This is a genomic window from Micromonospora sp. WMMD735 (assembly GCF_049178995.1).
GTDB lineage: Bacteria > Actinomycetota > Actinomycetes > Mycobacteriales > Micromonosporaceae > Micromonospora > Micromonospora wenchangensis.
This window is the reverse complement of sequence record NZ_JBMHMJ010000002.1, coordinates 4,513,251-4,569,604: the sequence shown is the minus strand read 5'-3', so window position 1 is coordinate 4,569,604 and position 56,354 is coordinate 4,513,251. Positions and strand designations below refer to the sequence as shown.

The 56,354-nt window shown below is 73.8% G+C and carries 56 protein-coding genes (2 of these 56 cut by a window edge); 40 read left to right on the top strand and 16 right to left on the bottom strand.

All coding sequences use genetic code 11. The features are described from left to right. A protein-coding gene (locus ACN268_RS19660; RefSeq protein ID WP_421484465.1) for a hypothetical protein crosses the window boundary here: on the top strand, positions 1-1,582 show its 3' portion. Its footprint begins 137 nt before the window's first position; only the last 1,582 of its 1,719 coding nucleotides appear in the window; its start codon lies off the left edge, out of view; it ends in the stop codon at positions 1,580-1,582. Between the two features lie 16 nt (positions 1,583-1,598). Here the strand turns inward: ACN268_RS19660 and ACN268_RS19655 are convergent, their stop codons facing one another. After that, a complete protein-coding gene (locus ACN268_RS19655) occupies positions 1,599-2,768 on the bottom strand; it encodes an NADH-quinone oxidoreductase subunit D (protein ID WP_421405733.1) in 1,170 nt (389 codons plus the stop codon). Beyond that, entirely contained in the window at positions 2,765-3,901 is a 1,137-nt protein-coding gene (locus tag ACN268_RS19650) for an SAM-dependent methyltransferase (protein ID WP_421486939.1), read from the bottom strand. The genes ACN268_RS19655 and ACN268_RS19650 overlap by 4 nt, the downstream gene beginning before the upstream one ends. 46 nt (positions 3,902-3,947) lie before the next feature. Here ACN268_RS19650 and ACN268_RS19645 point away from each other — a divergent pair, with 46 nt between their 5' ends. The 8 genes from ACN268_RS19645 (at position 3,948) to ACN268_RS19610 (ending at position 12,451) form a co-directional block, all read left to right on the top strand. After that, complete coding sequence (locus ACN268_RS19645) at positions 3,948-5,228, top strand: phytase (RefSeq protein WP_421484464.1); 1,281 nt, start codon at positions 3,948-3,950, stop codon at positions 5,226-5,228. Between the two features lie 143 nt (positions 5,229-5,371). After that, complete coding sequence (locus ACN268_RS19640; protein ID WP_421484463.1) at positions 5,372-6,349, top strand: Rossmann-like and DUF2520 domain-containing protein; 978 nt, start codon at positions 5,372-5,374, stop codon at positions 6,347-6,349. Positions 6,350-6,413: 64 nt separating this feature from the next. Then, the gene (panC, locus tag ACN268_RS19635) at positions 6,414-7,259 is read left to right on the top strand and encodes a pantoate--beta-alanine ligase (protein ID WP_421484462.1); all 846 of its coding nucleotides are present in this window, start codon (positions 6,414-6,416) and stop codon (positions 7,257-7,259) included. A gap of 29 nt (positions 7,260-7,288) precedes the next feature. Further along, a complete protein-coding gene (gene panD, locus ACN268_RS19630; protein ID WP_088647581.1) occupies positions 7,289-7,714 on the top strand; it encodes an aspartate 1-decarboxylase in 426 nt (141 codons plus the stop codon). A gap of 100 nt (positions 7,715-7,814) precedes the next feature. Further along, positions 7,815-8,717 carry a septum formation family protein gene (locus tag ACN268_RS19625; RefSeq protein WP_421484461.1) on the top strand — a complete coding sequence of 301 codons (903 nt, stop codon included), beginning with the start codon at positions 7,815-7,817 and terminating at the stop codon, positions 8,715-8,717. Positions 8,718-8,791: 74 nt separating this feature from the next. Further along, positions 8,792-10,489, top strand: a complete 1,698-nt coding sequence (locus ACN268_RS19620; protein WP_421484460.1) for an L-aspartate oxidase — start codon at positions 8,792-8,794, stop codon at positions 10,487-10,489. A 235-nt stretch (positions 10,490-10,724) separates the two neighbouring features. Beyond that, positions 10,725-11,621, top strand: a complete 897-nt coding sequence (nadC, locus tag ACN268_RS19615) for a carboxylating nicotinate-nucleotide diphosphorylase (protein WP_421484459.1) — start codon at positions 10,725-10,727, stop codon at positions 11,619-11,621. 71 nt (positions 11,622-11,692) lie between these two features. Then, positions 11,693-12,451 (top strand): type III pantothenate kinase, encoded by a 759-nt coding sequence (locus ACN268_RS19610; protein WP_088647577.1) that lies wholly within the window; start codon positions 11,693-11,695, stop codon positions 12,449-12,451. 28 nt (positions 12,452-12,479) lie between these two features. Here the strand turns inward: ACN268_RS19610 and ACN268_RS19605 are convergent, their stop codons facing one another. Then, positions 12,480-13,220: a class I SAM-dependent methyltransferase gene (locus ACN268_RS19605; RefSeq protein WP_421484458.1), complete on the bottom strand. Its 741-nt coding sequence runs from the start codon at positions 13,218-13,220 to the stop codon at positions 12,480-12,482. 93 nt (positions 13,221-13,313) lie between these two features. On the opposite strand from ACN268_RS19605, the gene lysS reads away from it, so the two are divergent. From lysS to ACN268_RS19590, 3 genes are all read left to right on the top strand, one after another. Continuing rightward, complete coding sequence (gene lysS / locus ACN268_RS19600) at positions 13,314-14,822, top strand: lysine--tRNA ligase (RefSeq protein ID WP_421484457.1); 1,509 nt, start codon at positions 13,314-13,316, stop codon at positions 14,820-14,822. 113 nt (positions 14,823-14,935) lie between these two features. Then, on the top strand, positions 14,936-15,280 hold the full coding sequence (locus ACN268_RS19595; protein WP_168222573.1) for a histone-like nucleoid-structuring protein Lsr2: 345 nt from the start codon (positions 14,936-14,938) through the stop codon (positions 15,278-15,280). 469 nt (positions 15,281-15,749) lie between these two features. Continuing rightward, positions 15,750-18,275, top strand: a complete 2,526-nt coding sequence (locus ACN268_RS19590) for an ATP-dependent Clp protease ATP-binding subunit (protein WP_088647575.1) — start codon at positions 15,750-15,752, stop codon at positions 18,273-18,275. Between the two features lie 118 nt (positions 18,276-18,393). Here the strand turns inward: ACN268_RS19590 and ACN268_RS19585 are convergent, their stop codons facing one another. Then, positions 18,394-19,299, bottom strand: a complete 906-nt coding sequence (locus ACN268_RS19585) for an A/G-specific adenine glycosylase (protein WP_421484456.1) — start codon at positions 19,297-19,299, stop codon at positions 18,394-18,396. Positions 19,300-19,395: 96 nt separating this feature from the next. Here ACN268_RS19585 and ACN268_RS19580 point away from each other — a divergent pair, with 96 nt between their 5' ends. The 3 genes from ACN268_RS19580 to ACN268_RS19570 all read left to right on the top strand — a co-directional run bounded on the left by ACN268_RS19580 (position 19,396) and on the right by ACN268_RS19570 (position 21,527). Further along, positions 19,396-19,908, top strand: coding sequence for a glycine cleavage system protein R (locus tag ACN268_RS19580; protein ID WP_421484455.1), 513 nt, complete (start codon positions 19,396-19,398; stop codon positions 19,906-19,908). A 175-nt stretch (positions 19,909-20,083) separates the two neighbouring features. After that, entirely contained in the window at positions 20,084-20,647 is a 564-nt protein-coding gene (locus tag ACN268_RS19575) for a peptide deformylase (protein ID WP_421484454.1), read from the top strand. Between the two features lie 148 nt (positions 20,648-20,795). After that, positions 20,796-21,527, top strand: coding sequence for a hypothetical protein (locus ACN268_RS19570; RefSeq protein WP_421484453.1), 732 nt, complete (start codon positions 20,796-20,798; stop codon positions 21,525-21,527). Between the two features lie 9 nt (positions 21,528-21,536). On the opposite strand, the gene disA is transcribed toward ACN268_RS19570, so the two are convergent. The 4 genes from disA to ACN268_RS19550 form a co-directional block, all read right to left on the bottom strand. Then, positions 21,537-22,718, bottom strand: coding sequence for a DNA integrity scanning diadenylate cyclase DisA (gene disA, locus ACN268_RS19565; RefSeq protein ID WP_421484452.1), 1,182 nt, complete (start codon positions 22,716-22,718; stop codon positions 21,537-21,539). Positions 22,719-22,860: 142 nt separating this feature from the next. Then, positions 22,861-24,312 carry a DNA repair protein RadA gene (gene radA / locus ACN268_RS19560; protein WP_421484451.1) on the bottom strand — a complete coding sequence of 484 codons (1,452 nt, stop codon included), beginning with the start codon at positions 24,310-24,312 and terminating at the stop codon, positions 22,861-22,863. Positions 24,313-24,398: 86 nt separating this feature from the next. After that, positions 24,399-25,220 (bottom strand): hypothetical protein, encoded by an 822-nt coding sequence (locus tag ACN268_RS19555; RefSeq protein WP_421484450.1) that lies wholly within the window; start codon positions 25,218-25,220, stop codon positions 24,399-24,401. A gap of 142 nt (positions 25,221-25,362) precedes the next feature. Beyond that, a complete protein-coding gene (locus ACN268_RS19550; RefSeq protein ID WP_421484449.1) occupies positions 25,363-26,250 on the bottom strand; it encodes a UbiA family prenyltransferase in 888 nt (295 codons plus the stop codon). Between ACN268_RS19550 and ACN268_RS19545 the strand changes: the two genes are divergently transcribed. The 4 genes from ACN268_RS19545 (at position 26,249) to ACN268_RS19530 (ending at position 30,051) form a co-directional block, all read left to right on the top strand. Further along, positions 26,249-27,007, top strand: coding sequence for a class I SAM-dependent methyltransferase (locus tag ACN268_RS19545; RefSeq protein WP_421484448.1), 759 nt, complete (start codon positions 26,249-26,251; stop codon positions 27,005-27,007). The genes ACN268_RS19550 and ACN268_RS19545 overlap by 2 nt on opposite strands. 44 nt (positions 27,008-27,051) lie before the next feature. Then, positions 27,052-28,218 (top strand): acyl-CoA dehydrogenase family protein, encoded by a 1,167-nt coding sequence (locus ACN268_RS19540; RefSeq protein WP_421484447.1) that lies wholly within the window; start codon positions 27,052-27,054, stop codon positions 28,216-28,218. Between the two features lie 58 nt (positions 28,219-28,276). Beyond that, positions 28,277-29,338 (top strand): type III polyketide synthase, encoded by a 1,062-nt coding sequence (locus ACN268_RS19535; RefSeq protein ID WP_421484446.1) that lies wholly within the window; start codon positions 28,277-28,279, stop codon positions 29,336-29,338. A 149-nt stretch (positions 29,339-29,487) separates the two neighbouring features. Further along, entirely contained in the window at positions 29,488-30,051 is a 564-nt protein-coding gene (locus ACN268_RS19530) for a hypothetical protein (protein WP_421484445.1), read from the top strand. Between the two features lie 11 nt (positions 30,052-30,062). Here the strand turns inward: ACN268_RS19530 and ACN268_RS19525 are convergent, their stop codons facing one another. After that, entirely contained in the window at positions 30,063-30,782 is a 720-nt protein-coding gene (locus ACN268_RS19525) for a hypothetical protein (RefSeq protein ID WP_421484444.1), read from the bottom strand. A 329-nt stretch (positions 30,783-31,111) separates the two neighbouring features. Here ACN268_RS19525 and ACN268_RS19520 point away from each other — a divergent pair, with 329 nt between their 5' ends. The 4 genes from ACN268_RS19520 to ACN268_RS19505 are packed head-to-tail and all read left to right on the top strand — an operon-like array spanning position 31,112 to position 34,206. After that, complete coding sequence (locus ACN268_RS19520) at positions 31,112-31,597, top strand: CarD family transcriptional regulator (RefSeq protein WP_007073334.1); 486 nt, start codon at positions 31,112-31,114, stop codon at positions 31,595-31,597. 54 nt (positions 31,598-31,651) lie between these two features. Beyond that, positions 31,652-32,347 carry a 2-C-methyl-D-erythritol 4-phosphate cytidylyltransferase gene (gene ispD, locus ACN268_RS19515; RefSeq protein ID WP_421484443.1) on the top strand — a complete coding sequence of 232 codons (696 nt, stop codon included), beginning with the start codon at positions 31,652-31,654 and terminating at the stop codon, positions 32,345-32,347. A gap of 16 nt (positions 32,348-32,363) precedes the next feature. Then, positions 32,364-32,846: a 2-C-methyl-D-erythritol 2,4-cyclodiphosphate synthase gene (gene ispF, locus ACN268_RS19510; RefSeq protein ID WP_421484442.1), complete on the top strand. Its 483-nt coding sequence runs from the start codon at positions 32,364-32,366 to the stop codon at positions 32,844-32,846. Between the two features lie 7 nt (positions 32,847-32,853). Beyond that, positions 32,854-34,206: a tetratricopeptide repeat protein gene (locus ACN268_RS19505; RefSeq protein WP_421484441.1), complete on the top strand. Its 1,353-nt coding sequence runs from the start codon at positions 32,854-32,856 to the stop codon at positions 34,204-34,206. A 93-nt stretch (positions 34,207-34,299) separates the two neighbouring features. Here the strand turns inward: ACN268_RS19505 and ACN268_RS19500 are convergent, their stop codons facing one another. Next, on the bottom strand, positions 34,300-35,484 hold the full coding sequence (locus ACN268_RS19500; RefSeq protein WP_421484440.1) for a homogentisate 1,2-dioxygenase: 1,185 nt from the start codon (positions 35,482-35,484) through the stop codon (positions 34,300-34,302). 95 nt (positions 35,485-35,579) lie between these two features. Between ACN268_RS19500 and ACN268_RS19495 the strand changes: the two genes are divergently transcribed. The 5 genes from ACN268_RS19495 (at position 35,580) to ACN268_RS19475 (ending at position 39,937) form a co-directional block, all read left to right on the top strand. Continuing rightward, positions 35,580-36,431 carry a hypothetical protein gene (locus tag ACN268_RS19495; protein WP_421484439.1) on the top strand — a complete coding sequence of 284 codons (852 nt, stop codon included), beginning with the start codon at positions 35,580-35,582 and terminating at the stop codon, positions 36,429-36,431. Next, on the top strand, positions 36,428-37,624 hold the full coding sequence (gene fahA / locus ACN268_RS19490; RefSeq protein ID WP_421484438.1) for a fumarylacetoacetase: 1,197 nt from the start codon (positions 36,428-36,430) through the stop codon (positions 37,622-37,624). The genes ACN268_RS19495 and fahA overlap by 4 nt, the downstream gene beginning before the upstream one ends. Positions 37,625-37,778: 154 nt before the next feature. Then, positions 37,779-37,988: a DUF397 domain-containing protein gene (locus ACN268_RS19485; protein ID WP_088643247.1), complete on the top strand. Its 210-nt coding sequence runs from the start codon at positions 37,779-37,781 to the stop codon at positions 37,986-37,988. Between the two features lie 107 nt (positions 37,989-38,095). Continuing rightward, the gene (locus ACN268_RS19480; protein ID WP_421484437.1) at positions 38,096-38,578 is read left to right on the top strand and encodes an SRPBCC family protein; all 483 of its coding nucleotides are present in this window, start codon (positions 38,096-38,098) and stop codon (positions 38,576-38,578) included. Between the two features lie 111 nt (positions 38,579-38,689). Beyond that, the gene (locus tag ACN268_RS19475; protein WP_421484436.1) at positions 38,690-39,937 is read left to right on the top strand and encodes a pyrrolo-quinoline quinone; all 1,248 of its coding nucleotides are present in this window, start codon (positions 38,690-38,692) and stop codon (positions 39,935-39,937) included. A gap of 46 nt (positions 39,938-39,983) precedes the next feature. On the opposite strand, the gene hisC is transcribed toward ACN268_RS19475, so the two are convergent. Genes hisC through hppD form a run of 4 tightly spaced genes read right to left on the bottom strand, consistent with a single transcriptional unit; the run spans position 39,984 to position 44,137 of the window. Continuing rightward, positions 39,984-41,087, bottom strand: a complete 1,104-nt coding sequence (hisC, locus tag ACN268_RS19470) for a histidinol-phosphate transaminase (RefSeq protein ID WP_421484435.1) — start codon at positions 41,085-41,087, stop codon at positions 39,984-39,986. Beyond that, positions 41,084-42,151, bottom strand: coding sequence for an RDD family protein (locus ACN268_RS19465; protein ID WP_421484434.1), 1,068 nt, complete (start codon positions 42,149-42,151; stop codon positions 41,084-41,086). The genes hisC and ACN268_RS19465 overlap by 4 nt, the downstream gene beginning before the upstream one ends. 40 nt (positions 42,152-42,191) lie before the next feature. Then, complete coding sequence (locus ACN268_RS19460; protein WP_421484433.1) at positions 42,192-42,920, bottom strand: RDD family protein; 729 nt, start codon at positions 42,918-42,920, stop codon at positions 42,192-42,194. Between the two features lie 11 nt (positions 42,921-42,931). After that, positions 42,932-44,137 carry a 4-hydroxyphenylpyruvate dioxygenase gene (gene hppD, locus ACN268_RS19455; protein ID WP_421484432.1) on the bottom strand — a complete coding sequence of 402 codons (1,206 nt, stop codon included), beginning with the start codon at positions 44,135-44,137 and terminating at the stop codon, positions 42,932-42,934. A gap of 140 nt (positions 44,138-44,277) precedes the next feature. Here hppD and ACN268_RS19450 point away from each other — a divergent pair, with 140 nt between their 5' ends. The 6 genes from ACN268_RS19450 (at position 44,278) to ACN268_RS19425 (ending at position 50,925) form a co-directional block, all read left to right on the top strand. Further along, the gene (locus ACN268_RS19450; protein WP_421484431.1) at positions 44,278-44,766 is read left to right on the top strand and encodes an Lrp/AsnC family transcriptional regulator; all 489 of its coding nucleotides are present in this window, start codon (positions 44,278-44,280) and stop codon (positions 44,764-44,766) included. A gap of 163 nt (positions 44,767-44,929) precedes the next feature. Continuing rightward, positions 44,930-46,381, top strand: coding sequence for a PQQ-binding-like beta-propeller repeat protein (locus ACN268_RS19445; protein ID WP_421484430.1), 1,452 nt, complete (start codon positions 44,930-44,932; stop codon positions 46,379-46,381). Positions 46,382-46,448: 67 nt separating this feature from the next. Continuing rightward, on the top strand, positions 46,449-48,116 hold the full coding sequence (locus ACN268_RS19440) for a fumarate hydratase (protein ID WP_421484429.1): 1,668 nt from the start codon (positions 46,449-46,451) through the stop codon (positions 48,114-48,116). Positions 48,117-48,233: 117 nt separating this feature from the next. After that, the gene (locus ACN268_RS19435) at positions 48,234-48,800 is read left to right on the top strand and encodes a hypothetical protein (protein ID WP_421484428.1); all 567 of its coding nucleotides are present in this window, start codon (positions 48,234-48,236) and stop codon (positions 48,798-48,800) included. Positions 48,801-48,802: 2 nt separating this feature from the next. Further along, positions 48,803-49,480: a nucleotidyl transferase AbiEii/AbiGii toxin family protein gene (locus tag ACN268_RS19430; protein ID WP_421484427.1), complete on the top strand. Its 678-nt coding sequence runs from the start codon at positions 48,803-48,805 to the stop codon at positions 49,478-49,480. Between the two features lie 44 nt (positions 49,481-49,524). Further along, positions 49,525-50,925 carry a class II fumarate hydratase gene (locus ACN268_RS19425; protein WP_421484426.1) on the top strand — a complete coding sequence of 467 codons (1,401 nt, stop codon included), beginning with the start codon at positions 49,525-49,527 and terminating at the stop codon, positions 50,923-50,925. Between the two features lie 85 nt (positions 50,926-51,010). On the opposite strand, the gene ACN268_RS19420 is transcribed toward ACN268_RS19425, so the two are convergent. After that, a complete protein-coding gene (locus ACN268_RS19420; protein WP_363651081.1) occupies positions 51,011-51,259 on the bottom strand; it encodes a hypothetical protein in 249 nt (82 codons plus the stop codon). A gap of 836 nt (positions 51,260-52,095) precedes the next feature. Between ACN268_RS19420 and ACN268_RS19415 the strand changes: the two genes are divergently transcribed. From ACN268_RS19415 to ACN268_RS19405, 3 genes are all read left to right on the top strand, one after another. Continuing rightward, complete coding sequence (locus ACN268_RS19415; protein ID WP_421484425.1) at positions 52,096-52,908, top strand: helix-turn-helix domain-containing protein; 813 nt, start codon at positions 52,096-52,098, stop codon at positions 52,906-52,908. Beyond that, positions 52,905-53,114: a DUF397 domain-containing protein gene (locus ACN268_RS19410; protein ID WP_421486938.1), complete on the top strand. Its 210-nt coding sequence runs from the start codon at positions 52,905-52,907 to the stop codon at positions 53,112-53,114. The genes ACN268_RS19415 and ACN268_RS19410 overlap by 4 nt, the downstream gene beginning before the upstream one ends. Before the next feature lie 90 nt (positions 53,115-53,204). Next, positions 53,205-53,786 carry a GNAT family N-acetyltransferase gene (locus tag ACN268_RS19405; RefSeq protein ID WP_421484424.1) on the top strand — a complete coding sequence of 194 codons (582 nt, stop codon included), beginning with the start codon at positions 53,205-53,207 and terminating at the stop codon, positions 53,784-53,786. Here the strand turns inward: ACN268_RS19405 and ACN268_RS19400 are convergent. After that, positions 53,743-54,291: a CGNR zinc finger domain-containing protein gene (locus ACN268_RS19400; protein ID WP_421484423.1), complete on the bottom strand. Its 549-nt coding sequence runs from the start codon at positions 54,289-54,291 to the stop codon at positions 53,743-53,745. The genes ACN268_RS19405 and ACN268_RS19400 overlap by 44 nt on opposite strands. Positions 54,292-54,368: 77 nt before the next feature. On the opposite strand from ACN268_RS19400, the gene ACN268_RS19395 reads away from it, so the two are divergent. The 3 genes from ACN268_RS19395 to ACN268_RS19385 all read left to right on the top strand — a co-directional run. Next, entirely contained in the window at positions 54,369-55,331 is a 963-nt protein-coding gene (locus ACN268_RS19395; protein WP_421484422.1) for an EamA family transporter, read from the top strand. Positions 55,332-55,522: 191 nt separating this feature from the next. Next, complete coding sequence (locus ACN268_RS19390) at positions 55,523-56,212, top strand: HAD family hydrolase (protein WP_421484421.1); 690 nt, start codon at positions 55,523-55,525, stop codon at positions 56,210-56,212. A gap of 89 nt (positions 56,213-56,301) precedes the next feature. Then, positions 56,302-56,354 carry the 5' portion of a S8 family serine peptidase gene (locus tag ACN268_RS19385; RefSeq protein ID WP_421484420.1) on the top strand. 1,639 nt of this gene lie beyond the right edge of the window, so only the first 53 of its 1,692 coding nucleotides appear in the window; the start codon lies at positions 56,302-56,304; its stop codon lies beyond the right edge, outside the window.

Sequence of the window (56,354 nt, the reverse complement as noted above, 5' to 3'; positions counted from 1 at the left end):
GGTGCTGGCCATCACCGCCGTCGTGCTGATCGGCCTGTCCATCGCGCTGCGCGCCGACGGCGGTGTCCGGGCGTCCGACGAGTCGGTGCTCGACGAGTTGGAGCAGCTCCGTCGCGAACTGCGCAGCGAGATCGTGGCCGCCGCCCAGCGTGGCAACCAGGCGTTGGACCAGTCGCAGCGGGTCGAGGAACAGGTCACCGCGTTGCGTCGTCGGTTGGACTCGGCGGCCGAGCTGGCTGCCGCCGTCGCCGCCCCGCCCGCCGAGGATTCCGTCGCCGGAGCCGGCCGGGCCCGGGTCCCGGCTGCCGAGCCGGCACCGGAGGCTCCGGTGGGCCGGCGACGGGCCGCCGTCGAGGAACCCGCGTCGGACTGGACCCATCCGGAGGCTTCCGCGCCGGTCGCGGCGGGCCGGGGCCGGGTGCCGTCCGACCGGGAGTCCGCCGAACCGACCGGCCGCCGTTACGCTCCGGAGCGCCCGACCACCGGGCAGGCCGGGGTGTACGGGGCGGCCAGCCGGGAGCCACGCGGCGGGGGGCCCGCCGAGTCGACGTCCCGCCCGCTCGGCGTGGTGCGCCACACCGAGACCGTGCACGTGACCACCCGGCACACCGTCGTCGACGGTCCCGACCCGTCCGGCGGATACGGCGGCGGGTACGCCGGCCGGTGGGCCTCCGGCGGGGACGAGTCGTCCTGGGCCGGCGGGGAGCCGGAGCGTCCCTGGTCGGCGCAGTCCGAGCCGACCGGCCGGGGCTGGTCGGCCCCGCCGGATGACCGGTCCCGGGCGGCCCGGCCGGCGTCGCGTGACGAGCGGGCCTGGCCGGCCGCCACCGGCCCCGCCTGGCCGACGCCGGGCGACGACCGGCCCGAGCCGGGCCGGGCGGAGTGGTCGACGGGTGGTGGAGAGGCCGGTGGCTGGTCGGCGGGCGGTCGGTCCGGTTGGGCGGGAGGTCCTGCCGAGTCGCCCGCGCCGCCTGCCGGTGACCGCTGGGGGCAGGACCGGGCCGACGTGACCGCCCGCCAGGCGCGCGCCGGTGACCGCTGGGCCGAGGCGCGTGACGAGGGCCGGGCCCGGGAGGTGCGGGTCGGGGAGCGCCATGCGGAGGCACGCGCCGACGGCGGCTACCACTACTCGGACCGCTGGGCCTCGGTGCGACAGGAGGAGCCGTACCGGGACGGGGTGGAGCCCACCGGTGACCGGTGGGGTGGCGGTCGACCGGAGCAGTCCGACCGGCCCGCGCTGCCCGCCGGCGGGGTGCCGGTGCCGCAGCAGTGGCGGGAGCCGGCGCGCAGCTACCGGCCGGCCGACCAGTGGCCGGCCCACGCGACCCCACCGGCCCCGGACCGGCCGGACGGGCAGTGGCCGTCCCGCGCCGAGCCGCAGCCCGCCCAGGACCGGCCGGCGCGCGCCGACGACCGGCGGTGGGAGGGACAGCGGGCCGAGCAGTGGCGGGACCGGGAGCCGGTGGTGTCGTGGCGCGACCCGGAGCCCGAGCCGCGTGACCACCCGCAGTGGGCGGGCGAGCAGCGGTACGGCTACCCGCCGCAGGACGACACCCCGCGCGCGGGCGGGCACTGGCGCTGACCGGGTCGGCGGCGGGTCACTTGTCGATGTCGCCGACCACGAAGAACATCGAGCCGAGGATGGCGATCAGGTCGGGCACCAGGCAGCCGGGGAGCAGGGTCGCCAACGCCTGCACGTTGGCGTACGACGCGGTGCGCAGCTTGAGCCGCCACGGCGTCTTCTCGCCCCGCGACACCAGGTAGTAGCCGTTGATCCCGAGCGGGTTCTCCGTCCACGCGTAGGTGTGTCCCTCGGGGGCCTTGACCACCTTGGGCAGCCGGGTGTTCACCGGCCCGGTGAGCCGGTCGACCCGGTCGAGGCACTGTTCGGCGAGGTCGAGGGAGGCGTACACCTGGTCGAGCAGCACCTCGAAGCGGGCGTGGCAGTCCCCGGCGGTGCGGGTGACCACCGGCACGTCGAGCTGGTCGTACGCCAGGTAGGGCTCGTCGCGGCGCAGGTCGAGGTCGAGCCCGGAGGCGCGGGCGACCGGCCCGGACGCCCCGAACGCGGCGGCGTCGGCGGCCGACAGCACCCCCACCCCGACGGTGCGGGCCAGGAAGATCTCGTTGCGTCGGATCAGGTTGTCCAGGTCGGGCATCCGGCGGCGTACCTCGGCGATGGCGGCGCGGGCCCGGCCGGTCCAGCCGGCGGGGACCTCCTCCTTGAGCCCACCGACCCGGTTGAACATGTAGTGGATCCGGCCGCCGGAGACCTCCTCCATGACCGCCTGGATGGTCTCCCGTTCCCGGAACGCGTAGAAGACCGGGGTGATCGCGCCGATCTCCAGCGGGTAGGAGCCGAGGAACATCAGGTGGTTGAGCACCCGGTTCAGTTCGGCCAGCGCCATCCGCAGCCAGGTGGCCCGTTCGGGCACCTCCATGCCCATCAGCCGTTCCACGGCGAGCACCACGCCCAGCTCGTTGGAGAACGCCGACAGCCAGTCGTGCCGGTTGGCCAGCACGATGATCTGCCGGTAGTCGCGGACCTCGAACAGTTTCTCCGCGCCCCGGTGCATGTACCCGACGATCGGTTCGGCGGCGACCACCCGTTCCCCGTCGAGCACCAGCTTCAGCCGCAGCACGCCGTGCGTCGAGGGGTGCTGGGGGCCGATGTTGAGCACCATGTCGGTGCCGAGCTGTTCCCCGCCGGCCCCGGTGCCGACGGTCAGCTCGCGCAGTTCACCGGTGTCCGTGGTCATGCCGGTCATCGTGCCATGAGCGCATCGACGGCGACGCCGACCGGCTGGAGCAGCCAGTGGTGTCCGCCGAGCCCGGCCGGGTCGGTCAGCTCGGCCACCGCCGAGGCGGCGGCGAGTGCCCGTACGTAGCCGGCCGGGTCGGTGCCGGCCAGGCTCAGCGCCGGTCGGCCGCCGTCGGCCCCGAGCGCCCGCAGCGCCTCCCGCTGGGACAGCAACGTGTACGCGCACCCGGCGACCTGTGCACCGGCGGCCGCGACGGAGTCCATGGCGACGTGTGCGGTGATGTCGCACGAGCCATCCGGCACCGGCGGCACCTGCCGTCCGTTCCGGTACCCGGTCAGCGTCCCGTCCACCGGCCGCCGCTCGCGCAGGTGCCCGTAGTCGACGGCCAACGCCACCCCCCGCCGCACCCGCCCGACGGCCCGCCCCCACGCCTCGTCCCGGCTCCGCCCCACCTCCACCCGTCCCCCGCGCCCCCCGGGCCTGGTGATCAAGAGGTTTGCGTCAGGTTCGGGCCCCTCCGTTGACGCAAACCTCTTGGTCACCGGGGCGGTGGCGGGGGGTGCGGGCCGGGTGGGGGTTGGGGTCGGAGCGGGGTGCCAGGTGGTGAGCCAGGTCAGGTCCTCCGGGGTCAGTGGGGGGCCGGGGGTCTCCTCGCCGGTGGTGGGGTCCACCAGGTGGTAGCGCCAGCCGGTGTCGGTGGGGACGGCCACGTCCAGGGGGACGTTGTCCAGCCACTCGGTGGCGGTCAGCAGGCCGGTGATCCCCGTCGGGGGTTCGGTCGTCCAGGCGATGACGGGCGGCAGGTCAGCCGGGCGGGGGGCCAGTTCCACGGCCGTGAGGCGCAGGCGGCGGGCCAGCGGCGTCGCGGCCGCGTCGGGCGTCGTCGGACCGTGGGCCAGAGCGGCCAGGGCGCGCAGCAGTTCACCCCGGCCGGCACCCACGTCCACCACGTCGAACGGATCGGGGAAGCCGAGGGCGGCGTCGAGGCGGGACACGAGCCGGAACACCGCCGCCGCGAACGCCGGGGAGGCGTGCACGCTGGTCCGGAAGTGGTCGGCGGGGCCGGACCCGGAGACGAAGAAGCCGTGCGGCCCGTAGAGGGCGGTGCCCATGGCGACCCGCCAGCGAATCGCGTTCATCCCGTGTTCAGGGTCCGTCACCGTGCCGACCCTACGGTCTGCGGGCATGAGACGAATCGTGATCCCCGCGCTGGCGGTCGTACCGCTGCTGGTGGCGACCACCGGTGCCGCCGCCGCGCCCGCCCGGGACGACGCGCCGCGTGCGGTCCGGGCGGTGGCCGAGACACCCGCCCTGTTCGACGACGCCGCCGGTGGCGACGCCGACGCCGACGATCCGGCGATCTGGGTGCACCCGACCGACCGGGCCGGCAGCCTGGTGATCGTCACCGCCAAGAACGGCGGCCTGCGGGTGTACGACCTGCGGGCCCGGGAGCGGCAGGCGATCGCCACCCCGCCGGCACCCGGTCCGGACGACGAGGCGGGCCGGTTCAACAACGTCGACCTGGTCGGCGGCTTCCGGTTGGCGGGCCGGCCGGTCGACCTGGCGGTGGTCACCGACCGGGGGCGGGACCAGCTCCGGTTCTACCGGATCGACCCGGCGTCGCGGCGGCTGGTCGACGTGACCGCGCCGCAGCCGCCGTTCGCGTTCAGCCGGGACCAGGCGGAGGTGAACACCCAGCGCACCGCGTACGGGTTGGGCACGTTCACCGACCGGGACGGGGCCGCGTACGTGGTGGTGAGCCGGCGCAGCACCCCGGAGGTGGGGGTGTTCCGGCTGGTGGAACAGGCCGGGAAGGTCAGCTACCGGCCGGTGGGGCGGCTGGTGCTGCCGTCGACGTTCACCCTGCCGGACGGCTCCGTCTGGTCGCCGTGCACCGACCCGGGGGACGGCCCGCAGGTGGAGGGGACGGTGGTGGACCCGGCCACCGGCGTGGTGTACCTGGCGCAGGAGAAGGTCGGCCTGTGGCGGACCCGACTGGTCGGTGGCCGGTTCGTGGGCGTACCCCGGTCGGTGGAGCGGGTCCGCGAGTACGGCGTCCCGGCGGTCTTCGACCCGGCGGCCGACGACTGCGTCACCGACCACACCGCCGACCCGGGCTTCGGCGGGCGGATCGCCCAGGACGTGGAGGGCCTGACGATCATGCGCACCGGCCGGTACGCGGGCACCCTCGTCGTGTCCAGCCAGGGCGACGACACGTTCTTCACCTACGACCGGGTCACCAACCGGCCGACCGGGCGGTTCGCGGTGGTCGACGGCCGGGTCGACGGCGCGCAGGAGTGCGACGGGGCGACGGTGACGGCCACGCCGCTGCCGGGCTTCCCCGGCGGGCTGCTGGTGGTGCAGGACGGCCGGAACACCCCGGCGACGCCGGACGGGGACGGCGGGGAACGCCCGGACAGCAACGTCAAGTTCGTCGACGCCGGGTTCCTGACCGGCCGGCGGTGAACTGCCACCCCGGCCCCCGGCAGCCACCGGGACGTCCGGTGCCGGCGGTCGGTGAACGTTTTCACACATCCTTGTTCGGGTTCCCTGCCCCCGGCGCATACTTGCCATCGACCGGTACCCCCTTCGAGGACTGGATCGTCGCCATGAGCGCACCGCTGCGCCCGCGTCCGGCCGCCGTACCCGGCGTCGCCGCACCGCAGGGCCCCGTCGTACCCGATGCCCCGTTCGTCCTTCCGGCCCGTCTCACCGTGGGCGTGGTCGGTGCCGGCCGGGTGGGTGCCGTACTCGGGGCGGCGCTGGTCTCCGCCGGGCACCGGGTGGTCGCCGCCTCCGGCGTCTCCGGGGCGACCCGGGCCCGGATCGCGCTGCTCCTGCCGGACGCGGTGAACCGGTCGGCCACCTCGGTCGCCCGGGCCGCCGCCGACCTGCTGCTGATCGCCGTGCCCGACGACGCGTTGGCCGGTGTGGTCGCCGGGCTGGCCGACACGGGCGCGCTGCACCCGGGCCAGGTGGTGGCGCACACCTCCGGGGCGCACGGGCTGGGCGTGCTGGCCCCGGCCGCCGCCGTGGGCGCCCGGCCGCTGGCCCTGCACCCCGCGATGACCTTCACCGGTACGCCTGACGACCTGTCCCGGCTGGCCGGTATCTCCTTCGGGGTGACCGCCCCGGCGGAGCTGCGGGCGGCGGCGGCCCGGCTCGTCGCCGACCTGGGCGGGGTGCCGGAGTGGGTGGGGGAGACCGACCGGGTGCTCTACCACGCGGCGCTGGCGCACGGCGCGAACCACCTGGTGACCCTCGTCAACGAGGCGGCCGACCGGCTGCGGGACGCCGGGGTGACCCAGCCGGAGAAGGTGCTGGCCCCGCTGCTGCGGGCGGCGTTGGAGAATGCCCTGCGCCTCGGTGACGACGCGCTCACCGGCCCGGTGTCGCGTGGCGACGCGGGCACCGTACGCCGGCATCTGGCCCGGCTGGCGCAGACCGCGCCGGAATCCGTCGCCCCCTACCTGGCGTTGGCCCGACGCAGCGCCGACCGGGCGATCGCGGCGGGCCGGCTGCGCCCGGTCGACGCCGAGTCCCTGCTCGACGTGCTGGCGGGCGTCCACCGGGAAGTGGCGGCGTGAGCGGGCCCGGATGGGCCAGTGAGCCGGGTTTGCGAGCCCCGCAGCGCGAACGAAGGGTAGTTCAGTGACGGAACTGGTGCACACCCGGGCGGAGCTGGCGAAGGCGCGGGCCGGGCTCGCCGGCACGGTCGGCGTCGTGATGACGATGGGTGCGCTGCACCCGGGGCACGAGACGCTGATCCGGGCCGCCCGGGAGCGGGCCGACCACGTGCTGGTGACGATCTTCGTGAACCCGTTGCAGTTCGGCCCGGACGAGGACTTCGACAGGTACCCGCGCACCCTCGACACCGACCTGGAGGTGTGCCGGCGGGCCGGTGCGGACCTGGTGTTCGCCCCGGCCGCGGCGGACATGTACCCCGACGGGCAGCCCACGGTCCGGGTGCACCCGGGCCGACTCGGTGAGGAGCTGGAGGGGCAGAGCCGGCCCGGGTTCTTCCACGGGGTGCTGACCGTGGTGTTGAAGCTGCTTCAGCTCACCCGGCCCGATTTCACGTTCTTCGGGGAGAAGGACTACCAGCAGCTCACCCTGGTCCGCCGGATGGCCCGGGACCTGGACGTGCCGGTCGAGGTGGTCGGCGTGCCGACCGTCCGGGAGCCGGACGGGCTGGCCCTGTCCAGCCGTAACCGTTACCTGTCGGCGGACGAGCGGCAGGTGGCGCTGGGGCTGTCCGCCGCGCTGCGGGCCGGTGCGGCCGCCGCCGAGGGCGGCGCGGACGCCGGCGACGTGCTGACCGCCGCCCACCGGGCGCTGGGCGCGACGCCGGGCGCACGGCTGGACTACCTGGCGCTCACCGACCCGGAGTTGGAGCCGGGACCGGTCGCCGGGCCGGCCCGGCTGCTGATCGCGGCCTGGGTGGGCGGCACCCGCCTGATCGACAACCTGGCCATCCGGCTCGCTCCCCACAGCTGACCCCGTACCTGACTCGGAAAGGCACCACGATGCTCCGGACCATGCTCAAATCGAAGATCCACCGGGCAACGGTGACCCAGGCCGACCTGCACTACGTCGGTTCGGTGACGGTGGACCAGGATCTGCTCGACGCCGCCGACCTGCTCCCGGGCGAGCAGGTGGCGATCGTGGACGTGACCAACGGGGCCCGGCTGGAGACGTACGTGATCCCCGGCGAGCGGGGCAGCGGCGTGATCGGCATCAACGGCGCGGCGGCGCACCTGGTGCACCCGCAGGACCTGGTGATCCTGATCTCGTACGGTCAGATGGACGACGCGGAGGCCCGCACGTACCGCCCCCGGGTGGTCCACGTGGACGCCGACAACAGGGTGGTTGAGCTGGGCGGCGACCCGGCAGCGGCGGCCGTCGGCACGGCCGGTGACCCGGTGCCGAGCCCGCTCGCCGTCGTCGGCTGACCAGAATTCCGGTCTGTTACCGGAAGGTCATTTTTGGTTACCCTGGGCTGACCGTCGGATTGACGGTCGTCGGCTGGGGGAGGCCGCGTTGCGCCGTGCGATGAGGGTCCGCCGAGCGGTGACGCTCGTCGTCGCCGCCGTGGCGGCGGGAGCGGTCCTGGCGGCCTGCGGTGCCCCGGGCGGCCTCGACGGCGATCTCACCGACGACTGGGCGGCCCTGCCGCCGGCCGGGCCGTTCACCCCCGCGGCGGGCGTGTGCCAGGTCGCCGACTTCACCGACACGGTCTCCCTGGCGGCGTACGCGCCGGTGGACTGCGCGGTGCCGCACCGGGTGGAGACGGTGCACGTGGGCGTGTTGCCGGGGGAACGGGCCACCGCGCCGGCCACCGGCTCGACCGAGCTGCGGGGCGCGTTCGCCGAGTGCGACACCCGGGCCGCCGGGTACGTGGGCGACGACTGGCGGGCCGGCCGGCTGCGACTGGCGGTGGCGCTGCCGACCGCGCCGGGTTGGGCGGCCGGGGCGCGCTGGTTCCGGTGCGACCTGAGCGAGCTGAACACCGTCGAGGCGGCGGCCACCGTGGTCACCCGCACGGGCAGCCTGCGGGACGCGTTGAAGGGGCCCTCCCCGCTGCGGCTGGGCTGCCAGCGGGCCAAGAGCGGTCGGGGCGCCGGGGTGCAGGTGCTGGTCCCGGTGGAGTGCCCAGCGGTGCACGAGGCGGAGTTCGTGGGCGCCTGGAAGGCCCCTGACCGGCCGTACCCGACCAAGGATGTCGACTGGCTGCCGTTGTACGCCGGCTGCCGCAGCGTGCTGGCCCGGTACGTCGGGGTGCCGGACGACACGAGGCTGCGTTTCCGCAGCGGGGTGGTGGTGCGTCCGCCCGGTCCGGGCCGGTGGCGGGTCGGTGACCGGGGGGTCCGCTGCTACCTGTGGCTGAGCGACCGGACGGTGACGGCCTCGTTGAAGGGCGGCGGTCCGGCCGCCCTTCCGGTGCGGACGAAGTAGCGGACGGGGTAGCCGAAACCACTCGTCCCGCCCCCCGCCCCCCGTCGCGAGGATCGTTCGGGTTGACTGTGGTCATGGAACTACGTCCGACCGTCGACCTGCCGGCCCTGCCCAGCCTGCTGGCTGCTCCCGCGCCCGGCTGGGTGGAGACCACCGACGTGATCGTGGTCGGCTCCGGGGTGGCCGGGCTCACCGCCGCGCTGCACCTGCGCGAGGCGGGCCTGCACGTCACCGTGGTCACCAAGGTCAACATCGACGACGGTTCGACCCGCTGGGCGCAGGGCGGGATCGCCGCCGTACTCGACCCGGCGGACTCGCCCGCCGCGCACGCCCGGGACACCGAGATCGCCGGGGTCGGACTCTGCGACCCGGCGGCGGTCCGGCTGCTGGTGGAGGAGGGGCCGCTGCGGCTGCGGGAGCTGATGCGCATCGGCGCGGAGTTCGACCGCAACCCGGACGGTTCGCTGATGCTCACCCGGGAGGGCGGGCACCGGGCCGACCGGATCGTGCACGCCGGCGGTGACGCGACCGGGGCGGAGGTGCAGCGGGCCCTGCACGCGGCGGTCCGCCGCGACCCGTGGATCAGGCTGGTCGAGAACGCGCTGGTGCTGGACCTGCTGCGTGCCCCCGGCGACGGCCCGGACTCTCCCGGCCCGGCCTGCGGGATCACCCTGCACGTGCTCGGCGAGGGCAGCGAGGACGGCGTGGGCGCCCTGCTCGCCCGCGCGGTGGTGCTGGCCACCGGCGGGATGGGGCAGGTCTTCTCGGCCACCACCAACCCGGCGGTCTCCACCGGGGACGGCGTGGCGCTGGCGCTGCGGGCCGGCGCGGCGGTCACCGACGTCGAGTTCGTGCAGTTCCATCCGACCGCGTTGATCGTGCCCGAGCAGGCCCGGGTGCCCGGGGCCGGCCTGGCCCAGCAGCCGCTGGTCTCCGAGGCGCTGCGGGGCGAGGGCGCGTACCTGGTCGACGCCGACGGCAAGCGGTTCATGCTCGGCCAGCACGAGCTGGCCGAACTGGCCCCCCGCGACGTGGTGGCCAAGGGCATCCACCGGGTGTTGCTGGCCACCGGTGCCGACCACGTCCACCTCGACGCCCGGCACCTCGGCGGCGACTTCCTCGCCGGGCGGTTCCCGACCATCGTCGCGTCCTGCCTGGCCATCGGGGTCGACCCGGCGACCGATCTGATCCCGGTCGCCCCGGCCGCCCACTACGCGTCCGGCGGCGTCCGTACCGACCTGCGCGGCCGGACCTCCATCCCCGGCCTGTACGCCTGCGGCGAGGTCGCCTGCACGGGCGTGCACGGCGCGAACCGGCTGGCCAGCAACTCGCTGCTGGAGGGGCTCGTCTTCTCCCGCCGGATCGCCGAGGACATCGCCACCGGGCTGCCCGAGCAGGCGCAGCCGGCGTCGACCGGCGCGTGGGTGGGCGGCGGGGGCGGGGTGCTGTCCGCCGAGGGCGTGCCGGCGCTGCAACGGTCGATGACCCGGGGTGCCGGGGTGCTGCGGTCGGCGGCCAGCCTCGCCGGGACCGCCGCCACCCTGACCGGGCTGGCCGCGGACGCCGGCCGGGCGGGCACCGCCGGTTGGGAGGCGACGAACCTGGTCACCGTGGCGACGACCCTGGTGGCCGCCGCGTACGCCCGGCAGGAGACCCGCGGCTGCCACTGGCGGGAGGACTTCCCGACGGCCGACGAGCGGTGGCGCGGCCACCTGGTCGCGGCGATCGACGCCCGGGGCGGGCTGACCGAACGCTGGGAGGCGCTGCCCTGACCACGGGCGGCGAAGGAGCGGTGGCGCGAGCCCCGCAGTGGCGAACGGAGGGGGCAGGGTGAGCCCGAGGAGTGAGCCGGGTTTGCGAGCCCCGCAGTGGCGAACGGAGGGGGCAGGGTGAGCCCGAGGAGTGAGCCGGGTTTGCGAGCCCCGCAGTGGCGAACGGAGGGGGCAGGGTGAGCCCGAGGAGTGAGCCGGGTTTGCGAGCCCCGCAGTGGCGAACGAGAGGAACACAGTGCGGGAATCGACGCGGCAGGCGCTAACCGTCGGTGGGCTGGACCCGGAGCGGGTGCGGCGGGTGATCGTCGACGCGCTCACCGAGGACCTGGGGGCGGATTTCCGCGACGTCACCAGCGTCGCCACCATCGCGGCCGGGCAGACCGACACCGCCGACCTGGTGGCCCGTGAGGACGGGGTGGTGGCCGGGCTGGCGGTGGCCGCCGCGGTCTTCGAGCTGGTCGGGGAGGTGACCGCTGCGGAGCGTACGGTCGAGGTGGTCGTGGTGGCCCACGACGGCGCGCGGGTGGCCCGGGGTGACGTGCTGGCGACGGTGACCGGCCCGACCCGGCTGCTGCTCACCGCCGAGCGCACCGCGCTGAACCTGCTCTCCCGGATGTCCGGGGTGGCCACCCACACGCGGGCCTGGGCGGACGCCCTGGCCGGCACCAAGGCGACCGTGCTGGACACCCGCAAGACCACTCCCGGCCTGCGGATGCTGGAGAAGTACGCGGTCCGCGCCGGTGGCGGCACCAACAAGCGGATGGGTCTGTACGACGTCGCCATGATCAAGGACAACCACAAGCTTGCCGCCGGTGGGGTCGGGGCGGCCTACCGGCGGGTCCGGCAGACCTTCCCCGAGGTGCCGGTGCAGGTGGAGGTGGACACCCCGGCCGAGGCGGTGGAGGCGGTCGAGGCGGGTGCCGACTTCCTGCTGCTGGACAACATGTCCCCGGCGACGCTGCGCGAGGTGGTCGCGGCGGTCGGCGACCGGGCGGAGCTGGAGGCGACCGGTGGGCTGACCCTGGAGGTGGCCGCCGAGTACGGGGCGACCGGGGTGGACTACCTCTCGGTGGGCGCGCTGACGCACTCGTCGCCGATCCTGGACATCGCCCTGGACCTGCGCGAGCGGTGAGCCGGCACGGGCGGCCGGGGCCCGGCCCACTCCTCGCGTCCGGCGGCCCGGCCGGCGTCTAGGCTGCGTGCGTGCTGCTCTGCATCGACATCGGAAACACCAACACCGTGCTGGCGACCTTCGACGGCGACCGCCTGGTGCACTCGTGGCGGATCAAGACCGACGCCCGCTCGACAGCGGACGAGCTGGGGCTGATGTTCCGGGGGCTGCTGGCCGGTGACGCCGTGGAGATCACCGGGGTGGCCGCCTGCTCGACGGTGCCGGCGGCGCTGCGCTCGCTGCGGACCATGCTGGCCCGCTACTACGCCGACCTGCCGAGCGTCGTCGTCGAGCCGGGGGTGCGCACCGGCGTGCAGCTCGCCATCGACAACCCGAAGGAGGTCGGCGCGGACCGGGTGGTCAACACACTGGCCGCGTACACCCTCTACGGTGGCCCGTCGATCGTGGTGGACTTCGGCACCACCACCAACTTCGACGTGATCAGCGGCCGGGGGGAGTTCCTCGGCGGGGCGTTCGCCCCCGGCATCGAGATCTCCTTCGACGCGCTCGCCGCCCGCGCCGCCCAGCTGCGCAAGGTGGAGGCGAACAAGCCCCGCTCGGTGATCGGCAAGAACACCGTCGAGTGCCTCCAGTCCGGCCTCTACTTCGGCTTCGCCGGGCAGGTCGACCGGATCGTCGAGCGGATGACCGAGGAGTTGGGCGAGGTCCGGGCGGTGATCGCCACCGGGGGGCTGGCCTCGGTGGTGATCGGCGAGTGCCGGACCATCACCCACCACGAGCCGATGATCACCCTGATCGGCCTGCGCATGGTCTACGAGCGCAACACCTGATCACGGCGGCCGGGCCGGTCGCGGCGGTTCAGCGCCGCCGGGCCCGGAAGACCAGCGTCTGGTACGGCAGTTCGACGGTCGCCCGGCCGGCCAGGTCGGGGTGGGTGGCGAACAGTTCGCGCAGGTCCCGTTCCATCCGTTGCCGCTGCTGCGGGGTGGCGACCAACCAGTGTGAGCGGGTACGCATCAGCCCGACCACCTCGTCTGCGGTGACGGTCGTGCGGTGGGTGAACCGGCCCAGCTCGACCGGGCCGAAGGCCGCACCGAAGGTGGTCACCTTCACGGTCAGGTCGCTGCTGCTCTCGCCCATCTGGGCGATCCGCCCCAGCTCGGCCACCCAGTCCACCGTTTCGTCCCGGATGTTCCAGATCGGAGCGAAGATGCCGTCCGGCCGGAGCACCCGGGCGATCTCGACGTGCGCGCGTTCCCGGTCGAACCAGTGGTACGCCTGCCCGACCAGCACCGCGTCGGCGCTCGCGTCGGGCAGCGGGACCGCCTCGGCGGAGCCGGCCAGCGCGGTGGTCCCGGGGACGGCCGCGTCGAGCCGGGCCCGCATCGCCGGGTCGGGTTCCACCGGGGTCACCTGGTGGCCGAGGGCCCGCAGGCCACGGGTGAGCAGGCCGGTGCCGGCGGCCAGGTCGACCACGCCGGCGACCGCACCCGCGCCGGCCAGCGCCCAGCGCAGCGCCTCGGCCGGATAGCCGGGTCGGAACCGGTCGTAGTCGGCGGCGACCGCACCGAAGGACCGTGCCCGGGTGTGCTCGACCATGCCGGGCAGGTTATCCCGTAACGGCCGCCCGGGGGCATGAGTACGCTCATGGGCTGACCCAGTCGAAACTCCCCAAGCCCGAGGAAGCGTGCCGTGACCGAGCAGAACGCCGTGCCAGTGGACCCCGCCGACGACCTTCCCGAGCAGATGAAGGTCCGCCGGGAGAAGCGGGACCGGATGCTCGCCGAGGGCGTCGAGCCGTACCCCGTCGGTTTTCCCCGGACCAGCACCCTGGCCGAGGTGCGCGAGCGGTACGCCGAACTGCCCACCGACACCGCGACCGGGGACCGCGTCTCGGTCACCGGCCGGGTGATCTTCGTACGGAACACCGGCAAGCTCTGTTTCGCGACCCTGCGCGACGGCGACGGCACCGAGTTGCAGGCGATGCTCTCCCTGGACCGGGTCGGCGCGGAGCGGCTGGAGGACTGGAAGCGCCTGGTCGACCTGGGTGACCACGTCGGTGTCACCGGCGAGGTGATCACCAGTCGGCGTGGTGAGTTGTCGGTGCTCGCCGACGAGTGGGCGGTGACCGCCAAGGCGCTGCGTCCGTTGCCGGTGGCGCACAAGCCGCTGAGCGAGGAGGCCCGGGTCCGCCAGCGTTACGTGGACCTGATCGTCCGTCCGCAGGCGCGCCAGATGGTCCGGACCCGGGCCGCGGCGGTGCGCAGCCTGCGCGACTCGTTGCACGGCCAGGGATTCATCGAGGTCGAGACGCCGATGCTCCAGTTGCTGCACGGGGGCGCGGCGGCCCGCCCATTCGTGACCCACAGCAATGCGCTCGGTACGGATCTGTATCTGCGAATCGCGCCGGAACTGTTTCTCAAGCGCGCCGTGGTCGGCGGGGTCGACCGGGTGTTCGAGATCAACCGCAACTTCCGCAATGAGGGAGTCGACTCGTCGCACTCGCCGGAGTTCGCGATGCTGGAGACCTACCAGGCGTACGGCGACTACGACACGATGGCCGAGTTGACCCGTAATCTCGTGCAGCAGGCGGCGGTGGCGGTCAGCGGCTCGACGACGGTGACCCACGCCGACGGGCGCGAGTTCGACCTGGGCGGGCAGTGGCGCTCGGTCACCCTCTTCGGGGTGCTTTCCGAGGCCCTCGGCGAGGAGGTCACGGTCCGCACCGACCGGGCCCGCCTGGTGGAGTACGCCGACAAGGTGGGGCTGGCGGTCGACCCGAAGTGGGGTCCGGGCAAGCTGGCCGAGGAGTTGTTCGAGGAACTGGTGGTGCCGAGCCTCCAGGCACCGACCTTCGTGCGCGACTACCCGGAGGAGACCAGCCCGCTGACCCGGGCCCACCGCAGCGAGCCCGGCCTGGCCGAGAAGTGGGACCTCTACGTGCTCGGCTTCGAGTTGGGCACCGCGTACTCGGAGCTGGTCGACCCGGTGGTGCAGCGGGAACGCCTGGTCGCGCAGGCGCAGCTGGCCGCCCGGGGCGACGACGAGGCCATGCGGCTGGACGAGGACTTTCTCCGGGCCATGGAGTACGGAATGCCGCCGGCCGGGGGTATGGGAATGGGAATCGACCGGCTCTTGATGGCGCTGACCGGCCTGGGAATTCGGGAAACCATCCTCTTCCCGTTGGTCCGTGCCGAGTAGCCCCGCAGGGGGACCTTTGCCGGGTCGTTACAGCGACCTATTGACGTGGCAAGCATCGGGCGGGTTATCGTGCTCCTATTGCAGGAGCACCCTGCTCGAAAGGAATGTGGGACGTGGCCAAGCAGATCATTCACAAGCTGGTCGATGACCTGGACGGCGGGGACGCGGACGAGACCGTCAAGTTCGCCCTCGACGGCGTTCAGTACGAGATCGACCTGTCGAACTCCAACGCCGACAAATTGCGGGATGTTTTCGCGCCGTACGTGGCCGCCGGTACCCGGGTCGGTCGGGGCGGCGTGGTCGTGGGTGGCCGGGCCGCCCGGGGCCGGGGCGGGGCGACCGCCGACCGCGAGCAGAACAAGGCGATCCGGTCCTGGGCCAAGAAGAACGGCAAGGACATCTCCGACCGGGGTCGCATCCCGCAGGAGATCGTGGACGAGTACCACGCGACCCGCTGAGCGTCAGTGGCGAACCGACGCCGGGCCGGAGCACGCCTCCGGGCCGGCGTCGCCGTCTGGGGCCGGTCCGGGCGGTCCGCGGTGCCTCCGGGCGTCGCGGGTGCTCCTCCTTGCGCCCGGCGGCGGTACCCGGCCCGGGAGGGAAGTTTTCCGGCTCCGGGGGCGTTGTCCACAGGCGGTGGAGACTTCGTCCACAGCCTGTGGATGACCCACGGGCCCCCGGGAGGGCGTCGTGCACCCCGGGCGAATTTCGCTCTGCGCGTACAGGCTGGGGTGCCGGAACACCTCCTGAGCGCGGATGGTTGGTCAAAACGACGTCGGAACGGCTCGGTACGAGGAGACACGACCTCAGCGGAGTCGGTCAGCGGCGATAGAGTAAGGAGGCACGGACGCCCGTCCCGGACGTCCGAGCACCGGCCCCGCCAAGATCTCGCAGTCGAGGCGCACGGCACGTGAGGAGCACGAGGGCATGTTCGAGCGGTTCACCGACCGAGCGCGACGGGTTGTCGTCCTGGCCCAAGAAGAGGCCCGGATGCTCAACCACAACTACATCGGTACGGAGCACATCCTGCTGGGCCTGATCCACGAGGGTGAGGGTGTGGCGGCCAAGGCCCTGGAGAGCCTCGGCATCTCCCTGGAGGGCGTCCGTCAGCAGGTCGAGGAGATCATCGGCCAGGGCCAGCAGGCGCCGAGCGGGCACATCCCGTTCACGCCCCGGGCCAAGAAGGTGCTGGAGCTGTCCCTGCGCGAGGCGCTGCAGCTCGGCCACAACTACATCGGCACCGAGCACATCCTGCTCGGGCTGATCCGCGAGGGCGAGGGCGTCGCCGCCCAGGTGCTGGTGAAGCTGGGCGCCGACCTCAACCGGGTCCGCCAGCAGGTGATCCAGCTCCTCTCCGGCTACCAGGGCAAGGAGCCGGCCGCCGCCGGCACCGCGCCGGGTGAGGCCGCGCCGTCGACCAGCCTCGTGCTGGACCAGTTCGGTCGCAACCTGACCCAGGCCGCCCGCGAAGGCAAGCTCGACCCGGTGATCGGGCGCGAGAAGGAGATCGAGCGGGTCATGCAGGTGCTGTCCCGCCGCACCAAGAACAACCCGGTCCTGATCGGTGAGCCCGGCGTCGGTAAGACCGCCGTGGTGGAGGGCCTGTCCCAGAAGATCATCAAGGGCGAGGTGCCCGAGACGCTGAAGGACAAGCAGCTCTACACCCTCGACCTCGGTGCCCTGGTCGCCGGCTCCCGCTACCGGGGTGACTTCGAGGAGCGCCTCAAGAAGGTGCTCAAGGAGATCCGCACCCGGGGCGACATCATCCTGTTCATCGACGAGATCCACACCCTGGTCGGTGCGGGTGCCGCCGAGGGCGCGATCGACGCGGCGAGCATCCTCAAGCCGATGCTGGCCCGGGGCGAGCTGCAGACCATCGGTGCGACCACCCTCGACGAATACCGCAAGCACCTGGAGAAGGACGCCGCGTTGGAGCGTCGTTTCCAGCCGATCCAGGTGGGTGAGCCGTCGCTGGCCCACACCATCGAGATCCTCAAGGGCCTGCGGGACCGCTACGAGGCACACCACCGGGTGAGCATCACCGACGCCGCCCTCGTGGCCGCCGCGACGCTTGCCGACCGGTACATCTCCGACCGCTTCCTGCCCGACAAGGCGATCGACCTGATCGACGAGGCCGGAGCCCGGATGCGCATCCGCCGGATGACCGCGCCGCCAGACCTGCGTGACTTCGACGAGCGGATCGCCCAGGTGCGCCGCGACAAGGAGTCCGCGATCGACGCGCAGGACTTCGAGCGGGCCGCCCAGCTGCGCGACAAGGAGAAGCAGCTCCTCGGTCAGAAGGCGCAGCGGGAGAAGGAGTGGAAGGCCGGTGACCTGGACGTCGTCAGCGAGGTCGACGACGAGCAGATCGCCGAGGTGCTCGGCAACTGGACCGGCATCCCCGTCTACAAGCTGACCGAGGAGGAGACCTCCCGGCTGCTGCGGATGGAGGACGAGCTGCACAAGCGCGTCATCGGCCAGGAGGACGCGGTCAAGGCGGTGTCGAAGGCGATCCGGCGTACCCGGGCCGGCCTGAAGGACCCGAAGCGGCCGTCCGGCTCGTTCATCTTCGCCGGCCCGTCCGGTGTCGGTAAGACCGAGCTGTCCAAGGCGCTGGCCGAGTTCCTGTTCGGCAGCGAGGACGCGCTGATCCAGCTGGACATGTCCGAGTTCCACGACCGCTACACGGTGTCCCGCCTCGTCGGTGCCCCTCCCGGCTACGTCGGTTACGACGAGGGCGGCCAGCTGACCGAGAAGGTGCGTCGTCGCCCGTTCTCGGTGGTGCTCTTCGACGAGATCGAGAAGGCCCACCCGGACGTGTTCAACACGCTGCTCCAGATCCTGGAGGACGGCCGGTTGACCGACGGTCAGGGTCGGATCGTGGACTTCAAGAACACGGTCATCATCCTGACCACCAACCTGGGCACCCGGGACGTCGCCAAGGCGGTGTCGCTGGGCTTCCAGCAGTCGGAGGACTCCGAGTCCACCTACGACCGGATGAAGCAGAAGGTCAACGACGAGCTGAAGCAGCACTTCCGGCCCGAGTTCCTCAACCGGATCGACGACACCATCGTCTTCCACCAGCTGCGGCAGAACGAGATCCTCTCGATCGTGGACATCATGATCCAGCGGATCGAGGGCCAGCTCCGCAACAAGGACATGGGCCTGGAGTTGACCGACAACGCCAAGAAGTACCTGTCCAAGAAGGGCTTCGACCCGGTGCTGGGTGCCCGTCCGCTGCGTCGGACGATCCAGCGCGACATCGAGGACAACCTCTCCGAGCGGATCCTGTTCAACGAGCTGACCCCCGGTCAGATCGTGGTGGTGGACTGCGAGGGCGACCCGGAGGACATCGACAAGTCGAAGCTGGTCTTCCACGGCTCCGACCGTCCGGCCGCAGTGCCGGACGCCGTCCCGGCCGACCTGGGTGGCGCCGCCACCACGGGCGAGTAGGCCCCGACGGGGTCGGTAGGACACCGAGCACGAGGGCGGCGGCCCGGTGGCGTGAGCCACCGGGCCGCCGCCCCGTCTGTCAGGTGGGTCGGGCGGGGCCGGCCGGATGCGCTCCCGGTCAGCCGGGAAGCGGTTGGGTGACCGGCCCGTCCCCGATGAGCCGGAAGTGCTGCTCGCCGACCGGCTCCACCATGCCGTCCCTGACCAGCGCGGCGAGCGCGCGGGCCCGCTGCACGTCGTCGTGCCACACCTGGTCGAGCCGCTGGTGCGGCACCGGACCGGTGGCGTCCCGGAGCACCCCGAGCAGCAGTCCGCGTACCTGACGGTCGGTGCCCGCGTACCGCTGGACCTTGCGGGTCGGACCGGTGGGTGCCGCCTGGCCGGACGCCCGCCATGCGCAGATCGACTCGACCGGACAACTCGTGCAGCGCGGCGAGCGGGCGGTGCAGACGATCGCCCCGAGTTCCATGAAGGCGGCGCTGGCCAGTGCGGCGGCGGCCGGCTCCACCGGCAGCAGCTCCGCGCAGGCGACCAGGTCGGCCGGGGTGGTGGCCGGGCCCGCATCCGGTTCACCGGCGACGGCCCGGGAGACGACCCGTCGGACGTTCGTGTCGACCACCGGGTGCCGCTGGCCGTAGGCGAACGCGGCGACCGCCCGCGCCGTGTACGTGCCGATGCCGGGCAACGCCAACAACTGGTCCAACTGGTCGGGCACCAGGCCGCCGTGCCGCTCCACGATCGCCACCGCACATTCGCGCAGCCGTACCGCGCGACGCGGGTAGCCGAGCCGACCCCACATCCGGATCGCCTCGGCCGGGGTGTCGGCGGCGAGGGCGGCGGGATCGGGCCACCGGGCGAGCCAGGCGTGCCAGGCGGGCAGGACACGTACCACCGGGGTCTGCTGGAGCATGACCTCGCTGACCAGGATCGGCCAGGCCCCGATGCCGGGCACCCGCCAGGGCAGGTCGCGGGCGTTCTGCTCGTACCACCGGCTGACCAGGGTGGTGAAGGTGGGTTCAGTCATCGCGCCGACGATGATGTCACGCGATGGCTTCCCGCTGGTTGGGCGGGCCGGGCGGGGCGTCGCCGCGCCGCCGTGCGGATCGGGCAGAATGCCCGGATGAGCGAGCTCGCGATCACCGTCATCGGTCGGGACCGGCCCGGCATCGTGGCCGACGTCGCCGAGGTGCTCGCCGGGCTCGGCGCGAACCTCACCGACTCCACGATGACCCGGCTGCGCGGTCACTTCGCCATGACCCTGATCTGCGTCGGCCCCGCCGTCGCCGAGGTCGAGGCCGCCCTGACCCCGCTGGCCGCCGACGGCCAACTCCTGGCCACCGTACGCGCGGTCATCCCGGACGGTACGGCGACGCCGGCGGGTGAGCCGTACGTGCTGTCGGTGCACGGCGCGGACCGGATGGGCATCGTGGCCGCGATGACCCGGGTGATCGCCGAGGCGGGTGGCAACGTGACGGATCTGAGCACCCGCCTGGCCGGCACGCTCTACGTGGTGGTGGCCGAGGTGGACCTGCCGACTGGCCGCGCCGACGAGCTGGCCGGCCGACTCGCCCGAACGGCCGCCGACCTGGGGGTCGGGGTGTCCCTGCGCCCCGCCGACCCGGACCTCCTGTGAGCGCGAGGAGCGAGCGGGGTGTGCGAGCCCCGCAGTCGCGACCGAAAGACGGATCGGTGAGCGCGAGGAGCGAGCGGGGTGTGCGAGCCCCGCAGTCGCGACCGAAAGACGGATCGGTGAGCGCGAGGAGCGAGCCGATCCTGCGAGCCTCGCAGTCGCGAACCGAGGTGAACCCGTGAGCGCGGAACCCTACCTCGGGCTCGGCGGCTGGACCCCGGCGGACCTGGGCCTGCCGGGGGAGGTGCGTCGGGTGGTCTGCGCCCCCGAGCCGGTGCTGAGCCAGCCGGGCCCGGAGGTGGACCCGACCGCCGAGGAGACCGTCCGGCTCGCCGCCGACCTGGTGGCCACCATGCGGGTGTCGCCCGGCTGCGTGGGGTTGGCGGCGCCACAGGTTGGGGTGGGGGCGCAGGTGTTCGCCGTGGACGTGACCGGGCATCCCAAGGCGGTGACGGTGCACGGCACCTTCGTGCTCTGCAACGCCCGGGTGGTGGAGGCGAGCCGGTGGAAGCCGGGCCGGGAGGGCTGCATGTCGGTGCCCGACCTGACCGGCGACGTGAAGCGGGCCAGCCGGCTGGTGGTCGAGGGGGCGCTGCCCGGTAGCGGCACGGCGGTGCGGCTGGTCACCGACGGGTTCGAGGCGCGCGCCCTGCAACACGAGATCGACCACTGTGCCGGGCTGCTCTTCCTCGACCGGGTGGCCGGCGCGCACGCGGTCTACCAACGCAAGGTCTACCTGTGACCCGGCCGGTCACCCCGGTGGCGACACCGGTCCCCGGCGCAGCGGGCCGGCCGACTGTCGTCAGTGGAACGTCGTTCGCCGCCCGGTGCCTGATGCCCGGCGAGTCGTGGCCGGTCCAGGTGCGCCGCGCCGCTACGGTGGGGGCATCATGCGTCTGACGGTCGGTCCCCTGCCTTCCGCCGTGTACTGGCGGCGTCGTGCCGTCGTACTCGGAGCGGGGCTTCTGCTCCTGGTTGTTCTGCTCTACTCGTGTGCCCGATCGGGGGACACCGGCGCCACACCCGGCGCCGGGGCCTCGTCGTCGGCCCCCGCCGCGGGCGGGACAACCCCGACGACCGCCTCGCCGCCTGCCGGTTCCGCCTCCCCGTCGGGCGGCTCCGAGGCGGGGGCTCCGCCGGCTGGGCCGACCACCGATCCGGACACGAGCAGCACTCCGCCCGCCGATCCGCCCACCCCGCCGGCCAATCCGGTCCGGGTCGACGACGGCACCTGCACCGACAGCGAGATCGTGGTGACCCCGGTGGCGCTCCCCGCCGAGGTACGTCGGGGTGCCCCGGTCGACCTCAGCCTCAAGGTCAGGAACAAGTCCCAGCGGACCTGCAACCGGGACGTCGGCGCGGACGCCCAGGAGCTGTTCATCAAGTCCGGGGCGGAGAAGGTCTGGTCGTCGGACACCTGCGGCACCGGCCGGGGCGCCGACGTGCAGTCGTTCACCCCCGGTTTCGAGCGCTCCTACCAACTCACCTGGAACGGCATGGACGCCAGCCGGTGCAACCAGGGGGTGGCTGCGGGCCCCAACCCGCCGGCCGGCAACTACCAGGTCTTCGCCCGGGTGGGCACCAAGCTGAGCGAGCCGGTCAAGCTGGTCGTCACCGGCTGACCGTCCCGGTCAGACGTACCGTTCCAGGATGGACGCCTCGGCCAGCCGGGACAGCCCCTCACGGACGCCCCGGGCCCGCGCGTCACCTACGCCCTCGACGGCCTGGAGGTCCTCCACGGTCGCCCCGAGCAGCCGCTGGAGGCTGCCGAAGTGCAGCACCAGCCGGTCGACGATGGCCACCGGCAGCCGGGGCACCTTGGCCAGCAGCCGGAACCCGCGTGGGCTGACCGCCGCGTCGAGCGCGTCGGAGGCGGCCGGGTAGCCGATCGCCTTGGCGACCGCGACCAGGTCGATCAGCTCGGTCGCGCCGAGCAGGTCCAACTCGACCAGGGCCTCGTCGAGGGTGCGCGACTTGCGGCCGGCGGGCAGGTAGTCCCGGATGACCAGGGTACGGTCGGCGTCGACCCCCGCCATCAGCTCGTCGAGTTGCAGGGCGAGCAGGCGGCCGTCGGTGCCGAGCTCGACCACGTACCCGGCGATCTCGTCGGCGATCCGGCGGACCATCTCCAGCCGCTGTACCACGGCGACCGCGTCGCGGACGGTGACCAGATCCTCGATCTCCAGCGCGGACAGGGTGCCGGAGACCTCGTCGAGGCGGAGCTTGTACCGCTCCAGGGTGGCCAGGGCCTGGTTGGCCCGGGAGAGGATCGCCGCCGAGTCGTCGAGCACGTGCCGCTGCCCGTTGACGTAGAGGCTGATGATCCGCATCGACTGGCTGACCGAGATGACCGGGTAGCCGGTCTGCCGGGCCACCCGCTCGGCGGTGCGGTGCCGGGTGCCGGACTCCTCGGTCGGGATGGACGGGTCGGGCATCAGGTGCACCCCGGCCTGCACGATCCGGGTGCCGTCACTGGAGAGCACCACCGCGCCGTCCATCTTGCACAGCTCACGGACCCGGGTGGCGGAGAACTCGACGTCCATCGGGAAGCCGCCGGTGCAGATCCCGTCGACGACCTTGTCGTAGCCGAGGACGATCAGTGCGCCCGTCCGACCGCGCAGGATGCGTTCGAGCCCGTCGCGCAACGCGGTGCCGGGAGCCATCAGTGCGAGATTGGCCCGTAGCGGATCACCGGCGCTGCCGGCGGCCCCGGCCACGCTCACGCTGATCGGACGGGTGGGCGAACCCACGGCGGCGGCGCGGGTGTGGGGCGTCGCGCCGGCAGGCTTGGCGGCGTCGCGGTCGGTCGGCACGCGCACAGTCTACGGACTGCCCTGCGGTGGGTGCTCTCGTGGTTACTGTGATGTGTCACGGCGTCGGATGACCTCCCCTGGTCGGGCCTGCCGGACGTCGACCGGTATGGCCCGACCGGTCCCCCGTCGTCGCCACCCTCGGTCACTCCGCGGATGCGCGGGCGACCGCCTGGAGCGCCGACCGGACGTCCGTGACCTCGGTCACCCGCATGCTGTCCGGGCCGGCGCCGGTGCTCTCGGGGCCGCACCCGGGCGGCACCAGGGCCATCCGGAAGCCGAGCCGGGCCGCCTCGGCGAGCCGGCGGGGGACGGCACCGACCCGGCGCACCTCGCCGGTCAGCCCGACCTCGCCGATCGCCACCAGGTGCGGCGCGATGGCCAGGTTGAGCCCGCCGGAGGCGACCGCCAGCGCGACCGCGAGATCGGCGGCCGGCTCGACGACCCGGATGCCGCCGACGGTGGCCGCGAAGACCTCCCGGTCGTGCAGGGTCAGCCGTTCGGTACGGCGTTGCAGCACCGCCAGCACCATGGCCAGCCGGGCCCCGTCGAGCCCCGAGACGGTACGCCGGGGCGACCCGGCCACCGTCGCGCCGATCAGCGCCTGCACCTCGGTCAGCAGCGCCCGCCGCCCCTCCATCGCCACCGTGACGCAGGTGCCCGGGACCGGCTCGGAGTAGCGGGTGAGGAAGAGCCCGGACGGGTCGGCCAGGCTGCTGATGCCCCCCTCGTGCATCTCGAAGCAGCCGACCTCGTCGGCCGCGCCGAACCGGTTCTTGATCCCCCGGACCATCCGCAGCGAGGAGTGCTTGTCCCCCTCGAAGTGCAGCACGACGTCGACCAGGTGTTCCAGCACGCGGGGGCCGGCGACCTGACCGTCCTTGGTGACGTGACCGACCAGCACGGTGGCGATGCCGCGTTCCTTGGCGACCGCGACCAGGGCGGCGGTGACGGCCCGGACCTGGGTGACCCCGCCCTGCACCCCCTCGGCCCCGGTGGTGGAGATGGTCTGCACCGAGTCGAGGACGAGCAGACCCGGCTTGACCGCGTCGAGGTGACCCAGGACGGCGCTCAGGTCGCTCTCGGCGGCCAGCCAGAGCTGTTCGTGCAGGGCACCCATCCGCTCGGCGCGCAACCGGACCTGGCTGACCGACTCCTCGCCGCTGACCACCAGCGACGGGCTGCCGGCGGTGGCCGCCCACTGCTGCGCCACGTCGAGCAGCAGGGTGGACTTGCCGACCCCCGGCTCCCCGGCGAGCAGGACCACCGCGCCGGGGACCAGGCCGCCGCCGAGGACCCGGTCGAGTTCGCTGACCCCGGTGGGGCGGGCGCGGGCCGGCGCGGCGCTGATCGTGGCGATCGGCCGGGCCGGCTCGGCCGGCATCCGGGAGCTGACCACCCGGCCGGAGACGACCGGCCCGGTGACGGTGGACTCGACCACCGAACCCCACTCGCCGCACTCCGGGCACCGCCCGACCCACTTGGGCGGCTGGTGGCCGCAGGCGTCGCACGCGTAGGCGGGGCGGGGTTCGCGGGCGGCCCGGCCCCGGGACGCGCCGGACGCGCCACGGGCGGGAGTCGATCGGGGGGTGGTCACCCCAGGACGCTAACCCTCACCGGTGACGAAAACACCGCCGGCGTGGTCGTCGCCACGCCAGCGGTGTCGGTGTCTCGCCCGTGGGGTCAGCCGCCGTGGCCGGAGCTGCCCTCCTGGCCGCTCTCCTCGCCACCCTCGCGGTGCACGATCGGGGAGGACTGGGGCGCCGGGCTCAGCGGCACCCCGACCGGGACCGGGGTGCTGACGGTACGGCCGTCGCCGAAGTCGAAGGTCAGGTTGACCTGCTGCCCGGTGCGCAGTGCCTCGTTCAGCCCGACGAGCTGGAGGTGCTGGCCGTTCTGCACGTTGAGCTGCACGTACCCGAGGGCCGGGATCTCGATCCGGGCCGGCTGGCCGGCCGGCGCCGACGGGGAGGCGCCTTCGGAGGGCGAAGCGCCCTCCGACGGCGAGGCACCCTCGGACGGCGAGGCACCTTCGGATGGCGACGCGCTCCCGGACGGGGAAGCGCCCTCGGCCGGCGAGGCGCTGCCCGACGGGGAGGCCCCCTCGGACGGGGAGGCGCTTCCGGACGGCGAGCCGCTCTCCGAGGGGGAGGCGGAGTCGGAGGGGCTGGCCGAGCCGGCGGCCCCGGTGAGCACGATCTGCCGGGCGCTGTCGGTGGTGACGGTGACGGTGACCGGGTCCCGGGTGTCGTTGTAGATCACGGCGTTGAGCGCGGCGTTCGCACCTGCGGTGAGACCGTCCTCGCCCGGGTAGTCGACGTAGAGGCCACGCACCTTGTACGCGTTGTCCGACGTCTGGACGTTGACCCCCTGGACCGACGGCTGCTTGTTGGCGGTCTCGGACACCTGGCCCGCCCCGCAGCCCGTCGCCAGCAGGGCGGTCGCCCCCGCCAGGCCGGACAGCAGCAGGGTGGCCCGCCGGGAACCCCTGATCGAGCGCGTCACGTCGGTCCTCCTCGTCACGATCCCCACCCGGTGCGTGCCCCGGGCGCGGGGTGGTCATACCCGCGCAGACCGCGCTCCAGGGTAGTTGGGGCTGATCGAGGGCCGCACACGGACCCGGTGCCGCCACCCGGGCGGGTGCCGGTCAGACCACCCGACCGCTCGCCACCAGCAGCAGCACATCGATCAGGGCCACCACCAGTACCGCCCGGAAGGCGGCCACCGAGCGGCCGTCGCGCCGGGTGGCGGCGCGGCCCGCGTACCAGCCGACGGCCGGCACCGCGACGGCCGCCGCGACCGCCGACCAGCCGACCCACGACGGCGACCCGGGTGGCCCGAGGACCAGGGCGACGGTGGCGGCGAGCAGCAGCCCCGCGGCGGCCAGCCGGCTGCCGGTGGCACCGAGGCGGTGCGGCAGCCCGCGTACCCCGGTCCGGGCGTCGTCGGCCAGGTCCGGCAGCACGTTGGCGAAGTGCGCCCCCGCGCCCAGGCAGGCCGCCGCGACGACCAGCCAGAGCGGCGGCGTGGGCGCCCCCGGCAGGGCGAGCACCACGAAGGCGGGCAGCGAGCCGAAGGAGACCGCGTACGGCAGCACCGAGACCGGGGTGGACTTCAGCGGCCAGTCGTAGAGCAGCGCCGAGACCAGGCCCACGGTGTAGCAGAGCGCGGCGACCGGGGTGGTGGTCAGCGCCAGCAGCGGGGTGGCGAGCGCGGCCAGCACGGCGGCCACCACCACGGTCCGGCGGCCCACCGCCCCCGCGGCGACCGGCTTGTCGGTACGCCCCACCGTGGCGTCCCGCCCGGCGTCCACCGCGTCGTTGGTCCAGCCGACGGCGAGCTGACTGGACAGCACGGTGAGCACCACGGCGACCGTCCCGGCCGGACGGTGACCGACCGCGACGGCGAGCAGCCCGGCCACCGTGGTCACGGCCAGGCCCGGTTCCGGATGACTCGCTTTGACCAGCCCTAACACCGTCCGCCACATAAGGGAAGTCTGGTCGTTACCGGCCGGTCGTGCCACGCTCGATGCCATGGGTCACGGTCCGGTGTCCGACGGTGTACGCGTGCTGCCCCCCAACGATCCCCGCCAGTACGACGACCTGGCCGGCGAGTGGTGGCGGCCCGACGGCGCGTTCGCGATGCTGCACTGGTTGGCCCGGGCCCGCGCCGCCCTGGTACCGCCGGCGGCCCGGCCCGACGCGGTCCTGGTCGACCTGGGCTGCGGCGCCGGGCTGATGGCGCCCCACCTGGCCGGCAAGGGCTACCGGCACGTCGGGGTGGACCTCACCCGGTCGGCCCTGGAACAGGCGGCGGCGCACGGCGTCACCACGCTGGCCGGTGACGTCACGGCGGTGCCGCTCGCCGACGGGTGCGCCGACGTGGTGGCGGCCGGCGAGGTGCTGGAGCACGTACCGGACTGGCGGGCGGCGGTCGCCGAAGCGTGCCGGCTGCTGCGCCCCGGCGGGCTGCTCGTGCTGGACACCCTCAACGACACGCTGCTGGCCCGGCTGGTCGCGGTGGAGCTGGGTGAACGCCTGCCCACCGTGCCCCGGGGCATCCACGACCCACGGTTGTTCGTGGACGACCGGGCGCTGGTCGTCGAGTGCGCCAGGCACGGCGTCACCCTGCGGGTGCGGGGGGTCCGGCCGGGGTTGCGGGCGACGCTGGGCTGGCTGGTGCGGCGTTCCCGTGGGGGTGCCGCCCGCGACGTCCCCCACGACGGGCCCGCGATCCGTCCGACCTGGTCGACGGCGGTGCTCTACCAGGGCCGGGGCGTCCGGCACGGCTAGCCGCCCCGGTTCGGGGTACCAGGAACACCCAGGAAGGGGACCGTATGACTGTGGACGCACCGGCGGTGGCCCGTCGGTTGGCACCGAGGTTCGCCGCCCGCGCCGCCGGGCACGACCGGGACGGCACGTTCCCGGTCGACGACTTCGCCGACCTGCGGGAGTCCGGGCTGTTCGGGCTGATGGTCCCGACCGTGCTGGGCGGCGCGGGAGCCTCCTTCGCCAGGTACGCGGCGGTCGCCACCGAACTGGCCCGGGGCAACGGCGCGACCGCGCTGGTGTTCAACATGCACGCCTCGGTCACCGGCGCGCTCGGCGCGGTGACCGAGGAACTGGCCGAGGCGCTGGGCGTACCGGACGAGGCGCTGGCCGCCCGGGACCGGCTGCTGCGCGCGGCGGCCGAGGGCGCCTGGTACGCGGTGGCGATGAGCGAACGCGGCGCGGGGGCCCGGTTGTCCCGGCTCAGCACGGTCTACGAACCGGTCGACGGCGGCTGGCGGATCAAGGGGAGCAAGACCTTCTGCTCCGGGGCCGGGCACGCCGACGGCTACCTGGTGGCCGCCCGTAGCGCCGCCGACCCCTCGCTGGTGTCCCAGTTCCTGGTGCCCGCCGGCACGGGGGTGACCGTGGAGCCGACCTGGGACGCCCTGGGCATGCGGGCCACCTCGTCGCACGACCTGCACCTGGACGTGACGGTGCCGACGGACCGGCTGCTCGGTGGCGTGGAGGGGCTGGCCCTGGTGGTCGCCCAGCTCATGCCGCACTGGCTGGTGGCGAGTTACGCCGCCGTCTACGTGGGGGTCGCCCGGGCGGCGGTGGACGCCGCCGCCGAGCACCTCACCGCGCGGGACCTCGGCGGTCTGCCGGCGGTGCGGGCCCGGCTCGGCCGGGCGGACGCGGCGGTGGCGGCGGCGGAGCTGGTGGTGGCCGAGGCGGCCCGCCGGGTCGACGACGCCCCCGGCGACGCCGAGACGAACCGGTGGGTGTGGCGGGCGAAGCTGCTCGCCGGCACCACGGCGGCGGAGGTGGCGGCGTCCATGCTGGAGGCGGCCGGGACGTCGGCGACCCGCCGGGGGCATCCACTGGAACGGCTCTACCGGGACGCCCGCTGCGGCTCGCTGCATCCGGCGACCTCCGACGTGTGCGCCGACTGGCTCGGGGTGGCGGTGCTCGGGGGTGACCCGGACCGCGACGGAACGGCCCCTCGTTGGTGAGGGTGACGGGGGTCGGGGCGACCACCGGACGGGCAGTGCGGACGAGAGGCGGGGACAGATGGCTGTGCCGTTGATCGCGGGGCTGGGGGCGGCACACCCGCCCGGCGCCGCCCAGGACGAACTCTGGACGGGCTACTTCGCGAAGCACTTCTCGGGTCCCACCCGGGCACTGGCCGAGCGGATCTTCGCCAACTCGGGGGTGTCCCACCGGCAGGCGGCGGTCAACCCGCTGCTGGAGGACGTTTCCGACTGGCCGACCGACAGGCGGATGCGGCGGTACCAGGTGGAGGCGCTGCCACTGGGCAAGGAGGCCATCGGCCGGGCGTTGACCGCCGCCGGCCTCGCCGCCGGTGACCTCGGGCTGTTCGTGGTCTGCTCCTGCACCGGCTACGCCACCCCCGGGCTGGACATCCTGCTCGCCCGGGACCTGGGCATGGCCCCGGACTGCCAGCGGATGTTCGTCGGGCACATGGGCTGTTACGCGGCCCTGCCAGGGCTGGGCGCGGCGGGTGACTTCGTGACCGCGCGGGGCCGGCCGGCGCTGCTGCTCTGCGCCGAGCTGACCAGCCTGCACATCCAGCCGTCCTCGGCCCGGATGGACACCCAGCAGATCATCTCGCACGCCCTCTTCTCCGACGCGGCGGTCGCCACCGTGCTGGTTCCCGGCACCGACACCACCGGCCGGGGGTACGTGCTGCGCGAGGTCGCCTCGGTGACCGACACCTCCACCGCCGACCACATGACCTGGGACGTCACCGACACCGGGTTCCGGATGGGCCTGTCGCCGAAGGTCCCGCAGGTGCTCTCGGCGCACGTCCGGGGGCTGGTGGACGGCCTGCTGGCCCGGCACGGCACGACGGTCGCCGAGGTGGACGGCTGGGCGGTTCACCCGGGCGGCCCGCGCATCCTCAACGTGGTGGAGCGGGAGCTGGCCCTGCCCGACGACGCGTTGGCGGCCTCCCGGGCGGTGCTGGACGCGCACGGCAACTGCTCGTCGCCCACGGTGCTGCTGATCCTGGAGCGGCTGCTGCGGGCGGCGGCACCGCCCCGGTGGATCGTGCTGCTCGCCTTCGGCCCGGGACTGACCCTCTACGCCGCCCTGCTCGAACGCCGCTCCTGAGCCTCCTCCACCCGCCACCGCACCCCGGCCTGAACCACTCCCGGTCGGGCCGGCCGGGAGCGCCCACGGTGAGGTGGACTACCTGGTCAGGGCGGGTGTGGTCGGCGCTGCGCCGAGCGCCGCCGTCGACCGCTGGTTACCCTCGCCGGGTGGGGGTCGAGAGGGTCGGCGGTGATCGGCTGCGCGGTGCGGCGCTGGCCGGCGTGGCCCTGCTCGCCCTGGTCGGGGGCGGCTGGTGGTGGTCGGCCACCGCCCCGGCGGTCGACCCGGTGGGCTCGGCGGCGACGGGGTCACCGCAGCCGTCGGCCGGCGCGGAGGCCACCCGACGGGTGGTGGTGATCGACGTTCGCACCGGGCGGGTCCTGGGCGCGACCGAGCTGCCCGGGACCTCCGGCGACCCGGACGTGGGGCTGCCGACGTTCACCGACACCACCTGGCGGGAGCGGATGACCCTGGTGTCCGGCCGGGCGCCGGTACGCCGGGAGTCGGCCCCGGACGGCGCGAGGCATCTCTTCCAGTACCGCTGCTCGGGCGACGGGACGCTGCTGGTCTCGGTGCTGCACGACGATCCGCCGCAGCACCGGCGGACGGCCTGCGACGGCGAACTGGTGGCCTGGGAGCTGCGCGGCCCGGACGGGGGCACCCGGTTGGAGTTCTCGGTGGTCGGGCCGGGCTCGGTCGAGCTGGAGGCGCAGGTCGTCGCGGTGCCCTGATCCGGCCCCGTTCAGCCGCCGAGCCCGATCAGGTCGCCCCGGTAGTCGGCGGCGGCACCCAGCTCCGGCAGCACCCGGACGACCGTGCCGGCCCGGTCCACCAGCAGCGCCGGGGCGGCACCGGCCTGGGCGGGCAGGTGCAACGCGGCGCGTAGCCCGCCGGCGGGATCGGCGAGGGCGCGGACCGGTCCGCCGACCGGTGGCGCGGGGGTGACCTTCCGTCCGGCGGCGACGCTCACCACCCGTACCCCGTCCGGGGCGGCGCTGGCGGCGGCGGCCACCTGCTCGGCGCAGGCGCAGCCGTCGACCAGGATGATCATCGCGGGTAGCAGGCCGCGCAGCGGGACCGGCCGCTGGTCGACGTCGACCAGGTCCAGCGCGGGCAGCGACCGCCCGACCAGCGGCACCGACGTGCCCGTCTGCGGCAGGACGGTGGGTCGTTCGGTGCCCCGGGACGACCGGGGCCAGGTGACGGTGACCAACCCGACGGTGGTGGCGAGCACCGCCACCAGGAGTATCAGCAGGGGCAGCCCGAGCGGTGGCCGCCCGTCGGGGCGCGCGGTCAACCCCAGCCGGCGTCGCCACCGGCCGGGCCGGGCCTGCCGGCGCAGCTCGCGGCGGAGCTGGGCGGCCTCCTCGGCGAGCGCCGACGCGTCGTCAGGCACCACCACCCGCCCCCACTCCGGCGGCAGGTCGGGCAGTCCGTGTCCCTCGGCGTCGGGCATGCCCATCGGACCCCCCGGGTCAGCGGTGCGGCGAGCGGTGTGCGGTACCTCTCCAGCGTCCCGCACGGACCCTCCTGCCGCCAGACCTGGGCGACCGGAGCGCCGCCGGGCTACCATGGGAAGAGCGCATAGCCCGAGAAATCCGCGCTCCGATCACCCGTACCGGGTTGTCATCCGCTGCTCACGGAGCGTGTTTGAACCACTGGTTTGGCCGCCTGTCAAGCCGAAGCAACGCCTCTCACAGGGCCCCTGAGCTGCGCCAACGGTCAGGACGGCAGCGGGACATTGGTGCCTGAGCGTGTTACCCTAGACACAGCGAAAGGGGTTTCGAACCTATGGTTTTCAGCGTCGGCGAGACCGTTGTTTACCCCCACCACGGGGCCGCACTCATCGAGGCAATCGAGACTCGGGTCATCAAGGGCGAACCCAAGCAGTACCTCGTCCTGAGGGTCGCGCAGGGTGACCTGACGGTCCGGGTGCCGGCCGAGAACGCCGAGATCGTGGGTGTGCGTGAGGTGGTCGGCGAAGAGGGCCTGGGAAAGGTCTTCGACGTGCTCCGTGCACCGCACACCGAAGAGCCGACCAACTGGTCGCGGCGTTACAAGGCGAATCTGGAGAAGCTGGCCTCCGGCAACCCGCTGAAGGTCGCCGAGGTCGTCCGCGACCTGTGGCGTCGGGAGCGGGAGCGGGGCCTGTCGGCGGGTGAGAAGCGCATGCTCGCCAAGGCCCGCGACATTCTCGTCGGCGAGGTCGCGCTGGCTGAGAAGAGCACCAAGGACGAGGCGGAGACGCTGCTCGACAAGGTCCTCACCGAGGCCTGATCCCACCGCATCGTCGTACCCACCCCGCAGCGAAGAATTCCCGAGGACCGCGACGTGACTGCGCAGCTCAATCCGCGCGGTGACGTCGCGGTCCTCGTTCCTGCGGCCGGTGCCGGCGTACGGCTCGGGCCGGGCGGTCCCAAGGCGCTCCGGCTCCTCGGCGGTGAACCCCTGCTGGTGCACGTGGTACGCCGGATCGCCGCCGCCCCGTCGGTGCACACCGTCGTCGTCGCCGCGCCGGCCACCGAGGTCGACGCCGTCCGGCAGCTGCTGACCCCGCTCGCCCCGGTCCTGGTGGTGGCGGGCGGTGCCGAACGCCAGGCGTCGGTGGCGAACGCGCTGGCAGCGGTGCCGTCCGGCCCCGACATCGTGCTGGTGCACGACGCGGCGCGGGCGCTCACCCCGCCCACGCTCGTCGAGGCGGTGGCGGCAGCCGTCCGGGCCGGGCACGACGCGGTGATCCCGGTGCTCCCGGTCAGCGACACGATCAAGCGGGTGGACGCTGCCGGCGTCGTCCTCGCCACCGTCGACAGGTCGGCCCTGCGGGCCGTGCAGACCCCGCAGGGTTTCCGCCGGGAGGTGCTCGCCGCCGCGCACGCCGCCGCCGGTGACCCGCTCACCGACGACGCCGGCCTGGTCGAGCAGCAGGGGGTGCCGGTGTTCTGCGTCCCCGGCTCGGAGTACGCGCTGAAGGTCACCCGCCCGTTCGACCTGACCCTGGCCGAGCACCTGCTGGCCGCCGGGTACTGACGCGTACCCTCGATCCATGATCGTTCCCAGGGTCGCCGTCGGCACCGACATCCACGCCTTCGCGGCCGGCCGGCCGTGCTGGCTGGCCGGCCTGCACTGGCCGGGCGAGGACGGCCTGGCCGGGCACTCCGACGCCGACGTGGTCGCCCACGCCGCCTGCAACGCGCTGCTCTCCGCCGCCGGGCTCGGTGATCTCGGGGCGAACTTCGGGGTGGACCAGCCGGAGTGGGCCGCCGCCTCCGGGGTCACGCTGCTCACCGAGTCCGCCCGCCGGGTCCGCGCCGCCGGGTACGCGATCGGCAACATCTCGGTGCAGGTCGTCGGCAACCGGCCCCGGATCGGGCCACGGCGTGACGAGGCACAGCAGGTGCTCTCCGCGGCGGTCGGCGCACCGGTCACCGTCACCGCCGCCACCAGCGACGGTCTCGGCTTCACCGGGCGGGGCGAGGGGCTCGCCGGCATCGCGGTGGCCCTGGTCTACGACGCGTCGGCCGGGTAGGGCCGCGATGACCGACGACGAGTCGCCGCTGGACGGCTACCGGCAGCGGGCCCAGCTCCTGGCCGAGCTGGGCCGCCACGACGAGGCCACCGAGGAACTGGGCTTCGCGCTCGCCCTGGCCCCCGCCGACCCGGCCGCGCTGACGCTGCTGGCCCGGCTGCACCTCGCGGCCGGCCGCCCCGGCGAGGCGCTCGCCGCCGCCGACGCGGCGATCGCCCCACCCCGCCCCGACATCCCACCGCTCCCCGGACCGCCGCACCCGCCTGTGCCCCCGGGGCCCGCCGTGTCGTCGGGGTCGGTTGTGCCTCCGGGGTCGGCTGTGCCCCCGGGCCCGGTTGACCAGGCAGGTGGGCCGACGCCGGCCGGCCCTACCGGATCATGGGCGACGCCGGGGGAGGCGGGCCCACCGACGTTGCCCGACCCGTCCGGATCGTCGCCGGACCGGCCCGCACCGCCGTTCGGCCCTGACCGGCCGGGGACACCCTCCTTGCCCGGCCCGGCCGGTGCACCTGCCCCCGCCGGCCCGGCCGGCGGATCCGGCCCGTCGGGGGAGGCCGGGGCGAGGGTGCCGACCGCCGCGCTGGTCGTCCGGGCCATCGCCCTCGCCGACCTGGGGGAGTACGCCGAGTCGGCGCGTACCGCCGATCGGATCCTGGCGGCCGGGCCGGGTGACGCGTACGCCCAGCGGAGCGCGGCGGCGATCCTGGCCGAGGCGCGCAACGGCCAGCCGGCGCTGAACGCGGCCTGGCGTGGGGTGGAGTTGGCCCCCGACGAGCCGCAGGCGCATCTGGTGCTGGCCCTGGTCGCCGGCCGGCTGGAGCTGTTCGACCTGGCCGAGCGGGCCTACCGGGAGGCGCTGCGGCTCGATCCGGAGCTGGCCGAGGCGCGGCACGACCCGGGGGTGCTGCGGTTGGAGCGGCGGCGCTGGGTGCTGGCGCTGGAACAGGTGGCCGCGTTGGCGCCGGTGCAGCCGGCGCGGGCCGAGAAGCTGCCGCTCTGGGCCGGGCTGCGTCGGCTCGTCCTGATCGGCAGCGGCTGGTCGCTGGTCGCCAGCCTGCTGCTCGCGTTCCTGGCGGCCGGCGGGGCGGGGGCGAGCCGGGTGGTGGCGGTGCTGGCGGCGGCCGGTGGCGCGCTGCTGGCCTGGCGGCTGTCCCGGCGGGTGCCCGAGCTGGGCCGGGTGGTCCTGCCGGCGCTGCGCCGCGAGGACCGCGCGTTGGCGTTCGCCGTGTACGCCGTCCCGGCCGGGCCGGCCCTGCTACTGCTGTTCGCCCTGGTGGGCAGCCCGTGGCCGCTGGTGCTCGCGATCGCCCTCGCCGTGCCGGCCACTCTGGTCGCCGCCACCCGTGCGGGCGTGTCCTAGCCTCGCGCGCCGCCTCCGGTCAACGACGGCTGGGCGACCCGACCCACCCGGGAAGCCCTCGCTGAGTCGTGACCGGTCGAGGCACCCGGAGGGTCAGGGCTGGCGGTTCCAGGTCCAGGCGTAGCCCGGGTCCTCGCACTCGACGGCGGCGTCGCAGAGGTCGAGGGGGCGGAAGGTGTCGACCATGACGGCCAGTTCGTCGAAGAAGTCGACGCCGATCGAGCGTTCCGCCGCGCCGGGCTGCGGGCCGTGGGTGAAGCCGGACGGGTGCAGCGAGATCGAGCCCTGCCCGATGCCGGAGCCGCGCCGGGCCTCGTAGTTGCCGCCGGTGTAGAAGAGCATCTCGTCGGAGTCGACGTTGTGGTGGTGGTACGGCACCGGGATCGCGTCCGGGTGGTAGTCGACCTTGCGGGGCACGAACGAGCAGATCACGAAGTTGGGGCCCTGGAAGGTCTGGTGCACCGGTGGCGGCTGGTGCAGGCGGCCGGTGATCGGCTCGAAGTCGTGGATGGAGAACGCCCACGGGTACTGGTGGCCGTCCCAGCCGACCACGTCGAACGGGTGGTGGGCGTGGACGTGCCGGGTCCAGGCGGTGCCGGTGGCCGTCCGGGCGCGGTGCCGGACCAGCACCTCCACGACGGTGCCGTCGACCAGCAGGGGCGCGTCCGGCCCCCGGACGTCCCGCTCGCAGTACGGGGAGTGTTCCAGGAACTGGCCGCGTACGGACAGGTAGCGCTTGGGCGGGCCGATGTGCCCGGTGGCCTCGATGGTGAGCAGCCGGACCGGGGCGTCGCCGGTGGGCACCAGCCGGTGCACCGTCGAGGTGGGGACGACCGCGTAGTCGCCGGCGACCAGGTCGAGCGCGCCGAAGGTGGACTCCAGCCGCAGTGTGCCCGCCTCGACGTAGAGGCACTCGTCGCCGGTGGCGTTGCGGTAGAGCGGGGACGGCCGGTCGGCCAGCACGTACCCGATCCGGACGTCGTCGTTGGCGAGCAGCTGACGCCGGCCGAGCACCGGGTCGGCCCCCGCGCCGTCGAGCTTGTGGGTCTGCAGGTGGCGTGGCTTGAGGGGGTGGTTGGGCAGCCGGGTGTATCCGGGCGGGGTGAACTCCTCGGCGGCGACGATCGCGGTCGGCGGGTGCCGGTGGTAGAGCAGGGACGAGTCGGCGGAGAAGCCCTCCTGACCCATCAGCTCCTCGGTGTAGAGGCTGCCGTCGGGCTGGCGGAACTGGGTGTGCCGCTTGCGGGGAACCTCGCCGACGCTGCGGTAGTACGGCATGTCGCCTCCCGTATTGTCCCGATATCCGGCCGGTGGCGTCCGATAACCGGACGTCACTGTCCGTTCCTTGACAGCGTCCCGTAGATTCTTGTCTCGTGTCAACGCAGGTCCCCCGCCTCCTCGCCGGACTCGTCGACGACGCCGCCGTCTTCCCGCCCGGCAGCGCGGCGCTGCCCGACGCGATCGCGGCGCACCACGGACACCGCACCTCCTGGTACGCCGACCTGGTCGGCCCGCTGCTGGTGCCCGCCTCCGCCGTCGGCGGGCTGGCCGGCCTGCCCGAGGGCACGGTGACCGGGCTGATCGGCGACACCGGCGTCGCCGGGGTGCCCGCCGCGCTCGCCGGGCTGGCCGCCGCCGGCATCGCCGTCCGGCAGGTCGAGGTGGCCGTCGCCCGACGCGGCGAGGACCCCCAGCCGGGCCTGGCCGCGCTGCGCGGCGTGCTCGCCGGGCACCGTGACCTCGACTGGTACGCCGAACTGCCGCTGACCTTCGGGCTGACCGCCGCCCTGGACACCCTCGCCGAGGCCCGCGCGGCCGGCGAACCGGTCGCCGCGAAGTTCCGCACCGGCGGGCTGGCCGCCGAACTCTTCCCCACCCCCGTCGAACTGGCCGCGGTGATCTGCGCCTGCCGGGACCGGGCGCTGCCGTTCAAGCTGACCGCCGGGCTGCACCACGCGCTGCGCCAGATCGACCCGGAGACCGGCTTCACCCACCACGGCTTCGGCAACGTGCTGGCCGCCACCCTCGCCGCCGCAGGCGGCGCCGAGGTGGACGCCGTCGCCGCGCTGCTCGCCGACACCGACCCGCTGCGGGTGGTCGAGCCGGCCCGGGCGGCCCGGGACGACGAGCGTCCGCTGTGGATCGGGTTCGGCTCGTGCAGCGTGCGGGAACCACTGACCGATCTGATCCGGCTGGGGCTGGTGAACGGGGGATTCGACAGATGAGCTGGGTGACGGGCGCGGACGGCTCGGCGTACGGGGTGACCAACCTGCCGTACGGGGTGTTCCGGCACGACGGGCGGCCACCCCGGATCGGCGTACGCGTCGCCGACCTGGTGTTCGACCTGGCGGCAGCCGAGGAGGCCGGGCTGGTCCTCGCCGCCGGGGCGTTGCGCCGGCCCACCCTCAACGACTTCATGGCGCTCGGCCGCCCGCAGTGGACCTCGGTCCGGCAGCGCATCGTCGAACTGCTCACCGAGCCGGCGCACCGGGCGGCCGTCGAGCCGCTGCTGCTGCCGCTGGCCGCGGTCGAGCTGCTGCTGCCGTTCGAGGTGGCCGACTACGTCGACTTCTACTCCTCCGAGCACCACGCCGGCAACGTCGGGCAGATCTTCCGCCCCGGCCAGCCGCCGCTGCTGCCGAACTGGAAGCACCTGCCGATCGGCTACCACGGCCGGGCCGGCACGGTGGTGGTCTCCGGCACCCCGGTCGTCCGCCCGAGCGGGCAGCGCGCCACCGCCGAGGGTCCCACCGTCGGCCCGTCGGTACGCCTCGACATCGAGGCCGAGGTGGGCTTCGTGGTCGGCGTGCCGAGCGCGCTCGGCGACCGGGTGCCCACCGGCGACTTCGCCGACCACGTGTTCGGGGTGGTGCTGGTCAACGACTGGTCGGCCCGGGATATCCAGGCATGGGAATACCAGCCGCTCGGGCCGTTCCTCGGCAAGTCCTTCGCCACCTCCGTCTCCGCCTGGGTGACCCCGCTGGACGCGCTTGCCGACGCGTTCGTGCCCGCCCCGCGGCAGGACCCGCCGGTGCAGGACTACCTGCGCCAGACCCCGCACCTGGGCCTCGACCTGCGACTGGAAGTCGAGTGGAACGGCGAGCGGGTCACCGAGCCGCCGTTCGCCGGCATGTACTGGACCCCCGCCCAGCAGCTGGCCCACCTCACCGTCAACGGCGCGTCCCTGCGGACCGGCGACCTGTACGCCTCGGGCACCGTCTCCGGCCCCGAGCGCGGCCAGGTGGGCTCGTTCCTGGAACTGACCTGGGGCGGGGCCGAACCGGTCACCGTCGGCGGGGACACCCGCACCTTCCTCGCCGACGGCGACACCGTCACGCTGCGGGCCACCGCGCCCGGCCCGGACGGCTCCACCATCGCCCTCGGCGAGGTCACCGGGCGCATCCTGCCCGCCCGCTGAGCCGACGCCTGACGGTCGCACCCGCTGTCCGACCGTCCGACGCCCCTGCCGCGTTTCTCCCACCGGATTCCGCCGTACGCCCCGCGCCGCCGTCTCCCGTCGGCGGCGCGGGGCGCGTCGGCGTGGCACGTCCCAGTGGAGAGGAGGTACGAGCATGAACGATCTCGTCGGCGCGGTGTGGCGCACCAGTAGCCGCTCGAACGACCAGGGGCTCTGTGTGGAGGTGGCGGACAACCTCGTCCGCACCCGGGCCGTGGTCGGGGTACGCGACTCCAAGGACCCGTCGGGCCCGGCCCTGGTCATCGGCCCACCGGGTTGGACGGCGTTCGTCGACGCCGTCCGGCAGGGGACCTTCCGTCCCTGACCGCCCCGTCACCGGCGTCCCACCCGGGACGCCGGTGACGGAAATTTCACCGTACGGCCCCCCGTCGGACGCTCACCCGCCGTACGGTGGACGACACGGGAGGTGCCATGTCGACGGTTGCGGTCACCGATGTCATCGAGGCGTCGGCCGTCGACGTGTGGGAACGCCTGACCGACCTGCCCGTCCGGGTCGACTGGCTCTGCACGGTCAGCTCCGTCGAGCTGCTCACCCCCGGGCCGTTCGGGCCGGGCACCGCCTGGCGGGAGACCCGGACCCGCCCGGACGGCGGCGACCAGCCGGAGGAGTTCCTGGTCCTGACCGCCGAGCCGGCACACCGGCTGGTGCTCGCCTCCCCGGGTATCGGGGTGGACTACCGGATCACCTGGACCCTGCGCGCCGTCCGACGTCGTCGCCGGGTCGGCACCGCCGTCACTGTCGAACACCGGGCGCTGCCGACCGCCCCGTACGGGCGGGTGATGGCGCTGCTCTTCGGCGGCCTGGCCGCCCGGACGGTGGAGGGTGCGATCCGGCACGACCTGACCGCGCTGGCCGCCACCGTGCGCAGCACCGGCCGGGCCACCGCCGCCTGATCCGCGTCCGGGCACCGGCGGTCCGCCGGCCCGACTTCGTTCGCGCGACGCGACGCGACCTGACCGGTCCCCAGGGGGGACGTCTGGGTAGGGTGCCGGGCGGAGGTGGGCATGGGATTCCCGAAGGGACGGCGGCGACTCGTGGTCGCGGTCACCACGCTGCTCACCCTCGTGGCGGTCGCCGGCATCGGCTACCGGGTGCTCGCCCCCGCCGAGGTCGTCACGCCCGCCCGGGGCGCACCGCCGCCCGCCGGCACCCCGGCCGTCGGCGTGGTGGGCCGGCTGCCGGTCGCGCCGCTGGTGGTGGCGGGCCGGCTGCGGGTCTACGCCGCCGAGCGCCAGCTCTATGCCGACCAGCCCGCCGACAGCCGCAACCGGGTCACCCCGTTCTGGTCGTACCGGCGCTGGCCGGCCACCCTCGACGGGGTGCTGGCGGCCGGCACGATGGTGCTCAGCCGCTGGTCGGACGGGAAGCTGGTGGCCCTGGACGGGCTCACCGGCACGGTCGCCTGGCGGGTCGACGGGCCGACGCCGTACGCCGCGACCCCCGCCCGGCGCACCGGGGCGGCCACCGTCTGGGACCCGCACGGCATCTCCGTCGCCCCCGCCCCCGGAAGCCTGACGGTGCTGGTCGTCTCCGGCCGGGACGGCCTGCGCGGCTACGACCTCGCCGACGGGCGGGAGCTGTGGCGGGTCGACGGTGGCCGGGACTGCCGTACCGACCTGGGCACCACCGCCGCCGGGCAGGTCTTCTCCGTCGACTCCTGCGCCGGCCCGACGGCCGTGGAGTTCCGCGCCGTCGCCACCGGCACGGTGGGCACCCGCTGGCGGCCCCCGGACGCACCCGAGCGGTTCACCGTCACCCCGGTCGGCTGCCTCACCCCCCGCTCGCAGTGCCGGGGGCTGCGCACCGACGGCGGCTCCGGCGGCCGGGGCTGGCAGGTCGGCCCGGGTGCGCCGATGGCCGCCCCCGCCCTGGACGCCGCCGGCACCACCCTGGTCGGGGAACTGGCCGTCGGCGACGACGGCGGGGTGCTCAAGGGCTGGGAGGCGCGCAGCGGCAAGGGCCGCTGGCAGCGCGGTGACCTGGGCCCGGTGACGATCCTCGCCACCGAGGCCGGTCGGCTCTACGTGCTGACCGAACGCCGGGAACTGGTCACCCTCGACCCGGTCACCGGTGCGCAGCGGTCCCGGTTCCCGATGACCCCCGGGCGGGACGGCATCGGCTGGAAGCCCGGCCGGGCGTACGCGGCCGGCGGCTACGTCGCGGTGGAACGGTTGCGGGAGCGCGCCGGCCCGGACGACGACGACCAGGCGTACTTCCTGATGGCCGAGCCGGTCGTGCTCGCCGCGACCTGACCCGGCCCGACCCGGCCGGTGGGCCGGGTCGGTGTCCGGGGGTGGTTCAGGACAGGGCGGCCTCCGCCACGGCCAGGAAGGCGTCGTTCTCGGCCGGGGTGCCGATGGTGACCCGGACGCCGTCGCCGGGGAACGGCCGGACGATCACGCCGCGCGCCTCGCAGGCCCGGCCGAACTCCACGGCCCCCTCGCCCAGCGGCAGCCAGACGAAGTTGGCCTGGCTGGACGGCACGTCGGGGACGAACTTGCGCAGCGCCGCGGTGACCCGGTCCCGTTCCGCCACGACCAGCGCGCAGCGGCGTTCGACCTCGTCGGCCTGGGCGAGCGCGGCCAGCGCCCCCGCCTGCGCCGCCGTGCTGGTGGAGAACGGGGTGACCACCTTGCGGACCGCGGCGGCGACCTCCGGGGCACCGACCAGCCAGCCGATCCGCAACCCGGCCAGGCCCCACGCCTTGGACAGGGTGCGCAGCACCACCACGTTGGGCCGGTCGAGATACGTCAGCCCGTCGGGCACCTGCGGGTCGGTGACGAACTCCCGGTACGCCTCGTCGATGACGACGAGCACGTCGTCGCCGACGGCGTCGAGGAAGCGGTCCAGCTCCGGCCCGCGTACGGCCGTGCCGGTGGGGTTGTTGGGGTTGCAGACCAGCACCATCCGGGTCCGGTCGGTCACCGCCGCGGCCATCGCCGCCAGGTCGTGCCCGTGGCCGGCGTCGTTGGGCACCCGCACGCTGCTCGCGCCGCTGGTCGCCGCGATGATCGGGTACGCCTCGAACGAGCGCCACGAGTAGAGCAGTTCGTCGCCGGGCAGGCAGGTGGCCCGGACCAGGTGCTCGGCCAGCGCCACCGACCCGCAGCCGGTGGCGATCCGGTCCGGGTCCACGCCGTACCGCTCGGCGAGCGCGGTGCGCAGCGCCACCACGCCCATGTCGGGGTAGCGGTGCGACCCGGTGACCGCCTCGGTGACCGCCTCGACCACCCCGGGCAGCGGCCCGTACGGCACCTCGTTGCTGGCCAGCTTGATCGCCTCGGCCAGGCCCAGCTCGCGGGCCAGGTCGGCCGGGCTGCGGCCGGGCACGTAGTTCGGCAGGGCGTCCAGGTCGGCGCGGGTCAGTCGCAGCGGGGGCTGGTGGCGTCCGGTGTCGGTCATGGGGTGTCTCCCGGGGGCTCGGGGTCGGTGCGGTCGGTGGCGGTGTCGTCGGTGGGGGCGTCCGGGTGGTCGGCGCGCGGCACCCGCACCACGACCGTCTGGGCCCGCTTGTCGTGCAGCGCCTGCCGCAGCGGGTGGTCGAACAGCGCGGAGACCGCGTCGACGAACTGGAGCAGCAGGCCGAAGCCGCAGCAGAACCAGAGCAGGGTGGGCATGCCCATGGTGCTCCACCGCCGGGTGGCCCGGCCGAAGCCGAGCGGCTGGTCGGCGTCGACGGGGACCGCCCGGATGCGCAGCAGCCGCTTGCCCAGGGTCTGCCCGCCGGAGGCCATCGTCGGCACCTCGTAGGCGAACCAGAGCGCGGTCGCGATGACCAGGATGGCGATCTGGAGGCCGCCGGCCTGCTCACCGATGGCGGGCAGCCCCTCCCGCGAGGAGTCGCCGGCCATCGCCCGCCGGACTGCCTCGCGCAGGTAGGGCGCGGTCTCCTCGAAGTACCGCCAGACGAACCAGCCGTTGACCACCGCGTTGAGCCCGAGGACGACCCCGAAGTCGACCAGCCGGGCGAGCAGCCGGGCACCGTAGCCGGCCAGCGGCACCCCGTGCGGCCGTGGTTCCGGCGGACGCCCCGGCCAGGTCGGGTACGGCCACCCGGGCGGCGGCCCGCCGGGCTGGCCTGCTCCCGGCTGTCCCGCCCACGGCTGTCCGGTCCAGGGCTGCCCCGGCGCCCCGGGCTGGCCTGCGCCCGGCTGTCCCGCCCACGGCTGTCCGGTGCCGGGCTGGCCGGCGCCGGGTTGCCCGGTCCAGGGCTGGCCCGCCCAGGGTGGGCCCGGCGCGGCCGGCGTGCCGGGAGCGGCCGACGGGTGCTGGTCGGAGGACGGGGCGGCTCCGGCGGGGGAGGTCGGGGCGGGCGGCTCGGCGGCGGGCTCCGGCTCGGGCGGGGGCGGGCCGTCGGGTGGGGTGGCGTCGACCGGGATCGGGGCACCGATCCAGCCCTCGCCGTCCCACCACCGTCGGGTGGTCGGCTCGGCCGGGTCGACGTACCAACCTGGTTGCACGCTCACGGTCTCGGCCTGCGCTGTCCGGTGCGGTCGCTCTGCTCGCTCACCCGGCAACCTTAACGACGATGGTGCCGGCGAACTTGTCGTGGAGGCACTGCTGCCACGGCTTGTCCCAGAGCTGCCACAGCCCGTCGAGGTAGCTGAAGACGGGAATGACCGCCCCGCCGATCTGGTAGGCGGCCCACCGCTTGGCCGCGGCCGTACGGGTCAGCGTGGCGGCCGGGTCGAGCGGCACCACCTGGATCTTCATCACCCGCTTGCCGATGGTCTGCCCGGTCTTGAACATCATCTCGACCTGGTAGACGTAGCTCAGGGCGAACGCCACCACGAAGATCACGCCCTGCAACACCAGCATCGGAATCAGGAAGTTGGTGAACGGGTCGGAGGTGGCCCGGCCGTCGGCCGTGGTGGTCAGGTCGGGCAGGACCATCTGGAAGAAGACGATGAAGGCCGGCACGATGAAGACCATGCTGGCCGCGATGAGCACCGCCCCGTCGATGAGCAGGGCGAGCAGCCGGTCACCGAAGCTGGCCAGCGGCAGCCCACGCGGCGACATCCCGGGCGGCGGCATGCCGGGTGCCGGCGGCGGGTACCCGGGCATCCCGGCGTACGGGCCGGGTCGCGGGTAGCCGCCGGGCGGGGCGGCGTAGGGGCCGGGTTGCGGCGGCACGGCGTACCCCTGGGGGTGTGGGCCGGCGGGCGGGGCGAAGCCGCCGGCGGCGGGCCCGGGCCCACCGGCCGGCGGTGTCGGGTAGCTCGGAGGTTGCGTCACGCGAGACAGTGTTACAAATTGCCGCGCGCTTCCTGCTCACGCTCGATGGCTTCGAACAGCGCCTTGAAGTTGCCCTTGCCGAAACCGAGCGAGCCGTGCCGCTCGATCAGCTCGAAGAAGACCGTCGGCCGGTCCTGCACCGGCTTGGTGAAGATCTGGAGCAGGTAGCCGTCCTCGTCCCGGTCGACCAGGATCTTGCGGGACTTCAGCTCCTCGATCGGTACCCGCACGTTGCCGATCCGGGCCCGCAGCTCGGGGTCGTCGTAGTACGAGTCGGGGGTGTCGAGGAACTCGACGCCGGCCGCCCGCATCGCGTCGACGCTGGCCAGGATGTCGTTGGTGGCGACCGCGATGTGTTGCGCGCCGGGGCCCTGGTAGAACTCCAGGTACTCGTCGATCTGCGACTTCTTGCGGGCCACCGCCGGCTCGTTGAGCGGGAACTTCACCTTCCGGGTGCCGCTGGCGACGACCTTGCTCATCAGCGCCGAGTAGTCGGTGGCGATGTCGTCGCCGATGAACTCGGCCATGTTGGAAAAGCCCATCACCCGCTTGTAGAACTCCACCCACTCGTCCATCCGGCCCAGCTCCACGTTGCCGACCACGTGGTCGACGGCCTGGAAGAAGCGCTTCGGCTGGAGGCCGGCGGCGATCATCGGCTGCCGGTCGACGATCGGTCCCCGGGCCACGAAGCCGGGCAGGAACGGGCCGCTGTAGCGGGACCTGTCGACCAGGCTGTGCCGGGTGTCGCCGTACGCGGCGATGGCGGCCAACCGGACGGTGCCGTACGCGTCGGTCACGTCGTGCGGCTCGATGAGGCCGGTAGCGCCCTGGGCCAGCGCGTGCGCGTACGCGGCGTCGACGTCAGGCACCTCCAGCGCGATGTCACTGACCCCGTCGGAGTGCTTCGCGACGTGGTCGGCGCCGGCCGCGTCGGGGCGGACCGCGCCGGTCAGCACGAACCGGGCCGAGCCGCTGGTCAGCACGTACTCGGCGTGGTCGCGGTAGCCCTGCTCCGGCCCCCGGTAGGCCACGCAGGTCATGCCGAACGCGGTGGAGTAGTAGTGCGCGGCCTGCTTGGCGTTGCCCACCAGGAAGTGCACGTGGTCGAGGCCCTTGACCGGGAACGGGTCACGGGTGATGTCGTGGTCGACTGCGCCGACGAGCGTGTCGACGTCGATGTCCTCGGTCGACTGGGGTCGGTCGATCGCCTGGGTCACGGTGGCCTCCCTCGGTTGCGGCCGGCGTCGTGGGCCGGTGGTCCGTCAGCTCTTGCAGGCAGCATCGCGGTGGGCCCGTCCGCTGGGCAACACTCACGTTTTCCCCTGGTCAGGTTGTGCAATCGGTAGGGTGTCCAGCCATGAACGCTGGACAGGGTGTACAGCTCGACGAGCTGGACGGCAGGCTGGTCCAACTCCTCGCCGACGAACCCCGGATCGGGGTGCTGGAATGCTCCCGCCGGCTCGGGGTGGCCCGGGGCACCGTGCAGGCCCGGCTGGACAAGCTGGTCGACCGGGGGGTGATCGGCGGGTTCGGGCCGGAGATCCGCCCGGCGGCGATCGGGTTCACGGTGACCAGCTTCGTCACCCTGGAGATCAGCCAGCGGCACGGCCACGACACGGTCACCGCCCACCTGGCGGCGATCCCGGAGGTGTTGGAGGCGCACACCATCACCGGGGCGAGCGACCTGCTCTGCCGGATCGTGGCGCGTTCCAACACCGACCTGCAACGGGTGATCGACCAGATCGTCTCGTCCGACGCGATCCGCCGGGCCTCCACGATCATCGCGCTCGCCGAGCAGATCCCGTACCGCACGCTGCCGTTGCTGCGGTCGGCCGCCGGGTCGTGATCAACGCAATTGGGCCGATATAGCGGTATCCGAAGGCGCTGTTGGCGCTATTCCGGCGATGTTGTGATGCGTCCGATCTGCCCGACGGGTAGGCCGCCCGCCGGGGAGAAAGCGGGGCGACACTCCGGCGCGGGGGCGGGGCGGGGAGGTGATCGTCGCTACGGTGTCCGGTGTGAAGGGCCTTGGCGGGGTGCGGGGAGGGCTGCTGCTCGGGCTCGTCATCGTGATCGCGCTCGCCGTCACCGGGGTGTGGAACCCGTTCCCCGGGGTGTGGGACTGGGTCGACCGCAGCGAGCCGATCTCCGAACCGGACGTGTCGTGGCAGCAGCGGGTCGGCGGCACCCCGAAGAGCGTCACGATCGTCGGCGACACCGTCGTGGTCGAGCAACGTACCCGCACGGAGGTGCGCAGCCTCGCCACCGGCGCGCCACTGTGGGAACGCAAGGCTGACTGGTCGGCGGTGGCCGGCGGCGACCGCGACGCCGTCGTCGCCGTCGGCAAGCTCCTGGTCAAGGGGTACGAGCTGCTCGACCCCACCACCGGGGCGGTACGGCGACGCGACGGCGACGCGGTGGCCGTCTGGACGTACCGGAACATGCTGCTGGACGCCCGGTGCGTGGCCGCCACCGACTGCACGCTCAGCGCCTGGGACCCGCGCGGCACCAGCCCACTGTGGACGGCCTTCCTGCCCGGCGTCAGCAGCGGGCTCTTCGCCGACAACCCGGGCCTGCTCGGCACCCGGCGGCTCACCGCGCAGCGGATCGACGAGGGGGTGGCCGGGCCGGAGGCGGCCCCGCCGCTGCTCGGCTTCCCGGTCGACGGCCGGGTGCACGTGGTGGACACCGCCACCGGCCGGGTGGTGCAGGACGTCGAGCCGGGCCAGGACGAGCGGCTGTCGGTGGTCGGCGGCCGGATGCTCAAGATCCGCGCGGTGTCGGTCGACGGCAGCTGCCAGTACGCCGTCTCGGCGCGCGACCCGGCCACCGGGCAGGAGGTGTGGCGGCGCAGCGGGTTCAACCTGCGCACCGCCGACAGCGCCGGATGCGCCCAGCGGGAGGACCCGCAGGGGGCGCGCAGCGTGCTGATCGGGGTGGCCCCCGACGGGCGGGAGGCCGTCCTCGACGGGTACGACGGGCGGCTGCTGCTGGTGGACGCCGAGGGCGAGAAACTGCTCGCCGTCGACGACCGGTACGCCCTGGTCCGTAGCGCCGACAAGGACTCGGTGGTCGCCCGGGAGCTGGGCACCGGCAAGGCCCGCTGGACCCGGCCGGCCGGCGCGAAGGCGGGCGCGGCGCTCACCCCGTACGCGGCGGTGCTGACCGGGGACAAGCCGAACCGGCTGGTCGCCGTGGACCCGCGTACCGGTAAGGAACTGGTGGTGTTGCGGACCAGCGCCAACGCGCTCGCCGTCGGGCCCAACGGGATGGTCGTCGGCGAGGGACGGGAGATCGGGTACGTCCGGTTCGGCGCGGGGGCCGGTGCGCCGCCACCCGCCGCGCCCCCGGCCGGTTCGGACGGCGGTACCGGTCCCGGCCCGGGGCGGACCGGCGGCGCGCCGGACCCCGAGGACAGTTGCGGTCCCAAACGGGAACTCTGCGCCAACGGCAACGGGTGAGAGCGGCGTCCCACGACCCACCCGGCGGGTGTCACCGATCGCCCGGTCTGCCCTAGGCTTTTCCGTCATGAGCAGTGCCGCCGCGTTCTCGTACGCCCCCTTGCTGCCGACCGGTCCGGATCAGACCGAATACCGCCTGGTCACCGACGAGGGCGTCGACGTCGTCCACGGCCCGGGGGGCCGCCGTTTCCTGACCGTGGAGCCGGCCGCGCTGACCGCGCTGACCGCCGAGGCGATGCACGACATCGCCCACTATCTGCGCCCGGCGCACCTGGCCCAGCTCCGGTCGATCATCGACGATCCGGCGGCCTCGCCGAACGACCGGTTCGTCGCGCTGGACCTGCTGCGCAACGCCAACATCGCCGCCGGTGGCGTGCTGCCGATGTGCCAGGACACCGGCACCGCCATCGTGATGGGCAAGCGCGGCCGGCACGTGCTCACCGACGGCTCCGACGCCGAGGCGATCTCGCGTGGCGTCTACCAGGCGTACACGCGGCTGAACCTGCGGTACTCGCAGCTCGCCCCGCTGACCATGTGGGACGAGCGGAACACCGGCAGCAACCTGCCCGCCCAGGTGGAGCTGTACGCCGAGGACCCGGACGGGCACCCCGACGCGTACAAGTTCCTGTTCATGGCCAAGGGGGGCGGCTCGGCCAACAAGTCGTACCTCTACCAGGAGACCAAGGCGCTGCTCAACCCGACGCGGATGATGCAGTTCCTGGAGGAGAAGCTGCGGCTGATCGGCACCTCGGCGTGCCCGCCGTACCACCTGGCGATCGTCATCGGCGGCACCTCCGCCGAGTACGCCCTCAAGACCGCCAAGTACGCCTCCGCGAAGTACCTCGACGCGCTGCCCACCTCCGGCTCGATGACCGCGCACGGCTTCCGGGACCTGGAGCTGGAGGCCGAGGTGCTGGAGCTGACCCGCAACTTCGGCATCGGCGCACAGTTCGGCGGCCGGTACTTCTGCCACGACGTGCGGGTGGTCCGGCTGCCCCGGCACGGGGCGTCCTGCCCGGTGGCGATCGCCGTGTCCTGCTCGGCCGACCGGCAGGCGGTCGCCAAGATCACCCCGTCCGGGGTGTGGCTGGAGCGCCTGGAGACCGACCCGGCGCGCTACCTGCCGGACGTCACCGACGAGACCCTCGACGCCTCCGAGGTGGTGCGCGTCGACCTCAACCGGCCGATGGACGAGATCCGGGCCGAGCTGTCGAAGTACCCGGTGAAGACCCGGCTGTCGCTGACCGGCCCGCTGGTCGTCGCCCGGGACATCGCCCACGCCAAGATCGCCGAGCGGCTCGACGCCGGTGAGCCCATGCCGCAGTACCTGCGCGACCACGCCGTCTACTACGCCGGCCCGGCCAAGACCCCCGAGGGGTACGCCTCCGGCTCGTTCGGCCCGACCACCGCCGGCCGGATGGACGCGTACGTGGCGAAGTTCCAGGCGGCCGGCGGCTCCCAGGTGATGCTGGCCAAGGGCAACCGGTCCGCCCAGGTGACCCGCTCCTGCCAGCAGCACGGCGGGTTCTACCTCGGCTCGATCGGCGGCCCGGCGGCCCGGCTCGCCCAGGACTGCATCAAGCACGTCGAGGTGCTCGAATACGCCGAGCTGGGCATGGAGGCGGTCTGGAAGATCGAGGTGGAGGACTTCCCCGCCTTCATCGTCGTCGACGACAAGGGCAACGACTTCTTCGCCGAGGTCACCAAGCCGGTGCTGACGGTCGGCCGCCGCTGACCGTTCCCGCAAGCCACGGAGGGGGCACCAGCGGCTTCAGCGCGTGAGCGCCCAGGGCTGTTCGTGTCGTTCGCCGTTCGCCTAGCATGCTGGGCCTAGCCTGGTAGGCTTCTGTGGGTGGACCGGTACTCCGAGGACGAGCTGCGGGCGGTCATCGCCAGGTACGAGGCGACCCGGGCCGCCGCGCTGACCGAGCGGGACGAGCAGTTGCGGGTGTTCCACGCAGCCGGCTGGCGGCCGGTCGACCTGCAACGGATCACCGGGTACAGCCGGGAGACGATCCGCCAGGCGCTACGACCGGAGGTCCGGCAGGCGGCCAACCTCAGCCGCCGTAAGACTCCGCCGCAGCCACCGTCCGACTACCGCCCCTATGGTGACCGCAAGCCCTACGTCGTGGCCGACGCCCTTACCGCGCTGACCGGCCCGACCGCGGGCGTGGTCACCCTTCCGCGTCATCTGGACTGGTCCGGTCATGCCGAGTACGACCTGGGTCGGCCCGCACGCCTGTCCAGCATGTACAAGGTGGTACTCACCGAAGCCGGTACGGTCGACGACCTGAACACCTGGCTCGACGGCGACCAACTCCGGCGACTCTGGCCCACCCTCTGGCTACCTTCCGGGCTCCGACGACGCTGGGAGGAAGCCTTCCCCGAACTCGTCACCGTCGGCACGAACGGCGCGTAACGGTGGATGCCTTCCACGAGAGGCTCGCCCGCACCGGGCTCGCCGCCGCCCGACGGTACGGTTTCGCCCTCGCCGGTGGCTACGCCGTGCAGGCCGCCGGGATGCTCGAACGCCCCAGCGAAGACGTCGACCTGTTCACCGCCTGGGACCGCCGTGACGAGTTCGGCACTGCGGTCTCGGTCGTCGTGGATGCCTACCGTGACGATGGCCTGACCGTCGACATCGAGCGACAGTACGACACGTTCGCCCGGCTGACCGTTGCCGACGGTGACCGTGCCGCCAAGGTGGAACTCGGCGTGGACTGGCGTGCCAACGAACCCGTTCTCATGACCATCGGACCGGTACTGCATCCCGACGACGCGGTCGCGAACAAGATGAGCGCGCTCTACGGACGGGCGTTCGCCCGTGACTTCGTCGACATCGACGCTGCGCTCCGATCCGGCCGCTACACCCGGGAAGCGCTGCTCCACCTTGCGCACCGCGCCGATCGCGGGTTCGATCGACGCGTTTTCGCGGAGGCTCTCGGACAGGCCAGCCTGCTCGATCCCGACGACTTCGCCCAGTACGGCGTCACCGGTCGGGCACTCGACGATCTCCGGAGCCGATTCGCCAGCTGGCGCAGTGCCCTACTCGACGAACAGCGTCCGCCGAGTGACGAGGCACCAGGCCCGTCGGAGTGAGCGATCATCTGCGGTCCGACCCAGGTCGGGGCAGGATGGGACGGGTGACGACTCCAGAGGCAGCGGGCTACCGGATCGAACGTGACTCGATGGGCGAGGTGGAGGTGCCCGCCGAGGCGTTGTGGCGGGCACAGACCCAGCGCGCGGTGCAGAACTTCCCGATCTCCGGCCGGGGCATCGAGCCGGCCCAGATCAAGGCGCTGGCCCAGATCAAGGGGGCCGCCGCCCTGGTCAACGGCGAGCTGGGGGTGATCGGCGCGGACGTCGCCGGGGCGATCGCCACCGCCGCCGCGCACGTGGCCGACGGCGGGTACGACGACCAGTTCCCCATCGACGTGTTCCAGACCGGCTCGGGCACCTCGTCGAACATGAACACCAACGAGGTGATCGCCACCCTGGCCACCCGGGAGCTGGGCCGCGACGTGCACCCGAACGACGACGTGAACGCCTCGCAGTCCAGCAACGACGTCTTCCCGTCCTCGATCCACCTGGCCGCCACCCAGTTCGTGGTGGAGGACCTGCTGCCGTCGCTGCGCCACCTGGCGGAGGCGTTGGAGGCGAAGGCGGCCGAGTTCGAGACGGTCGTCAAGGCGGGGCGTACCCACCTGATGGACGCCACCCCGGTCACCCTCGGGCAGGAGTTCGGCGGGTACGCCGCGCAGGTCCGCTACGGCGTCGAGCGGTTGGAGTCGGCGCTGCCCCGGCTGGCCGAGCTGCCGTTGGGCGGCACCGCCGTGGGCACCGGCATCAACACCCCGCTGGGTTTCGCCGCCAAGGTGATCGAGAAGCTGCGCGCCTCGACCGGGCTGCCGTTGACCGAGGCCCGTAACCACTTCGAGGCGCAGGGGGCGCGGGACGCGTTGGTCGAGACGTCCGGCCAGTTGCGTACCGTCGCGGTCGGGCTCTACAAGATCGCCAACGACGTACGCTGGATGGGGTCCGGCCCCCGGGCGGGCCTGCGGGAGTTGCGCATCCCCGACCTCCAGCCCGGCTCGTCGATCATGCCGGGCAAGGTGAACCCGGTGGTCGCCGAGGCGGTGCGGCAGGTCTGCGCGCAGGTGATCGGCAACGACGCGGCGGTCGCGTTCGCCGGCAGCCAGGGCGACTTCGAGCTGAACGTGATGCTCCCGGTGATGGGCCGCAACCTGCTCGAATCGATCAAGTTGCTCTCCGCGTCCAGCCGGCTCTTCGCCGACCGGTTGGTGGCCGGCCTGGTCGCGGACGCCGAGGTCTGCCTGGCGTACGCGGAGGGGTCGCCGTCGATCGTCACCCCGCTCAACCGCCACCTCGGGTACGACGAGGCCGCCTCGATCGCCAAGGAGGCGCTGGCGAAGCAGGTCTCCATCCGCGAGGTGGTGATCTCCCGGGGGCACGTCGACTCCGGCAAACTCACCGAGACCCAGCTCGACGAGGCCCTCGACCTGCTCCGGATGACCCACCCCTGACCGGTTCCTGCTTGATCGACTCCTGTGGGCCGATGTAGCGGTGTCAGGCGGATTTGATAGCGCTACATCGGCCCCCGCGAGTGGATCATGGCTCGGTCGGTGGGCGGGTGCGGGGGACCCAGGCGAGAAAACGGGCGAAGAGGGCCGCCGGGTCGGGGCCGGTGTCGGGATAGAGGCGGTACAGGTCGGCGGCGGCGTCGTGCAGCACCGTGCAGAGGTAGATGTTGAGCGCGACCCGGTCGTGGGCGTACTCGGAGACGAGGGTGAGTCGGGCGGTCCCACAGGGCCACGGCGCGGCGCACACCCGGCACAGCCAGAGCGGGCGCAGCGGCAGGTGGGGGCGCGGATTCGCCGGCCCCGGCCCGCCCCGGCCGACCGGGTCGGGTGGTCCAGGTGGTCCACCGGTGCGGCGCGGCCCGTCCGGACCGGCCGCCGCGCTCACCGGCGTCCCCGGTTGGCGCGCCATTCCTGAGCGAGCGTGAGCCAACCGACCCGCCCCACCCGGGGAAACGAGATGGTGGTGTCCTCCCACCCGGGCGGGCCCGACCCGGTGCCCGGGGGTACCTCCGCTCCCGTGTCCGGGGCCGGGTGGGCGTCCGGTCCGCGGGCCGGGTAGGGGGCCGGGTGGGCGTCCGGTCCGCGGGCCGGGTAGGGGGCCGGGTGGGCGTCCGGTCCGCGGGCCGGGTAGGGGGCCGGGTGGGCGTCCGGTCCGCTGGCCGGGTAGGGGACCGGGTGGGCGACCGGTCCGGTGGTCGGGGACGCGGCCGGACAAGCACCCGGTCCGCTGGTCGGGGTCGGGGTCGGGTGGGTGACTGGGCCGGCGGGCGGGGGAGCGGGCCGGCGGGGTGGAGCCGCTTCGGGGAGCCGGGCGGGTCGGAATCTGCGGGCAAGCCGGTGTCGCCAGGTGAGCCGGGGCATCGCGTCGCCTCCATGGTGGGTCGGCTGGTCGTCTCCCCCGGCGGTGGGACCGCCGGCCGGGGAGCGGGCCGTCCCACCGCGACACCGGTCCGCCCGGAGGGAGAGCGGTCGATGTCGCACTTCACAGTCTGCTGATGAAACCACTACCGTGTGAAGGGTTGTTGTCGGCTTCCGGTCTTGTCCTGTGTCAGCGGCGTCCCTGGTCGGCGTGGTGTCGGAGTCGATCGTCGACGCGGTGGGGGGCGGCTGGAGATGACGGACGGGCGGATGACGGCGGCGGCCTTCCTCGTCGCCGAGCTGCGGCGGGCCCGGACCCGGCGGGGCTGGAGCCAGGACGACCTCGCCAAGGCGGTCAACTACTCGGCGTCGATGGTCAGCGCGATCGAACTGGGCCAGCAGCCGCCCACCGCCAAGTACCTCGAACTGGTCGACAAGGCCCTCGACACCGGCGGCATCTTCAGCCGGATGCTCAGCCAGCTGGTCGCGCTCGACCGGGCCAGGGTGTGGCAACTCGGCTGGCGGGCGCTGATCGAGCAGGCGCGCGCGGTCCGCTGGTACGAGCCGCTGTACGTGCCCGGTCTCTTCCAGACGGAGGCGTATGCCCGTGCCGTCTTCGAGGCCGGCGCGCTGCTCGACGGGCCCGAGGTGGAGCGGCGGCTGACCGACCGGCTGGAGACCCACGCGGTGCTGTACCGCGACCAGCCGCCGCAGGTGGTCGCGATCCTCGACGAGGCCGCCCTGCGCCGGCAGGTCGGCAACCGGAAGGTGATGGGTGAGCAGGTCGCGCACCTCGCGCGGGTGGCGACGGAGCATCCCCGGGTCCGGTTGCACCTGGTGCCGGGCACGGCAGGGGAGTACCCGGGGCTCGCCGGGGGTTTCGTGCTGGCGACCCTGCCCGACGGCATGGAGTTGGGGTGTGTCGGCGGGCAGGTCCGCACCCAGGAGTTCACCGAGCCCGACGTACTGGCCCGGATGCGGGAGGTCTGGGAGTCGACCCTCGGTGAGGCGTTGCCCCCGGCGGAGTCCATCGAGTTGATGCGGGAGGTGGCGGAGTCGTGGAACTGACCGGCGCGGCGGATCGCGCCGTTCCCGGGTCGACCGGCCGGGTCTGGCGCAAGAGCACCCGCAGCAGCCAGAACCACGACTGTGTCGAGGTGGCGACGAATCTGGTCGGGGTGGTCGGGGTGCGGGACAGCAAGGACCCGGCGGGCCCGGTGCTCACCTTCCCGGCGTACTCGTGGCGGGTCTTCGTGGCCGCGCCGCCGCGCTGACGGGACCGGCTCGCGGCGGACGGTCGCCGCAGGTCCGGTCGCCGGGATAACCGGTCGACCGGGTGGCTCGCGGGCGGCATGATCCGGATCGTGACGGGCGCAGACGGGGTGTTGCTGACGACGGCACGGCTGCGGCTGCGCCGCTTCACCGGCGACGACGTGCCGCGACTGGTCGAGCTGGACAGCGACCCGGAGGTGATGCGGTTCCTCACCGGCGGTCGACCCACCCCGCCCGCCACCGTGCGGGACGAGCATCTGCCCCGGATTCTCGCCGGTTACGACCGCTACCCGGGGCTGGGCCGGTGGGCGGCCGAGGACGCCGTCGACGGTGCCTTCCTGGGCTGGTTCGCGCTCGATCCGTCCGACGACGGCACCGGGCCGGAGCTGGGGTATCGGCTGCGCCGCGCGGCCTGGGGGCGGGGCCTGGCCACCGAGGGCGCCCGCGCGCTGGTCGACCACGCCTTCACCATCCCGGACGTACGCCGGGTGTGGGCGCAGACGATGGCGGTGAACGTACGGTCGCGGGCGGTGTTGGCGAAGGCCGGACTGCGGTACGTCCGCACCTTCCACCTCGACTGGCCCGACCCGATCGCCGGAACGGAGCACGGCGAGGTGGAGTACGAGCTGCTCAGGGTCGACCACCTGCCGCCTTGCGGGCCCGGTAGGCGCTGACCGCGACCCGGTTGCCGCAACCCGCCTCGCAGAACCGGCGGGACCGGTTCTTGGACAGGTCGACCAGCACGTTGGCGCACTCGGGGTGGGCGCAGTGCCGCAGCCGACCCAGCTCGTCACCCCGGACCAGGTCGGCGACGGCCATCGCCGCCTCGACGGCCATCCGGGTGGCCAGCGGGGCGTCCCGGGGCACCGCGTGCACGTGGTACGGCTCGTCGTCGTGCCGGATGAGCTGCGGCAGTGCCCGGGACTCGCGGAGCAGGTCGTTGACCACGGTGACGACGGTGTCCGGGTCGTCGTCCCAGAGCCGGCGCAGCCGGGGGCGCAGCGCGCGGACGGCACGCAGCTCGGCTTCGGTGTGCTCGTGTCGGCCGGTCCACTGGTTGGCGGTGACGAAACGGTCCAGCGCGGCGATGTCGGGCAGCCCTTCGCCGTCCCGGTTGTCGGTGTTGACCAGGGCGGCGGCGGCGATCAACCCGCACTCCGTGTCATGGGCGAAAAGCAACTTGACCCCTGTCGTCGTCGACGGCTAGCGTCATCGGCGTAATCCTACTTTGCTGATGTCACGTCGGAGGAGTCCCGATGCCGCACCGATCTCCCGCCGGCACCGGGCTGGCACTCGCCCTGCTCTCCGCCGTCACGTTCGCCACCTCCGGCACCTTCGCCCGGTCGCTCATCGACGCCGGCTGGTCGGCCGAGGCCGTCGTGGTCGCCCGGGTCGGCCTGGCCGCCCTGGTGCTGGCCGTCCCCGCCGTGCTCGCGCTGCGCGGCCGGGCCGGGGTGCTGCGGCGCAACCTCGGCCCGGTCACCGTCTTCGGCCTGCTCGGCGTCGCCACCGCCCAGGCGTGCTTCTTCAACGCCGTCCGCTACCTGCCGGTCGGGGTCGCCCTGCTGCTGGAATACCTCGGCATCATCCTCGTGGTCGGCTGGCTGTGGCTGGTGCACGGGCAGCGCCCCCGCCGGCTCACCGTCGCCGGTTCCCTGGCAGCCCTGGTCGGGCTCGTCCTGGTGCTCGACCTGACCGGTACCGGCCGGCTCGATCCGCTCGGGGTGCTCTGGGGCCTCGGCGCGGCCGTCGGGCTGGCCGGCTACTTCGTCCTCGCCGCCCGGGTCGACGCCGACCTCCCCTCGGTCACCATGGCCAGTGGTGGGATGGCCGTCGGCGCGGCCGTGCTCGCCCTGCTCGGCCTGGTCGGGGTGCTGCCGCTGCGGGCCACCTTCGGCGTGGTCGACTTCGCCGGGCAGCGCACCAGCTGGCTCGTCCCGATCGTGGGGCTGTCGCTGGTGGCCGCCGTGGTGGCGTACCTGACCGGGATCGCCGCGACGCGCCTGCTCGGCGCCCGGCTGTCGTCGTTCGTCGGGCTGACGGAGGTGATGTTCGCGGTGCTCATCGCCTGGCTGGTGCTCGGCGAGCTACCGGTGCCGGTGCAGCTCGCCGGGGGCGCGCTGATCGTCGCCGGGGTGGCGCTGGTCCGCCTCGACGAGTTGCGCGCGGGCCGCACCGAACAGGCGGCGGCCCGGACGGACGAGCCGGCACTGACCTGAGCCGCCCCACTGATCGCCGCTCGGCGTGACCGGGCGACGCTCTGCCCGGCGCTGCCGTGGCCGGGGGCGCCCTGCCCGGCGCGGGCGGGTGGCGGCCTGCTCGGCGTGGGCGGGTGGCGCCCTGCCCGGCGTGGGCGGGTGGTGGCCTGCTCGGCGTGGCCGGGTGCGACGAACGTGAGAGGGTGTCGGACATGCTCAGCGTGGTGGTGTTCGACGCCGACGAGACCCTGATCGACCTGCGCCCGGCGGTCACCGGGGCCCTGGTGGCCGTACTGGAGGAGATGCGTCGACGGACGCCGGTGGCGGCGGGGGTGACCTTCGCCGAGGTGGAGTCCGACTGGCAGGCGGTGTTCGGGTCGATGACCGCCGCGCCGGTGATGGAGATCCGCCGGGCCGCGCTGGCCCGGTCCCTCGACCGGGCCGGGCTGGTGGGTCAGCTCGACGAGTTCGCCGAACTCTTCTTCGCCCGCCGGTACGAGCTCAGCCACCCGTATCCCGACACCGTGCCGGCGCTGGCCGCGTTGCGCGCCGACTTCACCCTCGGTTACGCCACCAACGGCAACAGCCGCGCCGAACGCTGCGGCCTGCCCGGGCAGTTCGCCTTCGAGTTGTACGCCCACGAGGGCGGCCTGCCCAAGAAGCCCGACCCGGCGTTCTACGCCGCGGTCGTCGCCGCCGCCGGGGTGCCGGCGGAACGGATCGCGTACGTCGGCGACTCGATCGCCCACGACGTGCTGGGCCCCCAGCAGGCCGGGATGCGCGGCATCTGGCTCAACCGGCCCGGACTCCCCCTCCCCGAAGGGGTACGCCCCGACGCCGAGGTGCGCACGCTCACCGATCTGCCGGCGGCGCTACGCAGCCTGCAACCGACGAATGCCTGATGCGGGACGAATTCGGATTTGTATCTGGCGGAATCGTCGCCGGTGCTATGGGATGGCTGCCACGTCCCTCAACGAGAGGATCTGATGTGGTGAGCAAGCGCTTCACCGCCGGAGCCGTCGCGACCGCGGCGGCCCTGGCACT

Bases quoted from the DNA above. Each gene is read 5' to 3' on its own strand.
- ispF (WP_421484442.1), top strand. From the start codon at position 32,364: ATGATCGTTCCCAGGGTCGCCGTCGGCACCGACATCCACGCCTTCGCG.
- ACN268_RS19585 (WP_421484456.1), bottom strand. From the start codon at position 19,299: ATGACTGAACCCACCTTCACCACCCTGGTCAGCCGGTGGTACGAGCAG.
- ACN268_RS19505 (WP_421484441.1), top strand. From the start codon at position 32,854: ATGACCGACGACGAGTCGCCGCTGGACGGCTACCGGCAGCGGGCCCAG.
- ACN268_RS19645 (WP_421484464.1), top strand. From the start codon at position 3,948: ATGAGACGAATCGTGATCCCCGCGCTGGCGGTCGTACCGCTGCTGGTG.
- ACN268_RS19480 (WP_421484437.1), top strand. From the start codon at position 38,096: ATGTCGACGGTTGCGGTCACCGATGTCATCGAGGCGTCGGCCGTCGAC.
- ACN268_RS19590 (WP_088647575.1), top strand. From the start codon at position 15,750: ATGTTCGAGCGGTTCACCGACCGAGCGCGACGGGTTGTCGTCCTGGCC.
- ACN268_RS19550 (WP_421484449.1), bottom strand. From the start codon at position 26,250: ATGGCATCGAGCGTGGCACGACCGGCCGGTAACGACCAGACTTCCCTT.
- ACN268_RS19395 (WP_421484422.1), top strand. From the start codon at position 54,369: ATGCCGCACCGATCTCCCGCCGGCACCGGGCTGGCACTCGCCCTGCTC.
- ACN268_RS19620 (WP_421484460.1), top strand. From the start codon at position 8,792: ATGGAACTACGTCCGACCGTCGACCTGCCGGCCCTGCCCAGCCTGCTG.
- ACN268_RS19500 (WP_421484440.1), bottom strand. From the start codon at position 35,484: ATGCCGTACTACCGCAGCGTCGGCGAGGTTCCCCGCAAGCGGCACACC.
- ACN268_RS19605 (WP_421484458.1), bottom strand. From the start codon at position 13,220: ATGGTCGAGCACACCCGGGCACGGTCCTTCGGTGCGGTCGCCGCCGAC.
- ACN268_RS19540 (WP_421484447.1), top strand. From the start codon at position 27,052: ATGACTGTGGACGCACCGGCGGTGGCCCGTCGGTTGGCACCGAGGTTC.
- ACN268_RS19440 (WP_421484429.1), top strand. From the start codon at position 46,449: ATGAGCAGTGCCGCCGCGTTCTCGTACGCCCCCTTGCTGCCGACCGGT.
- ACN268_RS19545 (WP_421484448.1), top strand. From the start codon at position 26,249: ATGGGTCACGGTCCGGTGTCCGACGGTGTACGCGTGCTGCCCCCCAAC.
- ACN268_RS19390 (WP_421484421.1), top strand. From the start codon at position 55,523: ATGCTCAGCGTGGTGGTGTTCGACGCCGACGAGACCCTGATCGACCTG.
- ACN268_RS19535 (WP_421484446.1), top strand. From the start codon at position 28,277: ATGGCTGTGCCGTTGATCGCGGGGCTGGGGGCGGCACACCCGCCCGGC.
- ACN268_RS19485 (WP_088643247.1), top strand. From the start codon at position 37,779: ATGAACGATCTCGTCGGCGCGGTGTGGCGCACCAGTAGCCGCTCGAAC.
- ACN268_RS19475 (WP_421484436.1), top strand. From the start codon at position 38,690: ATGGGATTCCCGAAGGGACGGCGGCGACTCGTGGTCGCGGTCACCACG.
- hisC (WP_421484435.1), bottom strand. From the start codon at position 41,087: ATGACCGACACCGGACGCCACCAGCCCCCGCTGCGACTGACCCGCGCC.
- ACN268_RS19525 (WP_421484444.1), bottom strand. From the start codon at position 30,782: ATGGGCATGCCCGACGCCGAGGGACACGGACTGCCCGACCTGCCGCCG.
- ACN268_RS19520 (WP_007073334.1), top strand. From the start codon at position 31,112: ATGGTTTTCAGCGTCGGCGAGACCGTTGTTTACCCCCACCACGGGGCC.
- ACN268_RS19650 (WP_421486939.1), bottom strand. From the start codon at position 3,901: ATGAACGCGATTCGCTGGCGGGTCGCCATGGGCACCGCCCTCTACGGG.
- ACN268_RS19570 (WP_421484453.1), top strand. From the start codon at position 20,796: ATGCGTCTGACGGTCGGTCCCCTGCCTTCCGCCGTGTACTGGCGGCGT.
- panD (WP_088647581.1), top strand. From the start codon at position 7,289: ATGCTCCGGACCATGCTCAAATCGAAGATCCACCGGGCAACGGTGACC.
- ACN268_RS19450 (WP_421484431.1), top strand. From the start codon at position 44,278: ATGAACGCTGGACAGGGTGTACAGCTCGACGAGCTGGACGGCAGGCTG.
- ACN268_RS19580 (WP_421484455.1), top strand. From the start codon at position 19,396: ATGAGCGAGCTCGCGATCACCGTCATCGGTCGGGACCGGCCCGGCATC.
- fahA (WP_421484438.1), top strand. From the start codon at position 36,428: ATGAGCTGGGTGACGGGCGCGGACGGCTCGGCGTACGGGGTGACCAAC.
- ACN268_RS19625 (WP_421484461.1), top strand. From the start codon at position 7,815: ATGAGGGTCCGCCGAGCGGTGACGCTCGTCGTCGCCGCCGTGGCGGCG.
- ACN268_RS19640 (WP_421484463.1), top strand. From the start codon at position 5,372: ATGAGCGCACCGCTGCGCCCGCGTCCGGCCGCCGTACCCGGCGTCGCC.
- ACN268_RS19655 (WP_421405733.1), bottom strand. From the start codon at position 2,768: ATGACCGGCATGACCACGGACACCGGTGAACTGCGCGAGCTGACCGTC.
- ACN268_RS19415 (WP_421484425.1), top strand. From the start codon at position 52,096: ATGACGGACGGGCGGATGACGGCGGCGGCCTTCCTCGTCGCCGAGCTG.